The organism is Marseilla massiliensis (assembly GCF_016899955.1).
Taxonomy (GTDB): domain Bacteria; phylum Bacteroidota; class Bacteroidia; order Bacteroidales; family Bacteroidaceae; genus Prevotella; species Prevotella intestinigallinarum.
This window is the reverse complement of record NZ_JACJJL010000013.1, coordinates 57,672-113,157: the sequence shown is the minus strand read 5'-3', so window position 1 is coordinate 113,157 and position 55,486 is coordinate 57,672. Positions and strand designations below refer to the sequence as shown.

Genomic DNA, 55,486 nt, shown 5'->3' with positions numbered 1-55,486 from the left:
GGTATCTCGACAACCAGGAGTGGATGGACAACGTGACGAGCGGCGACTACCAGCGTTATTACGACGACATGTACAAGGGGAGGTAGCCCTGGGGGGCAGAACCTAACAGTCAGCCAGGCTACGCCCTGCCCTTCTGTATACACATGTCTTATAAACAAATGAGATGACGAAGCATACCGGAATCTTACTGCGCGACTACCAGAGTGACATAATAAGGCGTGTAGTGGATAGTTGGGCATCAAATAATTCCGTTTTGGTACAGATGCCAACCGGCACGGGGAAGACTGTAGTGCTGGCTTCGCTCGTAAGCGAACATCTGAAACTTAAAAGTGATAATCATTGTTGCTCCGTCTGGATAGTCGCTCACCGCCGTGAGCTTGTCGAACAGATTGAAGAAACAGTGGCAAGATATGGCATACGGAAAGAGTATGGAGTTATCAAAGTACTGTCAATCCAATGGCTTGCGAGACATTGGGATGACGTGCAAGGCGAACAACCTGGGCTGATTGTGATAGACGAGGCACACCACGCGCTTGCCGAGACCTACAAGGAACTTTGGCAGCGCTATCCTGCTGCCATGAAGTTGGGCATGACCGCCACCCCATGCCGGCTGAATCGTGTTGGATTCACCGACTTGTTTGATGTGCTGGTCACCTCATACAGCATTGCAGACTTTATCAGGCAAGGATGGCTTGCAGCCTTCGACTATGTGTCTATACGCCAAGGCAGCGAAACCCAAAAGCTGATAGAGAGCCTGAAGAAACGCGGGGCGGACGGCGACTTCCAAGTGAAGGAAATGGACGCCGTGCTTAACAAACGCCCAAGCATAGAACGGTTGCATGACAGCGTAAAGCAATATGCCGGCGGAAAGAAAGGCATAGTGTATGCCATCAGCATCAGCCACGCGCGGAACATTGCCGACTATTACGGACATAAAGGAATAACGGCCGCGGCCATAGACAGCAAGACGCCGGCAAAAATAAGGAAACAGCTTGTAGAAGACTTCCGTCATGGCAACATTCAGGTACTGGTTAATGTTGACGTTTTCAGCGAAGGTTTCGACTGTCCCGATGTCGAGTTTGTGCAACTGGCCCGCCCTACCCTGTCGTTAGCAAAATACCTGCAGCAAGTTGGCCGCGGACTTCGAGTGGCAGAAAACAAACAAAGTTGTGTGATAATAGACAACGTCGGACTGTACCGCTTGTTCGGTCTGCCTGCAGCAGACCGCGATTGGCAGGCAATGTTTGAAGGACGGATGGCGGGTAAGGGCAACGAAGCCACAAGCAGAAACGAATGCTGCTACCCCGCCATGGCAGATTGCTGCACCAATGGCGAGCCAATAGGGCCAGACCCGGCCATGGAGATAGTATTGACACATGAACGGTTGCTGGAATACCTTAAGGAAAGCAGAAACCTTACAATGCATCTTGAGCAGGGAAAGCTCATGCCGTTTAAAGACAGGCGGACAGGACTTTACGGGTTAAGGCGTGGCGGCATGGTGACGGCCACACCCCAATTCAAGAAAGTGTATGCCACTGAAAACAACATGGCAGCTGTATTGCTAACAAACGGAAGTGCGGCTGTATGCGATTGTGGCGGCAAAATAATCATGGCCTTGGGCAAATGCCGGAAGCTGGCATTCACCCCAAAAGGATTTATTGCTACAACCTCTATAGACGGTAAAGTGGAATACACAGACCTTGCCACAGGCCACAAGCATGACGCCAAGCCCAAAGTGAAGGCGTTTGGGCAAGTGGAAGTGATTGAAACGGATAGAATGTATTGCAGTCGCACCAAGAGGGAATTGAGATGGAAACCAGACGCCGGAAGCATTCAAACGACCTTTGATGGAAAGATGCTGTTTGTTCACGACTTCGGGTCAAGGCCCCAGTGCCATCAGATATTGCGTGAAAACAACTTCATCGGCCACAGATGCAGCGTGCTGGTAGCCGGAGACAAATCTACATACTACAACCTGTCTGGCATATTGCCTGATGGGGCCGCCATAATTGAAGACACACAGGGCACCTATTACCTGACCTCCGACGGAGCAAGATTGCACAAAATATACTTTGAAAACCAAACGTCACCCGAAGGATTTTATTCTATGATGGAAAGGCTTCTGACTAAAGCCGAGGCCCGCAAAGCCGCCGATGAAGAAAAGAAAAACAGGTTGATGGAAGAAAGACGGCGGCGCAGACTTGACTCTCTGCAAGGTGTGATACCGTTTATGTCGGGCAATAAATGGGGGCTCCGGCACGGGCAGATTATTGTCGTGCCGCCTATCTACCGCAGCATACAGGCACCCGTTGGCATGTATTGCGCAGTGGAAGAAAGACCAAGCCAGTGGGGAGTCATCATGATTGACGGTAAAATCATTGTCGAGGCCAAATACTCAAAGGTAGAAATAGAGCAGAACGGAACAGCCCACCTCACATTGACAAAAGGCAATACCCAAACCGTCAAGCTGGGCACATGACATTTAAACAGGCTTGACAACAATGCCGACGTCGTTTCTTTGTTCATAGAAACGACGTCGGCATTGTTGTTTGTAGGGGCTGCGCGCTGTCGGTTACAATATAACAAATAAGACCTCGACATCCATGCACAATAAGAACTTCCTCATCAGCCATAGACTGCAAACACGCATAGACATGCGCCACAGCCAAACGGCCATACACAACGACAGCCTTTTATACCCCGTCAAATGGCCATTGGTCAATGATACCGCCAATCTCCAATCGCATCAGACCAAAGAACTTCTGCACCGATATTTATCAATATGCCCCAAACTATTATCCATGTTCCGGCGGCATCAGCTTACGAATTTGCCTCAACACAGCCAGTTACGACTTCGACAAAGCTGACAATAAGCCTGCCCGGCAATTGGATAAAATTACCTTGTACTCTGATGGCCACATTGTGTTAAAGCCAAACAGCACCACGTCGCCAACCACACCTTCACGACGCGAGGCCTTCTGCTCACACACACATCTCACCCCTGATATTTCTGTTGAGGTAATGCCTGATCTTCTCTGGGTCGGAAAACCTTGCCTGCAAATACATCAGTTTGGTGACAGCACTTTCAACTGTGCTGTCATGACCACTGATGACACCGGCCGACTTCAATTGATAGCCAGTGTCATAACGTCCCATCTCAACACTTCCAGCCATACACTGGCTAATATTAATTATAGTCTTGCCATTAGCCGACGCTTCTTTCAACGCCTTGATAAGCCATGGCGACTGTGGGGCATTCCCACTGCCGAAGGTACGCATGACAATGGAGCGCAAGTTGGGTGTGGCAATGACATGGCGCACCAAATCTTCACGTATGCCGGGGAATATAGTAAACACTATGACGTTGTTGTCCAAACGGAAATGCGGAGTCATAGGCTTAGAATAGTCCGGTTTTAAAATTAGGTCTTCCCTATATGAGATGTTAACCCCCGCGTCAGCCAGGTGCGGGTAGTTAAAACTCTCGAAAGCGTTGAAATTGTCGGCGCTTTGCTTCGTTGTACGATTTCCCCTCATGAGGTGGCCATTGAAATATATGCCCACTTCAGGCATTATGGCCCTTCCATCGGGATGCTTGGCAGAAGCAATCTCAATGCTGGTGATGAGATTCTCCTTCCCGTCAGTCCGCAATTGTCCTATCGGCAACTGACTGCCGGTAAGTATTACGGGCTTTGTCAGGTTTTCAAGCATGTAGCTCAACGCAGAGGCGGTGAAAGCCATGGTGTCAGTGCCATGCAATATCACAAACCCGTCATACTTGTCATAGTTATCAGCTATGATATGGGTCAACTCAATCCACAGCCGGGGCGACATATTGCTACTGTCGATAGGCGGCGTGAATTGATAAGTGGCAATGTGTGTCGAGAACTGCGCAAGCTCAGGAACGTTACTCAAAAGATGTTCAAACTTGAAAGGCTCGAGCGCCCCGGTCTGAGGATTGCGGTTCATTCCAATAGTGCCACCTGTGTAAATCAATAGAACATTATTGTCGTACGTCATCGTTTACGTATATTTTTGTTGCAAAAATAAGTAAACTTTTCGACATTGCAGAATTATTTTATTACTTTTGCACTATAGATATCCATACGGTATGAACACTTCATACAGAACAGTGTGGTGCCAGATGGCGAGAACAACGATTTGACAGACCTATAAAGCATACAACAATTAATAAACAACTAATTATGAAACAATTCAATGACGAGAACTTCTTGTTGGATAATGAAGTTGCCCAAGACCTGTTCCACAACCATGCGGCAAAGATGCCTATTATCGACTATCACTGCCACCTGATACCTGAAATGGTGGCAAATGACCATAAGTTTAAAAGCATCACAGAACTTTGGCTGGGTGGTGACCACTACAAATGGAGGGCAATGCGCACCAACGGCGTTGACGAAAAGTATTGCACTGGCAAAGACACGTCAGACTGGGAGAAGTTTGAGAAATGGGCCGAGACAGTGCCTTACACTTTCCGCAACCCACTTTACCATTGGACACACCTCGAACTCAAGACTGCATTCGGCATCACTAAGCTGCTGAGTCCCAAGACCGCACGCGAGATATACGACGAGTGCAACGAGAAGCTCAAGCAGCCGGAGTACTCAGCCCGTGGCTTGATGCGCAGATACAACGTTGAATGCGTATGCACAACCGACGATCCCATTGACGACTTGCGCTACCACAAGCAAACCAGGGAAAGCGGTTTTGAAATAAAGATGATACCAGCATGGCGCCCAGACAAAGCCATGAACATCGAGAAGCCCGACTTTGCCGAGTATGTAAATAAGCTTGGCGAAGTAGCAGGCGTGACCATCACGACCTTCAAAGACATGGTGGACGCATTGCAGAAGCGCCACGACTTCTTCACAGCCAACGGCTGCAAGCTGTCTGACCACGGAATCGAGGAGTTCTACGACGAGGAGTATACCGACGCACAAATTGAAGCCATATTCGCCAAGGCAATGAGCAAGAAAGAACTCACTGCCTATGAAATACGCCAATACAAGAACTGCTTCCTGACCAAGATGGCAGAGATGGATGCCGATGCCGACTGGACACAGCAGTTCCACTATGGCGCAATCCGCGACAACAATACAAAGATGTACGAGCAACTTGGCCCCGACACTGGCTTTGACTCTATTGGCGAGTTCAACACGGCAAAGGCTATGAGCAAGTTCCTCAACAAGCTGAACATGGAGGGTAAGCTCACACGCACAATCCTCTACACCCTTAACCCGTGCGCCAACGAGGTGATTGCCACCATGCTTGGCAACTTCCAGGGTGGTTGCCCGGGCAAGATTCAGTTTGGTTCCGGCTGGTGGTTCAACGACCAGCTCGACGGCATGACCCGCCAAATGAACGCCCTTTCTGTGCTCGGCCTTCTGAGCCGTTTCGTAGGCATGCTCACCGACTCACGCTCTTTCCTGAGCTATCCGCGCCACGAGTATTTCCGCCGTCTGCTTTGCAATATTCTCGGAACCGACGTAGAGAAAGGTTTGCTGCCCAATGACCACGAAATACTCAGCCGAATGGTTGAAGACATATCTTACAACAACGCACGGAATTATTTCAAGTTCTATTAAAACGAAATGTTGCCAGAGAGCTCTGTTCTGAACAAACAGAGCGACAACAAGCGACAACGCCACAACCCAGCGCCCGCAAACGCCCACGGCCAAACAGCCGGCGTTTGCGGGCGTTTTTACAAAAATCTTCCTTTTTTCATTAAGGAGATTTCTTAGTCGGACATTTTCTTGCTTATATGGAAAAATAGGTGTAAATTTGCAGGCAATTAAAAACGGTTTCACAAAATGATAATTTCAAAGAAAATCATCTTGCCTGTGGCTTTTGCTGCCGTCATAATGATATTTGGCAGTTGTTCTAATAAAAATGTTGCTTATTTCCAAAACAGTAATATTGTAAACCTGGAGCAGTCTAGAGTTCTTTACGACGCAAGGATTATGCCTAAAGATGTGCTAACAATAACAGTCAGCACATCAGACGCTGATGCCGCCGCCCCATTCAACATGACAGTGCCCACCCAACTGACACAAAGCATGCGCACAACGACTTCACAACCCTTGCTGCAAAGCTATCTTGTTGACAACGACGGTTACATCGATTTTCCGCGTGTAGGCCGCTTGCACGTCGGAGGCCTTACTAAATCTCAGGCGGAGCGCGTCATATTGGAAAAGATAAAGCCATACATGAGCAAAGCGGAAACTCCGATTGTCACCGTGCGCATGTCAAACTATAAGATTTCTGTCCTCGGCGAAGTCACCCGCCCCGGCATGTACACCGTTACCAATGAAAAGATTTCCATATTGGAGGCTCTTGCCCAGGCGGGCGACCTCACCATATACGGTGTTCGCAACAATGTAAAGCTGATACGCGAAGACTCAACAGGCATGAAATCCATTCATGTGCTAAACCTTAACGATGCAAACATCATTAATTCACCTTATTATTATTTGCAGCAAAACGACATTGTATATGTTGAACCCAATAAGGTGAAGGCACAAAACTCAAGTGTGGGTAGCATGACTACATTATGGTTCTCGGCGACCTCAATATTGATTTCGCTGACCTCACTATTGTATAACATCTTGAACTGATTAATGTATGTAAATGGCAGGCGCTCGTTGCGCCTGCCGTTAATTGTATAATATAGAGTAGATATGTGTGGAATTGTAGGATATATTGGTGATAAGGATGCATTCCCTATACTAATTAAAGGGTTAAGAAGGTTAGAGTATCGTGGATACGACAGTGCTGGTGTCGCATTGATCAACTCAAGCGGCAACCTTAACGTATACAAGAGCAAGGGCAAAGTTGATGATCTGGTGGCCTTCTGTGCCGACAAGAACACAACAGGCACTGTGGGCATAGCCCATACACGATGGGCCACCCATGGCGAGCCATCCTCTGTCAACGCCCACCCGCATTATTCCCAGTCGAAGAACTTGGCAATAATTCACAATGGAATCATTGAGAACTATGCCTCGCTGAGGAAAAAACTGATGGAAAAGGGCATCACATTCCGCTCTGACACAGACACCGAGGTGCTCGTACAATTGATAGAATACATACAGCAACGTAAGAACCTCGACTTATTGACGGCTGTTCAGCTGGCCCTGCACGAAGTGATTGGAGCATACGCCATAGCTCTGCTGGACAAGCGCACCCCAAACCAAATCATAGCAGCACGCAAACAAAGCCCTTTGGTTGTAGGCATTGGCGACAATGAGTTCTTTCTGGGTTCCGACGCGTCGCCCATCGTAGAATACACAGACAAGGTGGTGTATCTCGAAGATGGCAATATCGCAGTGATAAGGAAAGGCGAAGACCTGAAGGTAGTTAACATACAAAACCGGCTGCAGAATCCAGAGATACAGACAGTGGATATCAACCTCGGAGAGATTGAGAAGGGCGGATATCCCCATTTCATGCTCAAAGAAATATTCGAGCAGCCGGAATGCCTGACCAACTGCATGCGCGGCCGTGTCAACGTCGACACAGACAATGTTGTGTTGAGCGCCGTCATCGACTACAAGAAACAATTGCTCAATGCCAACAGGTTCATAATAATCGCTTGCGGAACGTCGTGGCATGCCGGACTTATAGGAAAACAGATACTTGAAAGCCTGTGCCGCATACCGGTTGAAGTAGAGTATGCGTCAGAATTTCGCTATCGCAACCCGGTGATAACGAGCAAAGATGTTGTCATCGCCATATCCCAAAGCGGCGAGACGGCCGATACGCTTGCGGCGATAAAGCTCGCCAAAGAAAACGGCGCATTTATTTATGGCATTTGCAACGCTATCGGATCGAGCATACCACGTTCTACGGACACCGGTTCATACATACATGTAGGGCCAGAGATAGGAGTAGCATCGACAAAGGCTTTCACCGGCCAGGTGACAGTATTGTCAATGCTTGCCTTGGCTTTGGCAAAGGAAAAAGGCACGATAAGCAACGAAGCCTATCTGAGCATAGTAAAAGAATTGCATGCAATACCTCAAAAGATGGAGGAAGTGCTGAAGCTCAACGACAGGATAGCCGACCTGAGCCGCATCTTCACTTACGCCCGCAACTTCTTATACCTTGGCCGTGGCTACAACTACCCTGTGGCCCTTGAGGGAGCGCTAAAGCTTAAGGAAATCAGCTACATACACGCCGAAGGCTATCCCGCGGCCGAAATGAAACACGGTCCCATAGCCCTGATAGATTCAGACATGCCTGTCGTTGTCATAGCCACGCACAACGCCATGTATGAAAAAGTGCTGAACAACATACAAGAAATAAAAGCTCGCAAAGGCAAAGTGATTGCCATTGTGACAGAAGGCGACAATACGATAAGCCGCATTGCCGATGAAGTGATTGAACTACCAGACACAATAGAATGCCTTGAGCCCCTATTGTCAACCATTCCGTTGCAATTGCTTGCTTACCATATCGCGGTTTGCAAAGGCAAGAACGTGGACCAGCCACGCAACCTTGCAAAGTCTGTAACCGTTGAATGACCATGTGGGCTAATCATTTAGCCCACTTAGTTGTGTTTAACCTACAAGTTGCCGTATTATTATATTGGCTTATAATGACAACCAAATAGAAAATAGTTTAGGATATTCGGATGGAACAATTAAAACACGAATGTGGAGTGGCAATGATTAGGCTACTAAAGCCGCTCGATTATTACCAGAAAAAGTATGGAACATGGATGTACGGGTTGAACAAGTTGTACCTCATGATGGAGAAGCAACACAACCGAGGCCAGGAAGGTGCCGGCATTGCATGTGTGAAGTTGAATACTCTGCCTGGTAATGAGTATATGTTTCGTGAGAAGGCTTTGGGAGCAAACGCCATAACAGAAATATTCGGAAGTGCTCAAAAAGAGTTTCGCAACCTTTCTAAAGAACAGTTGGCCGATGCAGAATACGCAAAGGAGAACCTTCCTTTCGCCGGCGAATTGTATATGGGTCACCTCCGCTATTCTACGACAGGCAAGAGTGGCTTGCAATATGTCCATCCATTTCTGCGCCGCAACAACTGGAAGGCCAAGAACCTGTGCTTGTGTGGCAACTTCAATATGACTAACATCGATGAGATATTCAGCAAAATCACCTCGCAAGGACAGTGCCCACGCATCTTCAGCGACAGTTATATCATGCTGGAATGGATGGGCCACCGACTGGACAGGGAAGTGGAACGCAACTTCGTCGATGCCAAGGAAAACGGGCTGCAAGGCACTGACATAACCGACTACATCGACGACCATGTACGCATGAGCAATGTGTTGCGTACCACGATGCCCGACTTTGACGGCGGCTATGTGGTTTGCGGTCTCACCGGCAGCGGTGAAATGTTTTCAATGCGCGACCCGTGGGGCATACGTCCGGCCTTCTATTATAAGAATGACGAAGTGGTGGTCGTTGCCAGCGAGCGCCCCGTCCTCCAGACAACATTCGACATCGAATGCGACCAGATATGCGAACTAAAGCCTGGCGAAGCTGTTGTCGTAAACAAAAAGGGAGAATTCTCGCTTGAAAAGATATTAGACCAACGCGGCGACTCTGCATGCTCATTTGAGCGCATATATTTCAGCCGTGGTTCCGACCGCGACATATACCGCGAACGCAAGAAGCTTGGCGATTTGTTGATGAAGCCCATATTGAAGGCTATCGACAACGACGTGGAGCACACAGTGTTTTCATTCATACCCAACACGGCAGAGGTAGCATACTACGGTATGCTGGGAAGCTTCAAGCGATATATCAACGAGCAAAAAATACAAGCCATAGAATCGCTGGGGCACATGCCGACGCACGAAGAACTGGAAAAGATACTCGAACAGTTTGTCCGTTCTGAAAAGGTTGCCTGGAAAGACATCAAGTTGCGCACGTTCATTACAGAAGGCAATTCGCGCAACGACTTGGCATCACACGTTTACGACGTGACATACGAAGTGTTGGAAAAAGGCGTCGACAATCTTGTGGTCATAGACGACAGCATAGTGCGCGGAACCACACTCCGCGAAAGCATCATCAAGATACTTGACAGGCTCCACCCGAAAAAGATTGTCATAGTCAGCTCGTCGCCGCAGATACGCTATCCCGATTATTATGGCATCGACATGGCCAAGCTTGAAGAGTTCATCGCTTTCAGGGCATGCATAGCACTGCTGCAAGACCGTGGCATGCAGAGCCTTATAGACGAGACATACAAAAACTGCATCGACGAGTTGAAGAAGCCCAAGGAAGAGATGCAATGTTGTGTCAAAGCGCTTTATAAGCCATTCACGGTCGAAGAGCTCAACACCAAGATGGTGGAACTGCTGCGCCCTGCAGAGGTGACCACCCCCATCGAACTGGTTTACCAAAGCATCGAAGGGCTGCACACTGCCATACCCGACCATAAGGGCGACTGGTATTTTACAGGCAACTACCCCACTCCCGGCGGGATGAAGCTTGTAAACCAGGCATTCATCAATTACTATGACAACGTGTATCAGTACGAACAAAAGTTTTAAACACTTTACAACCATATATGATGAAGAACGTAACATTGGTTCTTGAAGACGGAACAGAATTTCGCGGCAAGTCATTCGGTTACGAACAACCAGTTGCAGGCGAAGTAGTCTTCAATACAGCGATGATGGGTTATCCGGAGAGCCTGACCGACCCCTCATACGCCGGACAGTTGATGACACTGACTTACCCACTGGTGGGAAACTATGGTGTTCCCCCTTTCACTATTGCCCCTGACGGCATAGCAACGTTCATGGAGAGCGACAAGATCTACGCATCGGCCATAATCGTTGCAGACTACAGTGAAGAGTATAGTCACTGGAATGCAGTCGAGAGCCTGGCCGACTGGCTGAAGCGTGAGCATGTGCCCGGCATCACCGGCATAGACACCCGCCAGCTGACCAAAGTGTTGCGTGAGCATGGTGTAATGATGGGAAAGATTCTTTTCGACGACCAGCCGGACAACATACCTCAGGCAGATTACGAAGGCGTTAACTTTGTTGACAAAGTGAGCTGCAAGGAGGTCATACGTTACAACGAAGGCGCCGGAAAGAAAGTCGTACTGGTTGACTGCGGCGTAAAGAACAACATCATACGATGCCTCATCAACCGTGGTGTGGAAGTTATCCGCGTGCCATGGAATTATGATTATACGGGCATGGACTTCGACGGTCTTTTCCTCGGCAACGGCCCGGGCGACCCGGACATGTGCGAAGACGCGGTCAACATCATACGCAAACAAATGAGCCTTTCACGCAAGCCTATATGCGGAATATGCATGGGCAACCAGCTTCTGGCCAAAGCCGGAGGCGCATCAATATACAAGCTCAAATACGGTCACAGGTCGCACAACCAGCCGGTAATGGAAGTTGGAACCACAAGGTGCTACATAACAAGCCAGAACCATGGCTACGCTGTCGATGCCAAGACGCTCGGCAGCGACTGGAAGGAACTGTTCGTTAACATGAACGACGGGTCAAACGAAGGCATATGCCACAAGGAGAACCCCTGGTTTACAAGCCAGTTCCACCCGGAAGCCTGCTCAGGCCCTGTCGACACTGAATTTATGTTTGACCGTTTTGTTGAAAAATTGAAGTAACAGTAACTATGAGAGACGAAAATATAAAGAAAGTCCTGTTGCTCGGCTCAGGCGCATTGAAGATTGGCGAAGCTGGCGAATTTGACTATTCCGGTTCACAAGCGCTGAAGGCACTGCGTGAAGAAGGAATATATACCGTATTGATAAACCCAAATATCGCGACCGTCCAGACATCCGAGGGGGTTGCCGACCAGATTTATTTCCTGCCCGTACAGCCGTATTTCGTAGAGCGCGTAATCGAAAAGGAGCGCCCCGACGGCATACTGTTGGCTTTCGGCGGACAGACAGCCCTCAACTGCGGTGTGGCGTTGCACCAGAGCGGAGTGCTTGAAAAATACAACGTACGCGTGCTCGGCACCCCCGTCCAGGCTATCATGGACACCGAAGACCGCGAGCTTTTCGTAGAAAAACTCAATGAGATTGGCGTCAAGACCATCAAGAGCGAGGCGTGCGAAAACATAGAGCAAGCCCGCAAAGCCGCCAAGGAATTGGGCTATCCCGTTATCCTCAGGGCCGCATACGCCCTTGGCGGGTTGGGCAGCGGATTCTGCGACAACGAGGAAGAGCTTGACAAACTGGCCGAAAAGGCTTTCTCTTTCTCGCCTCAGGTTCTCGTAGAGAAGAGCCTGAAAGGCTGGAAAGAAATAGAATATGAGGTTGTGCGCGACCGCTATGACAACTGTATCACGGTATGCAACATGGAAAATTTCGACCCATTGGGCATACATACAGGCGAGAGCATAGTCATAGCACCATCTCAGACCTTGACAAACAGCGAGTACCACAAGCTTAGGGCGCTGTCTATCAAGATTATACGACACATAGGCATAATCGGAGAATGCAATGTGCAGTATGCCTTCGACCCACAAAGCGAAGACTACCGCGTAATCGAAGTGAACGCCCGCCTGAGCCGTTCGTCGGCGCTCGCATCCAAAGCCACAGGCTATCCCTTGGCTTTCGTCGCCGCCAAGCTGGGCATGGGCTACGGCCTGTTTGAGCTGAAAAACTCGGTCACGAAGACAACAAGCGCCTTTTTCGAGCCTGCCCTCGACTATGTGGTCTGCAAAATACCACGGTGGGACCTCAGCAAGTTCCGTGGCGTTGACAAAGAGCTTGGCTCATCCATGAAGTCGGTAGGCGAGGTGATGGCCATCGGCCGCAACTTTGAGGAAGCCATACAGAAGGGTTTGCGCATGATAGGGCAAGGCATGCACGGCTTTGTCGAGAACAAGGAACTTGAGATACCCGATATCGACGCTGCATTGCGTGAGCCTACAGACAAGCGCGTGTTCATCATCTCGAAAGCCATGCACAAGGGTTACACCATCGACCAGATACATGAGCTGACGAAGATCGACAAGTGGTTCTTGCAGAAACTGAAGCACATCATCGACATCGACGAGCGCATGAAGGCCTTGAAGAGCATAAACAACCTCGACAAGGAACTGCTGCGCGAGGCCAAGGTCTACGGATTCACCGACTTCCAGATTGCCCGTGCCGTGGGCTTGGAAACAGAACTGAACAGCATGGCCAAGGCCGGCCTTGTGGTGCGCAACCTGCGCAAGAGCTACGGTATACTGCCATATGTCAAGCAGATAGACACCCTGGCTGCCGAATATCCGGCACAGACCAACTACCTGTACCTCACCTACGCCGGCGTTGCCCACGACATTACGTTCGAGCGCGACAAACGCTCAATCATTGTGCTTGGCTCCGGTGCCTACCGCATTGGCTCGTCTGTAGAGTTCGACTGGTGCGGTGTGCAGGCCCTGCAAACCATACGCAAAGAAGGCTACCGCTCGGTGATGATAAACTACAACCCGGAGACTGTTTCCACCGACTATGACATGTGCGACCGCCTCTACTTCGACGAGCTGACCTTTGAGCGTGTGATGGACATAATCGACCTTGAATGCCCACACGGAGTGATTGTCTCTACAGGAGGACAGATACCCAACAACCTGGCAATGAGGCTCGACGGACAGCACGTGCCCATTCTCGGAACATCAGCCAAAGACATTGACAATGCCGAAGACCGCGCCAAGTTCTCGTCGATGCTCACCCGCAACGGCATAGACCAGCCGGAGTGGAGCGCCCTCACCACGATGGAAGACATCAACACGTTCATATCAAAGGTGGGCTTCCCCGTGCTGGTACGCCCGTCATACGTATTGTCGGGTGCCGCCATGAACGTATGCTCCAACCAGGAAGAGCTTGAAAAGTTCCTGCGCCTGGCAGCCAATGTAAGCGAAGACCACCCAGTGGTGGTAAGCCGCTTCATAGAGCATGCAAAAGAGGTTGAGATGGATGCCGTGGCCCGCAATGGCGAAATAATAGCATACGCCATCAGCGAGCACATTGAGTTTGCCGGAGTCCACTCTGGCGACGCCACCATACAGTTTCCCCCGCAGAAGCTGTATTGCGAGACTGTGAGGCGCATCAAGCGCGTAAGCCGCAAGATAGCAGAAGAGTTGCACATCAGCGGCCCGTTCAACATACAGTTCCTTGCAAAAGAAAACGACATCAAGGTGATTGAGTGCAACCTGCGCGCATCACGCTCGTTCCCATTCGTAAGCAAGGTCTTGAAAATCAACCTGATTGAACTTGCAACGAAGGTGATGCTCGGACTTCCCGTAGAAAAGCCCAGCAAGACTCTCTTCGACCTCGACTACGTGGGCATCAAGGCAAGCCAATTCTCGTTCAACCGACTGCAGAAAGCCGACCCTGTGCTCGGCGTTGACATGGCTTCAACGGGCGAGGTGGGCTGTCTTGGCGATGACACGAGCACGGCCTTGCTCAAGAGCATGCTCTCTGTTGGACAACGCATACCTGAAAAGAACATATTGCTTTCTACAGGTAGCGCCAAGCAAAAGGCCGAGATGCTCGATGCCGCACGCATGCTCGTTGAGCACGGATACAAGCTGTATGCCACCAGCGGCAGTTCCAAGTACCTGTCGGAAAACGGGGTGGAGAACACCGAGGTGTTCTGGCCATCGGAAGACAAGCAGCCGCAGGCCATTGACATGTTGCACAACCACGAGATTGACCTTGTGGTGAACATACCCAAGAACCTGACTGCAGGCGAGCTTACCAATGGCTATAAGATAAGGCGCGCAGCCATCGACCTGAATGTTCCGCTGATAACCAACAGCCGTCTGGCAAGTGCCTTCATCAATGCGTTCTGCCGAATAAAGCTCGACGACATCGACATTAAGAGCTGGGCTGAATATAAGTAGAATAGCAAATTACGTGTATTAGCAAAGGGAGTTGCCAAAAAGCAACTCCCTTTTTAACCCAAACAGGCCCTTTAATGCTCGATGTTTGTTTTCACGGTCGTTACATGCGTCACAAACTCATCGCCCCACCCCGCCGCATATTGTTTGCGCTTTGTATCTACGCAGCCCGCTATGCCACCGGCAACGGGGCAGGCCGATATTCACGGCCAGCGGGATGGAACAGCCTGATTGTTGAATGCCCGATTGGGGATAAATGTTTACTTTGAATCATGATTATCAGAAATGTTTGCAATACCGACGCCACTGCCATAGCCAACATATACAACGAATACGTAACCGGCACGACTGTTTCATTTGAGCTGGAACCGGTCACAGTTGAAGAAATGTCGAAGCGAATAATTGAAATATCGGCGTCGTTCCCCTATTTTGTATGCGAAGACAAGGGCAACGTCGTCGGCTTCTGCTATGCACACCGATGGAAAGAACGCAAAGCGTATGAAAACACTCTCGAAACCACGGTGTATATATCACGTTCGCACCACGGGCATGGCGTTGGCCGACAGCTGATGGAGCGCCTCATCGACGCATGCCGCACAAAGGGATGCCACGCCTTGATAGCATGTATTACGGGCGACAATGAGCCGAGCATCAACTTCCACGAGAGGCTTGGTTTTACCAAGGTGTCACACTTCAAGCAGGTAGGACGCAAATTTGGCCGATGGCTCGACGTGGTCGACTACGAACTGCTTTTGACCGATGGCCAAATGCGATGACAGCCAACGAAAGAAATCAGAACAGGCACAGGCATATCAATTGCGGCGTGTGCCTGTTCCGATTGCGCCATACATCCAGTAGCGTCAGACAGGCGGCAGTATTCGCCCCACCGCCGTTCACCCCCACCCTGTATGCCTGCAAACATTTGCTTGCGGCCTAAAGACAACCAGCCGGGATGACTTGGCTTTAGTGCCTAAGCCGGCAAACAAATCAACTAAAAGAATTCCCACCACCACGCTTTATCCCAAACCGACTGCCGGGAGCCATAAACGCATACACCCTATTGTCAAATCCTCTGCTTACAGTGTCCGCGAAGTCGCAGCATTCTGCCGTAGGCTGCATGGGCCTGCAAGTTGCCGTAAGGAGCAATTAAGCATTTGGCACACAAGACATGAATGCCCCAACCATCATCTGCATGCATCATGCTTAAATTGGGATTAAAACCCGGCAATGATGTTTTCCTGTACGGAAGATTCCTGCACGCAGCATTTCCGACTGCAACAAACAATCCAGCGCGCCACACTCAACCATCTGGCATTCAGCGGTTTGCCGTATGGGTCGTTTTGGTTGACCAAACGGCCCATACGGCAATGCAAAACGGCTGTCGTCGTTTGGCCATACGGGCCGAATCTCACCCAAGAACGAACCGGCCCTACTACCAATATTATTCCATACATCACCCATTGCCGCCATGCCGGCATGCCGATAAACTGTGGCTGACCAACTGAAAAGCCAATCTGCCAGACGAAACAAACACTAAACGCTCCCTTACGTCACCTTGCCGGCCCAGAATGCACACGGCAGCATGCTACTGATTCTATTAATTAGGTGTTCAAAATTGATTGACATCAGATTGTGCGCTATTTCGGAGATGCATGCCAAAGTCCGAAGATTGAGCGTAGAGGGCTACTCGCCCGATGAGACTTTGGCATGCGGCCAGAAAGAGCACACAAGATGGTGGCGAAGATATTGAGGACACATGCAAGGTCAATTGTATCGGTTTATTTTGAACAGCTACTTAAGACGGCAAACAAATTGAATGTCAATGGCGTGGAATCATATAGGCTGCTTATGGCCGACAGATGGGTAAGTAAAAACAACTACCATCATGGCATACGATGCGTACCCCAAAACGATAACACCGATGCACTGTTTGCCCAACCGGCATCCGCTACAATCCGGCACTGTTGCAGACGGCAATCCACCCGACGACATGGCGCATCTATAGGCGCGTTACATTAAACAAGGCCCTGGCCGCAGCATGAAATAGCCTAAACGCGTACAGGTACAGACAACATTTGCAATTGGGTTGCAAAACATCTTATATACCTTTGCAACCTGAAACAAAACAAACAAACACTTTATGAAACTACATCATTTCACTATTGGGGTCATGGCCTTGGCTTTGACGGTTTCGTGCGTCAATGATAAAGAAAGCAAAACAACAAGCAATGCAACGCAGGAACAAAAGTCGGACGCAAAAAGCCATTCAGACGAAATAATAATAAGCGCAGAACAAGCAAAGAACATTGGCTTGGCAGTAAAGACAATCAAGCCGGCATCATATTACGGGTCGATACCCGTGGGAGGAAAAATCGTTGAAGCGAGTGGCGACGAACGAACCGTTGTTGCCAGCACTTCGGGCATTGTTTCGCTGAACAGACAGCTCACTGAAGGCACCCGTCTGAACAAAGGGGTTGCGGTGATGAACATCTCTGCCAACAACCTGCAAGGCGGAAGCCCGACGCGCAATGCCCGGATAGCGTTTGAGACAGCAAAAAAAGACTATGAACGTGCCACAAAAATGGTTGATGACAACATCATATCCAAGAAAGAGTTCAATGCCATAAAAGCACAATACGAAGCAGCTTTAGTAGCCTACAAGGCCCTGCCCGACGACGGGAAGGGAGGGGTGAGCATTGTCGCCCCCATCTCAGGCTACGTGAAGTCATGCAACGTGAAAGACGGAGACTATGTCACCGTTGGGCAGCCCATGCTGAGCATAACGCAAAACAAACGCCTGTACCTGCGGGCCGAACTGCCTGAAAAGTATTATGACATGCTCGAAATCATATCGTCTGCCACATTCAAACCTTCGTACAGTGACACCGTCTACGACCTAAACAAGCTCAATGGCAGGATAGTGGCTGTGGGCAAGACCACTACAGCCTCGCCGGGATATATACCGATAACCTTCGAGTTCAACAATGCCAAGGGAATCATGCCGGGTGCTTTCGCCGAGATATGGCTGCAGACCTCAGCCGGGAAAGAGGCGTTGGCAGTACCTGTAAGCGCCATAACCGAAGAACAAGGGGCCTATTTTGTATACATAAAGACCGACGCCAGCTGCTATAAGAAGCAAGAGGTGAAGATTGGCATGACTAATGGCGAGCTTACAGAAATAGTAGACGGACTGAAGGGCGGCGAACAAGTAGTGACCGAAGGAGCCGTTAACGTAAAGCTGGCAGCATCAAGAAACGCAATACCGGCCCACAACCACAACCATTAAAACAGTCAGAAACGTATGCTTAACAAAATAATCCGATTCTCACTGCACAACCGCCTGATTGTCCTTGTGGCGGCTGTAGCACTAATCATACTCGGCGGATTCACGGCCCACAACACAGAAGTAGATGTTTTTCCCGACCTGAACGCCCCGACAGTGGTAGTAATGACAGAAGCCAAGGGCATGGCCGCCGAAGAGGTGGAACAGCTCGTGACATTCCCTATAGAGACTGCCGTGAATGGCGCCACAGGGGTAAGGCGCGTACGTTCGTCGTCGACAGCCGGCTTCTCAGTGGTATGGGTAGAGTTCGACTGGTCGACAGATATATACATAGCCCGGCAAATAGTTTCTGAAAAACTGTCGGCAATGGCCAACGAACTGCCCGACAACGTGGGCACGCCAACGCTCGGCCCCCAGTCGTCGATACTGGGCGAGGTGCTTATAGTTGGCCTCACGGCAGACAGCACCTCAATGTTAGACCTGCGCACCTTGGCCGACTGGACCATCAGGCCAAGGCTACTGTCTATAGGCGGCGTGGCCCAAGTGTCGGTATTGGGCGGCGACATAAAGGAATACCAGATACTGATACATCCGCAGAAGATGAAGCATTTCGGCGTCAGCCTGTCTGATGTGCTCAACGCAACAACAGGCATGAACCAAAACACCAATGGCGGCACCATATACGAATATGGCAACGAATACATCATCCGTGGCCTCGTTTCGTCAGACAACATAGAGGACATAGGCGACGCAGTGGTGAAATCGACAAACAACATACCCGTGACGCTCGCCGACATTGCCGAGGTGAAAGTGGGCCCGCAAACCCCACGGCTTGGCGTAGCGTCGGAAAAAGGCAAGCCGGCGGTGCTCATGACCGTCACAAAGCAACCTAACACAGGTACGATAGAACTGACCGAAAAACTTGAGGACGCCCTGAAAGACCTTCAGAAAAACCTCCCTTCAGACATCAATGTGTCGACAGACGTGTTCAGGCAGTCGCGTTTCATCGAGAGCTCTATCGACAATGTGAAGACATCGCTTTACGAAGGGGCCATCTTTGTGGTTATAGTGCTGTTCCTTTTCCTGGCCAACACCCGCACAACAGTGATTTCGCTCATCACGTTGCCGGTATCGTTGCTTGTTTCAATATTGGTAATGCACTATATGAACCTGAGCATCAACACCATGAGCCTCGGCGGACTTGCAATAGCCATTGGCTCACTGGTGGATGACGCCATAGTTGATGTGGAAAACGTATGGAAGCATTTGCGCGAAAACAGACAGCTGCCGGAGAACCTGCGCAAATCCACGCGCGAAGTTGTGTTCAACGCTTCAAAGGAGGTTCGTATGCCCATACTCAACTCTACACTCATCATTATAGCCAGCTTCGTGCCTCTGTTCTATCTCAGCGGCATGGAAGGACGAATGCTGATACCGCTGGGAATAGCATTCATCGTGGCACTTCTCGCATCGACAATTGTTGCGCTTACTCTGACTCCTGTGCTGTGCAGCTATCTGCTGAGCAATAAAAATGGCTCCGGCAAAGAAGACAGGGAAGCATTCATGGCCACATGGCTAAAGAAACACTACCACACTGCGCTGCTGTGGGCTTTGGCAAACAAGAAGAGCGTACTGGGAGGCTCGGTGGCTCTCTTCATTGTTGCCGTATGCATGTTCTTCACCTTAGGCCACAGCTTTCTTCCATCGTTCAATGAGGGTTCGTTCACTATCAACGTAAGCTCGATGCCTGGCATCTCGCTTGAGGAATCGGACAAGATTGGCAAAAGAGCCGAAGAGCTGTTGCTGTCAATACCCGAAATAAAGACCGTTGCACGCAAGACGGGGCGCGCTGAGCTCGACGAGCATGCGCTCGGGGTCAATGTTTCTGAGATTGAAGCACCCTTTGAGCTAACGGACAGGACTCACAAGGAAGTGCTGGACGACATAAGGCACAGGCTATCAGCCATCAGCGGGGCCAACATAGAAATAGGCCAACCGATAAGCCACCGCATAGATGCCATGCTGAGCGGAACGCAGGCAAGCATAGCAATAAAGCTTTTCGGCGACGACCTGAACAAGATGTTCGCAATCGGAAACAGGATAAAAGACGAGATAGCCACCGTAGACGGCATAGCAGACCTCAATGTAGAGCAACAGATAGAACGGCCGGAATTAACCATCAGCCCCAAACGCAAACTATTGGCAAAGCACGGCATCACCCTCGCCGACTTCAACTCGTTTGTCAGTGTGAACTTGGGAGGCGAAACGGTTTCGCAGGTTTATGAGGACAAAAAGAGCTTCAACCTGGTGGTAAGGGCCGCCGACAGCGACAGGGGCTCAATGGAACGGATAAAAGACTTGATGATTGACACACCCGACGGCGGCAAGATTCCGTTGACAGAAGTGGCTGAGGTAAAGTCGACCACTGGTCCAAACACCATCAACAGGGAGAACGTGAAACGAAAAATCGTTGTCTCTGCCAACGCCAGCGGCCGCGACCTGCGCAGTGTGGTCAACGACATTCAGGCACGCATTGACAACAACATCAAGCTCCCCGAAGGCTATCACATTGAATATGGCGGACAATTTGAAAGCGAACAGAGCGCCAGCCGAACCCTTATGTTGGCGTCGGCGGTGAGCATAGTCATCATGTTCCTCCTGCTATACCTGCAGTTCAGGAATGCTCTTGAAAGCGGGGTAATATTGCTCAACCTGCCACTGGCACTGATAGGCGGGGTTTTCGCACTATGCCTTACTACAGGCGAGGTGAGCATACCGGCCATCATCGGCTTCATATCACTGTTCGGCATAGCAACTCGCAACGGCATGCTGCTAATAAGCAGGTACAACACCCTGCAACGTGAAGAAGGGCTTTCGCTGAAAGAAAGCATTATGAAGGGTTCGCTGGACAGGCTAAACCCTATTGTGATGACTGCATTGTGCTCTGCACTGGCGCTGATACCACTGGCACTGCGCGGCGACTTGCCGGGCAATGAAATTCAAAGCCCGATGGCAAAAGTCATATTGGGTGGACTGCTTACGTCGACATTCCTCAATGCGTTCATCGTACCCATCATATATGAACTGCTAAACAAAAAGAACATAACCAATAATAAACCGACAAAATGAAACAAAAGATACTGATGGCTTGTGCCGCAATGTGCATCGCTTGCACCATGGACGCCGCCAGCATTGACAGTGTTCTACACTGCATCGAACAAAACAACATTGAACTGAAGGCTCTTAAAAAAGACTACGAAGCCGGTTGCCTTGAGATAAAGTCACAAAACAACCTCGAAGACCCGTCGGTTGAATACAGTCCGTTCTTCAACAAGGCGGTCAATGGCGTTGCCAGCTCCGAACTGGTGGTATCCCAAGGCTTTGACTTCCCAACCGTTTATGCCGCACGAACAAAATCGGGAAGACTGCAACAAGAAGTCCTCAGGCAGGAATATAACAAGTCACGGCGCGACATTCTGTTCAATGCCAAGACGCTGTGCCTGGATTTCATCATGCAAACAAAAAAGAAAACGCTGCTGAAAAAAAGAGGTGACAACGCTCTCAGGCTGTTGCAAATGTATGAGAAAAGACTGGAAGACGGAAACGCCAATATCCTTGAGGTAAACAAAATCAAGATGGACTTGATGAATGTAAGGACTGAAATAGCGCAAGCCGAGGCTGAACGCATTGCCACGATAAACTCGCTCTCGGCCTTGAACGGCAACTCGCCAATGCCACTAAACGGCATGGAATACCCCGCAACGCCCGACGGCGATGGTGAGGCGCTATTGCAAAATGCACTCAACAACGACAATGACATACACGCCGCAGCTGCTTCTGCCAAGGCCTCGGAACAGGATGTGAAGGTGAACAAACAAAACTGGATGCCAAAACTGCAGGTGGGATACCGAAGAAACACCGACGGCAGCGATGCCAGCAATGGTTTTCTGGTTGGTGCATCATTCCCGCTGTTTTCGAGCCGGAACAAGACGAAAGCAGCAAAAGCCAAGATGGAGAACGCACGGCTTAATCTTGAGAATACAAAAGCAATGGCAGAAAATGGCATAAAAACCAAGATACAGCAAATGAAACAACTCAAGCAGGCAGCACAGGCTTACGATGAAGACTTGATGATAGAAACTCTAAGACTGTTGGACAAGGCTGTGGAAAGCGGGCAGATATCGATTGTGGAATATTACTCTGAGTCTGATGTGATTTATCGGAACCTGCAGGCGAGCATCGAGGCAGAACGCCAATATCAAGGGGTGATGGCCGACATTTGCAAGAATGACATCTGACGCAAGCTGGTGCAACGCCTATTGCGGCTATATCGAAAGACTACGACGACATTATTATATTTATTTGCAGCCCCTGTTACATCTTCTGAATTAGAAAACAAATTGCAGTTGCTGATGAATAATGGCACGATGCACCATTTCATGATAAAAGGTGTATCGTGCCATTGTCGTTCACGAGTATTTTAGTAACTTTGCGGCAACAAATAAACTATACGACAATGAAAAGAACGATGTTTATGTTACTCTTGTCCGGATTGCTATTATCCTGTCAGGAAAGCCTTGAAGATAAATGTGCCCGGGAAGCCAAGGAATACACAGAAAAGAAATGCCCGGCACCTATCGGCGAAAACATTGTGATAGACAGCATGAGCTTTGAACGCTCCACACACACACTGCATTATTATTACTCCATAAAAGGAGCAGCAGACAGTAACCCCAACATAAATACTTCTGAGGCTTACAACCTGTTGCTATCACAAATAAAGAATGCCACTTCAATAAAAGACTACAAAGACGCAGGTTATAACTTCGCCTACACTTACCGCTCAGGGAAAGACAAAAACAAGGTTGTTTTCGAGGCAGTATTCAAGCCTGAAGATTATAAGTAACACACATCATGGCAACAGGCTTGGCCCAATAAGATTATTTTAATATAATGAAGCGAGGGCAACCCGACCTTCCTTGTTCCGGGTAACCCTCGCTATTCTTGTATTGATTGTGCCTCGACAAATATGATTTTAGGCCTCTTCGGGTTTCATATTTGTATATACGTTCTGCACATCGTCGTCATCCTCAAGCAGGTCGACCATCTTGTTGATTGTCTCACGCTGCTCCGGCGTAACGTCCTTAAGGTCATTAGGTATTCGGGTAAACTCGGCACCGGTGACCTCAAGGCCCATACCTTCAAGATGCTTCTGTATGTCGCTGAAGCTCGTAGGCTCTCCGTAGATTGTTATTTCGCCGCTCTCTTCATCTTCATCATACTCGTCATCGACACCAAAATCAATGAATTCGAGTATCAGGTCGTCCATATTCAGCCCGTCTTTCTTCTTGAATGTAAACACGCACTTCTGGTCAAACAGGAATGAAAGCGAACCTTGTGTACCAAGATTGCCGCTGAACTTATTGAATACAGCGCGAACATTTGCAACCGTCCTGGTTGTGTTGTCAGTGGCAGCATCAACGAAGATGGCTATGCCGTGAGGGCCATATCCCTCGTATGTCACCTCCTTGAAGTCTTTCTGGTCTTTCCCCAATGCATTCTTGATAGCACGCTCAATGTTGGCGTTAGGCATGTTCTCGCGCTTGGCTGTCTGTATGATTGCGCGCAGATGAGGGTTGTTCTCTGGCTCAGGTCCACCAGCCTTGACTGCTATTGCTATCTGCTTACCAATCTTTGTAAATGTGCGGGCCATGTGCCCCCATCTCTTAAGCTTTGTTGCTTTACGATATTCAAATGCTCTTCCCATCGGAGTGTTTATTAACGGAGCTCTGCCCCAAGTTTATTCTTTAAGTTTGTTATCAGTTTAGTCATTATCGAATCGATCTGCTTATCGTTGAGAGTCTTTGCCTCGTCTTGCAGTATGAAGTTGACTGCATAGCTCTTCTTTCCTGACGGAAGATTCTTTCCTTCATACACGTCGAAGAGCTCTACTCCCTTAAGCAGTTTCTTCTCCGTCTGCCTTGCCACTTCTTCTATAGCGGCAAACTCTACTCCGTTATCAACAAGCAGAGCCAAATCGCGGCTGACAGCGGGGAACTTGCTAATCTCGGCATACAAGACCTGGTTCTTGCCTACGGCCTTCATAAGGGCTGTCCAATCAAGCTCGGCGTAGTAAACCGGCTTTGATATATCTACGGTTTTCAGCAGTTTGGCGCTTACCACGCCCATCTCGGCGAGCTTTTTGCCGCCACGGTTCTCTATTGTTAAGCCGTGGGCAAAAACATCATTAGCGCTTTTCTTCCGCACTGTCATGCCTTGCTTCAGCCCTATGCGGTCGAATATGTTGCGCACATAGGCCGCAAGCTCAAAGAAGCTGCTGTCTTCGTTGGGATGAGCCCAACTGCCATCGACACGCTTACCGGTAAGCCACAAACCGAGATGATAGCTTTCCTTGTATGCCGCTATGGGATTTTCAGTGTTTTGCTTTGCCGGGTCAAAGTGGTAAACATTGCCAAATTCAAACAAGCGCAGATTGGGATTCTTGCGCTTTGAATTGTGCTCTATGCTTTCCAAACCACCAAAGATGAGAGTCTGGCGCATAACATTGAGGTCTGTGCTGAGCGGATTCATTATCTTAACGCAGTTTTCCTGCTTGTAAGCATCGAACATGTCGTAATAAGCTCCGCGCGTCAACGAATTGTTAAGAATCTCATTGAATCCGCATCCCACAAGCTGCTCACCAACAATATTGGCCAGTTTGTGCTTGCGGTCTTCATCACCTTTAACAGCAAGACAGCCTTTCAACTGCGATGGTATTTCAACGTTGTTGTAACCATATATACGCAAAATGTCCTCTACAACGTCGCACGGGCGTTGAACATCAACCCTGTATGCCGGAACTAGCAGTTCCAAACCGTTGTCAGACTCAGACAATATCTTCATGTCAAGGCTCTCGCAGATGCTCTTGATGGTTGAGTGTGGGATATCCTTGCCTATAAGTCCGGTTACATAATCGTACTCCAAGTCAACCGTAAATCCATTCATTGGCTCAGGATATTCGTCCCTTATCTCCATGGACACACTTCCACCGGCGAGCTCTTTGCACAATATTGCAGCTTGCTTCAACGCGTATATAACTCCTTCCGGGTCAATGCCGCGCTCGAAGCGGAATGATGAATCAGTGCTTAATCCGTGGCGGCGCGCGCTCTTGCGTATCCAAGTCGGATGGAAATAAGCGCTCTCCAATACCACATTCCGCGTAGTCTCGTACGTGCCGCTGCCCTTGCCGCCAAACACTCCGGCAATGCACATCGGTTCTTCGGCATTACATATGCTTAAGTCATGGGTGCCCAACTCGTGCTCTACGCCGTCGAGCGTAACAAACTTTGTACCTTCCGGCTGTGTGCGCACCACTATCTTGTGGCCTGTCACCATATCGGCATCAAAACAGTGCATGGGCTGCCCATAGGCCATCATTATGTAATTGGTAATGTCTACAATGTTGTTTATCGGCCGAAGTCCTATCACCCGCAACTTGTTTTGCAACCACTCAGGACTCTCCTTCACCTCGCAACCGGTTATGCTTACGCATGCATATCGTTTGCAAGCGTCACGATTGACAATCTCCACGTCGATAGGCAAGTCATGATTGTCAACAGAGAACTTTGAACAATCGGGGCGATGCAAGCTCGTCTCATAGCCATTGCACTTCAGCCACGCATACAAATCACGGGCAACACCCCAGTGAGACAATGCATCGGCACGGTTAGCAGTGATGTCTATCTCTATCACCCAGTCGCTTTCCAGGTGATAATATTCTGCGGCAGGCTGACCGACAGGCGCATCGTCGGGCAGCACGATTATACCGTCATGGCTGTTTCCGACACCAATCTCATCCTCGGCACATATCATGCCATAGCTATCAACCCCTCTTAACTTGGACTTCTTTATGACAAACTCCTTGTCGCCATCGTATAGCACGCACCCCAAGTCTGCAACGACAACCTTCTGTCCAGCAGCCACATTGGGAGCGCCGCACACAATCTGCGACGGAACATCACGCCCCAAGTCAACCGTTGTGACATGAAGATGGTCGGAGTTAGGATGAGCTTCGCACGTCAAAACCTTGCCTACGTACAAGCCTTTAAGGCCTCCTTTAATGCTTTGAACCTCCTCAAGCGCATCTACCTCAAGCCCTGTTGAGGTCAAAGCATCACAAACTTGCTGCGGAGTAAGGTCAAAGTCAACGTACTCTTTAAGCCATTTGTACGAAATATTCATTATAGTGAATCTTTATTTTAACCAAATTTTGGCGCAAAAATACTACTTTTCTGCCACTTATGCAAATTTTTCTTTGCTTGTTTCTTATTATTCTAATGTGCTGCAGACAGAAGAAACGACCAAAGACGTCATCTCGCCGCCAAATATTCATGGCACATCTCTGCACACCTCTCGCCATCAATGGCGGCCGACACAATTCCTCCGGCGTATCCGGCGCCCTCGCCACAGGGGAAAAGCCCGGCCACACCAACGTGCATGAGCGACGCCGGATCGCGCACTATGCGCACCGGGGCCGACGTGCGTGTCTCTATAGCAATCATGACTGCATCGTTGGTCAAGAAGCCGCGGCTCATGCGCCCGAACTCCTTGAACCCTTCGCGCAATCTGTCTGCCACCTGGGCTGGAAGCCAGAAATGAAGCGGCGAGGATATCAAGCCGGGAGAATACGAACTGCGCGGCAAGTCATAGCTGAGCTTTCCGTTGACAAAGTCGACCATGCGCTGCGCCGGAGCGGTCTGTCGCATATTGCCTTGGATCCAACAATCATGTTCGAGCCTTTCCTGCCAGTGCATCATTTTCAGAGGATCGTCACCTTCGACGTCCTCGACTCGCGTTTCTACAACCATGCCACTGTTCGACCATTTTCCCCCTCTATTGCTCGGGCTCATGCCATTTACAACAATCTGCCCATCAGAAGTGGCGGCAGGTATCACAAAGCCGCCGGGGCACATGCAAAACGAATAAACCCCTCGGCCGCCAGACTGAGTGACAAACGAATATTCTGCAGCCGGCAAATATTTGCCACGCCCTGCCGGATTATGGTATTGTATTCTGTCTATTAATTCCGATGGATGCTCGAGCCTGACGCCAACCGCAATGCCCTTGGGCTCTATTTCAACCTTCGCCTCGGCAAGATATCGGTAAACATCCCTGGCCGAATGGCCTGTTGCCAATATCACAGGGCCGTGTAATGTAAGGCCGGCACCCGTGCGCAAGTCGGTTGCGTCGATTCCTTCCACATGACCTTCATGTGAAATCAGCAACCTGTCCATGCGTGTCTGGTGGCGCACCTCACCACCTGACGATATTATCGTCTGGCGCATTCGCTCAATAACTCCCGGCAAACGGTCGGTTCCTATGTGCGGATGGGCGTCTGCCATTATTGCCGTTGAGGCCCCATGCTGACAAAAAACGCCAAGTATCTTATCCACATTACCGCGCTTCTTGCTCCGTGTGTACAGCTTGCCGTCTGAGTAAGCGCCGGCTCCACCCTCGCCAAAACAATAATTGCTCTCGCCATTAACCTTCTGCGTACGTGATATGTCGGCAAGATCTTTCTTGCGCTCCCTGACATCCTTGCCACGCTCTACGACCACCGGACGCAGTCCCAGTTCTATTAGCTTAAGAGCAGCAAACAACCCCGCAGGGCCTTCACCGACCACAACAACCTGCCTTGAACCTGAGACATCGGGATATTCTACCGGGACATAAGGCAAGTCTGACGGTTCTTCATTGATGTAAACACGCACTTTAAGATTCACATATATAGTCCGCTGGCGTGCATCTATGCTCTTGCGAAGCACCCTGACGGCCTTAACCGTACGCACGTCAAAACCATGCTCACTTGCCAGATACCTGCAAATTGACTCTTCGCCGGCTGCCACATGAGGCAGTACCCTAACCTGATATTCGTTGATCATCCTGACTTTCGTTTTATAACTCTGCTCTCAATTGCCATTTGAAGCGGGTAACTGCACACAAAACCGTAATGCAAACAAAAGCCACCGCGACCGAAAGGCAATTGATTGAAACACATTGCAAATGTAGACAAATTATTGCAAACGACAAAACCCAGACGAAACAAATAGCGTACGGACGACGTTAAGCAGCCAATATAAATGTGATGTATGCCAAGATTTGCACCTTCATGCCACGTTTTCCGCCTGCGATTCCAACCAAGTCTTGCCTATCCACAACATAGCGCCCGGTGTATCGCACAGACAACAGCATAATCAAGAAACTCTATCGGACGCATTACTCTGGGCCCACATCAATCACCAGCCACAGAAGCCGCTTTAACGACAAATCATGGAAAGAATGCCAATCCAATGCATTCTTTCCATGATTTGCCACATGTAGCCTTGACCACAAAAACCGTCAGAAGCTGTTCAGCCATGCCTTAAAGTCAAGCAGCATCTCTATGTGATAAGGGAAACTCTGCTTCATGCCCCAACCATGACCACCGGTGGGATAGACATGGAGCGACGCCGGAACGTCGTGACGATAACAGGCGAGATAGTAATTGACGCCATTGGCAGGCAAAACGGTGTGGTCGTCATCGCTCAACAGAATGTACGCCCTTGGCGTCACCCTGCTCACTTGCCTGTCTGTGCTGTACTCCTGCTCTGTTTTCTTGCGCGCATCCTTTCCAAGGAAATTGTCATGCGAACCGATATGGGTGAACCCCGGGTTCATCGTAATCACCGGATAAAACAGTATCTGGAAATTAGGAGCTGTGTTGCCCTTGCCCATGGTGGCCACCACAGATGCCAGGTGACCGCCGGCCGACGAGCCCATGATGCCCACCTGGTCAACATCTATGCGCCACTCTTTGGCATTGCGCCTCACCAAGCGCATCGCTTCCATCGCATCGCTTACCGGCACTTTGCGGTTGCCGTGAGGCATGCGGTATTTCAACACTATGGCTGCGATGCCCTGACTGGTAAAGAACTCGGCCCAGTCTGTGCCCTCATGCTCCATTGCCAACATGGCGTAACCGCCACCGGGACATATCACCACAGCGCGCCCCGTGACATGCTTCACATCCGGCAGATACACATAGACCCTAGCCGTATCCTTCAAATCCGAGCTTTTCTCCGGGGCACCATTCGGCCATAAGTCCAAGACTATGGGCTTGGTGGCTGCCGAGACAACCGACGAACATAACAGGAACAATAATGCGGGTAACGCTTTAAGTATATTCTTCATAATGAATTTGCTCTGAAATATGTGATTGCAAAGATAACTCTTTTAGCGGAGAACACAAAAGAAAACGGTTCTTTTTATCAAAACGGATGTGCATTATCACCTACACGACATTGCCATGCAGCAACTATGGCATGCGGTGTCAATGCCATCAAACCGCAATACAGCAAAAACAAAATATGGCCTGCAGGGTTCCATTTTATCATCAAAAAGTTGTTTATAACAACAATTATTGCTAATTTTGCACAGATTATTATAAAAGGAGAAAACAGAGTCCCGTTTGCTGAGGGAGATTACAGAACAAAAACAAGCACCAAGAAGATGAAAGTAATGAAATTCGGCGGAACATCCGTAGGTTCCGAAGAAAGCATACTCAGCCTGAAACGCATTGTCGAAGCTGAGAACGACGACGTGATAGTAGTGGTAAGTGCGCTTGGCGGCATCACCGACAAGCTGATAGAAACCTCGAAGATGGCTGTCAACGGCAACGAGGGTTACGTAGACGAGATTGAAGCCATGGCGCAACGCCACCACAATATGATAGACGCCATCATTGCAGACAAGGACAAGCACGACCGTCTGCTCGCCATCATAGACGGCCTTCTTGAGCAACTTCGTTCAATATATTATGGCGTTTACCTCATACGTGACCTCAGCGAAAAGACCAAGGCGGCCATTGTCAGTTATGGCGAGCGCCTCAGTTCACAAATAGTAGCCACGCTCATTGACGGCTCCAGATGGTATGACTCCCGCGAATTCATAAAGACCACACAGAAGCACGGCAAGCATGTGCTCGACAGCGAGCTCACCCAAAGGCTTGTGCGAGAGACCTTTGCCGAAATTCCGAAGGTCTCGCTGGTGCCTGGATTCATCAGTTCCGACGAATGCTCGGGCGAGACAACCAACCTCGGCCGCGGCGGAAGCGACTACACGGCAGCCATCATTGCCGCCTCCCTTAATGCCGAAGTGCTCGAGATATGGACAGATGTCGACGGGTTCATGACCGCCGACCCCAGGGTGATACACACCGCCTACACCATCAATGAACTGAGTTACATCGAGGCTATGGAGCTGTGCAACTTCGGCGCGAAAGTAATCTACCCGCCTACGATATACCCGGTATGCGTGAAAAACATACCGATAATGGTCAAGAACACGTTCAACCCCGATGCGCAGGGCACTGTCATCAAGGCCACCGTCGACAACGACAAAAAGCCAATCAAGGGCATATCAAGCATCAACGGCACCACGCTGATCACCGTAACCGGCCTGTCGATGGTTGGAGTGATTGGCGTCAACAGACGCATATTCACAGCCCTGGCCGACAACGGGATATCAGTATTCATGGTTTCGCAGGCCTCCTCGGAAAACTCTACGTCGATTGGCGTGCGTGACGAAGACGCCGACGAAGCCGTAAACGTGCTCAACAGGGAGTTTGCCAAGGAGATACAGACCGGAGCCATGTTCCCAATGCATGCCGAAAGCGGCCTTGCAACAATTGCCATCGTGGGTGAAAACATGAAGCACACGCCAGGCATAGCCGGCAAGTTGTTCGGCACACTGGGCCGGAGCGGCATCAGTGTCATTGCCTGCGCCCAGGGCGCGTCGGAGACCAACATCTCTTTCGTGGTCGACTCGCGCTTCCTACGCAAGTCGCTCAATGTCATCCACGACTCTTTCTTCCTCAGCGAATACAATGTGCTGAACTTGTTCATCTGCGGCATAGGCACTGTGGGCGGCAACCTCATCGAGCAGATTCGCTCTCAATATGAAGAACTGAAACGCACGCGGAGGCTGAAGCTCAATGTCGTTGGAATATCCAACAGCAAGAGGGCAATGTTCTCGCGCGACGGCATAGACCTCTCTTCTTACCGCGAGCAACTCGAGAAAGCAGAGCCGAGCAATGTCGACCACCTGCGCAATGGCATCATCGGCATGAACATATTCAACAGCGTATTTGTAGACTGCACTGCCAGCGGCGAGGTGGCCGGGCTTTACCAGGCGCTTCTCGAGCACAACGTGTCGGTGGTGGCAGCCAACAAAGTGGCAGCGTCGAGCGACTATGACAGCTACTTAAAGCTGAAAGAAACGGCCTTGAGGCGTGGGGTGAAGTTTCTCTTTGAAACAAATGTAGGCGCCGGACTGCCCATCATTGGCACAATAAACGACCTGCGGTCGTCGGGCGACAAAATACTGAAGATTGAAGCAGTGCTGAGCGGAACGCTCAACTTCATATTCAACGAGATATCTGCCGACGTTCCGTTTTCAGAAACCGTGCGCAGGGCCAAGGAACAGGGCTACAGCGAGCCCGACCCGCGCATAGACCTCAGCGGCAAGGACGTGGTTCGAAAGCTCGTCATCCTGGCCCGCGAGGCAGGCTACAAGGTTGAGCAGGAAGACGTTGAGAAGCATCTGTTCGTGCCCGACGAGTTTTTCAAAGGCAGCATAGACGACTTCTGGCGCAACCTGCCTTCGCTCGATGCCGGGTTTGAAAGCAGGCGCAAGGCCATCGAGGCCGACAACAAGCGATGGCGGTTTGTTGCCAAGATGGACCGCGGACGCACAAGCGTGTCGCTGGAGGCTGTGGGCAGCGACCATCCGTTCTACAACCTCGAAGGCTCGAACAACATAATAATGCTCACAACCGAGCGCTACCGAGAATACCCCATGCTCATCCAAGGCTACGGGGCCGGCGCCGGGGTTACCGCTGCCGGAGTGTTTGCCAACATCATGTCGATAGCAAACATCTGACAAACAAAAACCAACCGACAACACAACAAAAACAAACAGGACAAAGAAATGAAGCATATCATAATACTTGGAGACGGTATGGCCGACCACCCGGTTGAAAGGCTGGGCGGCCAAACGCCGTTGCAATACGCCGACACGCCGTATATGGACATGCTCGCAAGAAAGGGGCGAACCGGCAGACTGATGACAATACCCACAGGGTTTGCGCCTGGCAGCGAAGTGGCAAACTCAGCCATACTGGGCTACGACCTTAACAAGGTGTACGAAGGGCGCGGCCCACTCGAAGCCGCAAGCATTGGGTATGAAATGCAACCCGGCGACATGGCCATGAGATGCAACATCATCACGCTTGCCGACGGACGCATAAAAAACCACCACGGGGGCCATCTGACCACCGAGCAAGGCGACACGCTGATAAAATATCTCGACAGCCGACTGGGCAACGACCGCATAAAGTTCATCACCGGCACACAATACCGACACTTGCTCATCATCCGCGGTGGCAACAAACACATAGAATGCGCACCACCTCACGACCATCCCGACGAGCAGTGGCGCCAATTGATGGTGAGGCCGGAAAGGGGCTACGACACCGACGGGGCTGACGCTGCGGCCGCCGCTGACGGCCGGCTGACGGCCAAGGCAACCGCCGAACTGATAAACAAGCTGATATTGGAATCGCAAGAACTGCTCGAAAGCCATCCTTTCAACAAGGGCAGGGCCGACAGGGCCAACTCGATATGGCCGTGGAGCCCCGGATACAGGCCATCGATGAAACCGCTTTGCGAAATGTTTCCAAACGTGGGCAAAGGCTCTGTAATATCGGCTGTCGACCTGATAAGGGGCATAGGCCACTATGCCGGGCTGCGAAACATCTGCGTTGACGGTGCAACGGGGCTTGCCAACACCAACTATGAAGGCAAAGCCCGTGCTGCCATCGACGCCCTGAAGACCGACGATTTCGTTTTCCTTCACCTCGAAGCCAGCGACGAAGCCGGCCACGACGGCGACCTCGAACTGAAACTGAAGACGATAGAATACCTTGACCACCGCATCGTGGAACCTATATACAACGAGACGAAGGCTTGGCAAGAGCCGGTGTGCATGGCCATACTGCCCGACCACCCCACCCCGGTAGAAATTCGCACTCATGTAGACGAACCGGTGCCGTTCATCATCTACCACCACGGAATAAGCCCCGACGCCGTGGAAACATACAGCGAACTGAGCTGTGTAAACGGGGCCTACGGACTGCTGCGCCTCGACGAGTTCATGAAAACGTTCATGGCCATTGAGTAAGCCCGGACGTGCAAACCACCACGACGGCACCGACAGAACAAGCAACTGAACACAAAGATAAAACCGACAAACAAATGAGATATTACAGCACAAACCATAAGGCACCCACGGCTTCGCTCGCTGAAGCTGTAGTCAACGGACTGGCCGGCGACCGCGGACTGTATATGCCCGAGCGCATAGTGCCGTTGCCCGAAGAGTTTTTCACCAACATGGCACAGATGACGTTTGCCGACATTGCCTGCACCGTGGCCGACGCATTCTTCGGCGACGACATTGAACAGGGCGAACTGCACCGAATAGTAAGAGACACGCTTGCGTTCGACTGCCCCGTGGTGCCGGTGACGGACAGCATCTACAGCCTCGAACTGTTCCACGGGCCAACTCTGGCCTTCAAGGACGTGGGCGCACGGTTCATGGCCCGCCTGCTGCGCCATTTCTCAAAGGCCGACAACGGCGAAACGGTCAACGTGCTTGTAGCCACGAGCGGAGACACCGGTTCGGCCGTAGCCAACGGTTTCCTGGGCGTTGAGGGCATACATGTCTATGTGCTTTACCCCAAAGGCAAGGTCAGCAAGATTCAGGAATGCCAGTTTACCACCCTTGGCCACAACATTACGGCCATCGAGGTAGACGGCGTTTTCGACGACTGCCAGGCGCTGGTGAAAAGCGCTTTCATGGACACGGAGCTCAACAGGCACATGAAACTGACATCTGCCAACTCAATAAACGTGGCGCGGTTTCTGCCGCAGGCGTTCTACTACTTCAACGCCTATGCGCGCATGAAGGAACTCGGAAAGGCCGACAACCTTGTGGTATGCGTGCCAAGCGGCAACTTCGGCAACATCACGGCCGGGCTGTTTGCGCGGGAAATGGGATTGCCCATCAAGCGGTTCATTGCCGCCAACAACGCCAACGACGTGTTCTACCAATATCTGCAGACTGGCAACTACGCCCCCAAGCCAAGCATTCAGACCATTGCCAATGCCATGGACGTGGGCGACCCAAGCAACTTTGCACGCATACTGGAACTGTATGGCCACGACCACGCAGCCATAAAGGCAGTAATCTGCGGGGCCACCTATTCGGACGACAGCATACGCGAGACCATGAAGACTTGCCACGACTCATTCGGTTACGTTCTCGATCCGCACGGGGCATGCGCATTCAGAGCCCTCAGCGAGGGTCTGGCCGACGATGAGAACGGGGTGTTCCTGGAGACTGCCCACCCGGCAAAATTCAAAGAGACGGTTGAAAATGCCATTGGCCAAAAGATAGGCATCCCGGCCAGGCTGGCTGAATTTATGAAGGGCGAAAAGCAAAGTGTGCAGTTGGGCAAAGACTTCTGCGGATTCAAGAGCTTTCTCATGTCTGAGTGACACCCCGACAGAACCAAAGACACACTGCATTTCTTATCACCATGCGGCAATCCCCCGCCACCATAAGGCCCCTTGAGGCTGTATGGCGGCGGGGAATTAACTGTTGGCTGCTCATTGGGTGGATGATACGTATGGCGGCCAAAACGTCAGGCGACCGATGGATTGTTTGAGGTTGCGCTTTTGCCCTGGGCAAATCTACCGGCAGCACCATGCTGAAATATCTTTACTTGCGAGCATTCCGTGCTGCCCTTACTGCCATTCGGCACCACGACTCGGCCCGTTTGGCATACCCAAACGACCAGTCTGGCCGTACGAAACGGCCTTTGCTGCAAGCCGGAACGGGGGGGAGTACACAACCATCTGACACTCTGTCCATTGCCGCACAATGCAGTTGGAAGATGATAAGCGGAAATATCACAACACAAACAAAGACCCACAAGCGAAAGAGCAGATGCACACAACTGTCTATAAACGCAACCCCGCGACAATGACGGACATTGCGAGGGCACCGGGCAACGTCGGCCACAAGGCGGCCTTGCATTGTTTGGAGGCTGGAAACGGCTTTAACCGCCACTACCTACTTGGGGCAGCTACATTGTGACTTCAACACTCCGATACTGCATTTCACCGCTACCTTGACCTGTCGGGATGCTGTCGCCGACGGCAATTTGCCGCGACCCCACATCCAGGCAATGCCTTTGTTTGGCACCACCCTATCGGCAACCAGGCGCCAAATGCCTGAAACGACATTATTTTCAATGTGATTCCAAAGCGTTTTCATACCCGTGCCACGAATTTGCGTGCGGCTTTGCCTTGGCATCTACAGCCATGCCTTGGACAACGGCTTGGGCCGACCGGCCCTGCTACAGACCGAAATAGCCGGGACATAACAACATGCTTGGGATAAAAACGCAAAGCCAAGCCACGGTGCAAGCACAAAAGCCGCACCATGGCTTGGCCATGTTCCGACAGCCGGCACCACCATTTCGGTGAAGCCACAGCCCAATGTCGAGGCAAGATTACGTTGTCAATGATGCTCGGGCACTATGGCAAAATACACCACGTCGGCGTCGCCATCGTTGAACATTGCATGCGAATGCCCCATAGGGCAATAATGCACACTGCCCGGGCCGAATGACTCAACACCGTCATCATAGCGGAAATGGCCCTTGCCGCTTATGATATAGACAATCTCGCTGTTCTGCTCATGAGTATGGTAACCGCTCGATGCACCCGGCTTAAGGCGGCTCATCATTACCTTGTTCTTGGAATCTATGAAATTGCGGGTATCCAATTCACCCTCGCCGCCCTTGAAATTGAAGAGCGCCTCCTCCTGAATCTTGCTGAAATCAATAATCATATTCTTATAGTTTTAATAATGAATAGCGTCATAAGTCTTTGAGAAGGATGGCCCGCGATTCGTGTAAATACTTGCGGCGCATCTCCATTGCCTTGCCCCAGAGCTTGCCGTAATGCTTACCTATGGCAAGGTCTATCTTCCATTTGCCCTGGGCTTCCAGGCTGTCAATCATCACACCCAGGCTCAATTTCTCTATGTTCATCGCCGGCATGTAGCGTGTCTGCTCGCCTTTCTCGTCCGACGAGATGCCTATCACCAGGTGGGCCTCTATCAGCTTGTACAGCAAATCGTTTACAATGCGTATGGGTATGTTGGTCTCTTCGCGCAACTCGAAAGCATTGTATGGCTTGCCGCCTTTGTCAAAACGCTTGCAGATGCAGCTCATTATCATAGCGCAGAGCAATATGCGGTACCTGTGGCTGATGTCGGCCGTGTTGGTATTGTAATCATAATACTCCAGATTTTGGTTTGTGTAACACAGCTCCGCCCCGAAAAGACATATTATCCACGAAATCTGAACCCACAGCATGAAGAGCGGCAAGGCTGCAAACGAACCGTATATTGCATTGTAGCTCGAAACCCATATCTGCGAATTGATATAGAACAGCTGCAGCCATTGCATGGCAACGCCGGCCAATATGCCCGGCACAATGACGTTGCGCACCTTGACATGGGTGTTGGGCATGAACACATAAAGACCTATGAACATGGCCGACATGAGCCCGTAGGGCAGCAAATCGATGAGGAAACGCTTGACGGGATCGAGCAGTGTGACGTCGGGCAGATGGTCGACAACCGTGGCCATGAATATGGACAGACCCGACGTGACGACTATAAGTATGGGGAAAAGCAACAGCATGGCCAGGTAATCGGTGAACGTACGGAAGATGCTGCGCTGCTTTTTCACCTGCCATATCTCGTTGAACGTCATCTCAACGTTGTTGATAAGCATCAATACCGTGTAAAGCATGAATACAAGTCCGATGCCCAGGAACACGCCGCTCTTGGTGTGTACGAGGTAGCTGTTGACGAAACCGATTATTATGTCGGCGGCCTGCGGCTGCGACTGGAACGCATCACGGAACCACATCTCGATATACTTGTTGTATCCAAAGCCACGGGCGATGGCAAAGACAACAGCCAATATGGGAACGATGGCCAGCAATGTGGAATATGTCAGGGCTGCCGCCTCGTTGACCACACGCTTTGTTGTGAAGAAACGTATGGCCAGCATAAGCTTCTTCAACACCTCCAGCAAGAGGAAACGCAACGGAGACGTGTCGTCTCTCGACACTCGCCAGATGCCCACTTGCATGAACCTGACTATGCGCGCAACCTTATCCTTCACCTGACAATAACTTCGTATAGAAAGAAAGCAGTGCCCCTGTAAGCCGGGTTCTGTTCCACCGCCACTTCCATGGCGGTGGCGCCTGCCATTTATCTAGCTTGTGCGTCACCACACAAGTCAAGCATTCTACCCTCCATCGGGAAATATCGGGCGGGCAACCCTCAGCCGATGGTTTACATGAACTTGCAGCCTCCAGACGACACAGCCCACCGATCACCCGGTGGCTGGTGGTCTCTTACACCACCTTCTCACCCTTACCAGCCTGACGATGGCTGGCGGTTGTTTTCTTCTGCCGTATCCTACTGTCACCAATAGCTTCTACTTTCAGAAGTGGAGCGCCCTGCGCTGCCCGGACTTTCCTCTCGCACCGAAGTGCCAGCGGCAGACCGAGACACTGCTTTCTGTGTTTGTTACAGATGTGCCACACACTAAGCAATGCACCAACGACATTGCATTGGGGTGGCATTACCGTATGCAAAGGTACTCAAAATTATGCGAACATAACAATAATTGCATGAAATATATTATGCAAAATCATTTGTGCGCAGACGTGTTTAGCTTCAACACGCAAGCACCCCACGCCCCTACTGGCATTGTCACGATGCCGTCGCGAACGAGCGAGACAGACATCCGGCGGCCGGTGAGCAGGTCGGTGGCCATGCAACGCTTCTCGCCAAAGTCAAGGAAGTCAAACGCATGGGCAGGTATTGTCACGCCTGCCTCTACTGCTGTATCGCTGAAATTGGCAACAACAAGCAGCAACTGGTTTGCCGACTTGCGCAAAAAGGCGTACTGCCTGTCGGGATTGAAATGGCCGGAATGCCCATTCACGTACATCAAATCGAAAAACTCACCTTCTGTCACAGCCTTCTCGGTCGATGCCATCCCCAACACCTTTGCGTAAAATGCGGCGAGCTGCTTTTCGTTGTCGGTCAGGGTGCCATTGCTCGCACGGCTCAAAGACCCGACACTCCAATAGTCGAAGATGGTGGTACGGCCGTCGCGCCCGCTGAACCCTTCTTCGTCCATACCCCGCTCTCCGTATTCCTGACCGGCATAGAGCATGAACGGACTGCGGCGCATCAGCGCACTAACCACAAGGGCCGGCACACCGCGCCATCCGTCTCCGGCGAAATAGTCGCTGGCTATGCGTTGTTCGTCATGGTTTTCAAGGAAATACAGCATGTGACCATTGATGTCGTCGACTGCCTGCCAAGCCCCTGTTATCGACGATGCCGGCATATATCCGCACGTAACGCCGCGCAGAGTGTCGTACATGCCCACCTTGTCATACAGGTAATCGAAGCCGGACGAGATGTAGTTGCGGTATTCGGCAGGATTGTAAACCTCGCCGATGAACACGATGCCGGGATGCTGTTGCTTTACTCGGCCTGTCACCCAATGCCAGAAACCGGCCGGAACCATCTCTGCCATGTCGCAGCGGAAACCGTCGATTCCTTTGGCCGCCCAAAACAGAAGTATTGCCAGCATCTTGTGCCACGTGTCCGGGATGGGTTCGAAATGGGCCACACGGCCGGCGTAATAGTCGACTCCGTAATTCAGTTTCACCGTCTCATACCAGTCGTTCACGCCGGGCGACGGGTCAAAGTGGTCGTTGCCGGTAGCCTTGGCCGGCATCTCTACATATGGGCCGAACCCTTCGGCGTCGAGGCTGAACTGTGGTGAGAACTTGCAACCGGGACAATAGTAGAAGTTGTTCTTAGGAGTAAAGCCAAGAGAGCTATCGTCGCCTTCACCCAAATCAGCCACCCCGGCCGGCTTGCAGACCGAATGGTATTGGCGGGCCACGTGGTTTGGCACAAAATCGATGATAACTTTGAGCCCGGCATCGTGTGTACGGCGTACCAACGCCTCAAACTCGGCCATGCGGTCGGGCACGCTTTCGGCCAAGTCGGGGTCGACATCGTAATAATCGGTGATGGCGTATGGCGACCCTGCCTTGCCTTTCACAACCGCTGGATGGTTGGCCGGCAGTCCATACCGGGTGTAATCGGTCTGCGTGGCATGGCGAACCACTCCTGTATACCACACATGACTTATGCCCATCTCACGCATGGCGGAAAGCTCCGTAGCACCGATGGCGTTGAATTTGCCACAACCGTTTTCATCAATTGTGCCGTTCTTGCGCAGACAACTGGCGCCATTGCCGAACAGACGGGTAAAGACTTGGTAAATGATAACTTTCTTACTCATAGGCGATAATGTCTGAAAAAGATGGCCGACACCTTTCAACAGGCGTCGGCCAAAACCAATGGTAATCAGGCAATGCCGTGGGCTGCCACGTTCTTGTCGATGCGCCCAATCATGCCTTGCAGCGCTTTGCCGGGGCCACACTCGGTGAAATCGTCGGCTCCGTCGGCTATCATGTTCTGCACACAAGCCGTCCATCTTACGCTGCTGGTAAGCTGTGCTATCAGGTTTGCCTTGATTTCGGCCGGGTCTGTGTGGGGCTTTCCATCCACATTCTGGTAAACGGGGCACTTTGGAGCTGAGAAATCTGTGGCTTCGATAGCCGCCTGCAGCTCATCCTTTGCAGGCTGCATCAGCGGAGAATGGAACGCACCGCCAACCTTCAAGGGCAAAGCACGCTTTGCTCCGGCTGCCTTAAGCTGCTCGCAAGCCTCGTTGATGGCCTCAACGTTGCCAGAAATGACAAGCTGACCAGGACAGTTGTAATTGGCAGGAACGACAACATGCCCAGGCTTATTTATGGATGCGCACACCTCTTCAACCTTTTCATCGGGCAGGCCAACGATGGCTGCCATGGTCGAAGGAGCCATGTCGCAGGCTTTCTGCATAGCCATTGCACGGGCATAAACCAACTTCAGGCCATCCTCGAAGCTGAGAGCGCCGGCTGCAACGAGTGCTGAGAACTCACCAAGTGAATGGCCGGCAACCATAGCCGGGCTGAAGTCGTCACCCATGCAAAGCGCAGAGATGACGCTATGAAGGAATACTGCAGGCTGAGTAACCTTTGTCTGCTTCAGTTCTTCGTCTGTACCAGCAAACATAATGTCTGTGATTCTGTAGCCAAGAATCTCGTCTGCTTTCTCAAAAAGCTCTTTTGCTAATGGATTGTTGTCATAAAGGTCTTTGCCCATGCCAACAAACTGCGCCCCCTGACCGGGGAAAACGAATGCTTTCATTTGCTTTCTGTTTTATTGGAATTAAAATGTTCAGGCAGCAAAATTACTATTTTTTTCTGATATTGGCAAATATTTGGGTCCATTGCACTCACACTCCCGGCATTTTTAGTTGCACGCATGCCACTGGCAAACGGTAAACTCCGCGGCATGACAATTCCGGGAACAATGTTGGATAAAGGATGTGGGGCCTGCCAACATGTTGGTGTCCGACCTGCAACACCAGCCCAAAAGAGGCCCTGTTTTTATGTTAGTGGCCTGAAGTACGCAATGGACTGCCGGCAGGCATCGCAGATAAAACAACCGCGTCAGGCAAGAAACAAAACACAAAAAGTCCCGTGCAGCACTACATTATTGCAGCGCTACACGGGAAATTCGAACCATACCGACATTGCATGCCGATGAATTTGCATGCAGGTTGGCACAATATTGTAAATAAGGCCACATCATGTGACAGTAAGCCACAAGCCTCGTTACATCATTTAAATGTCACCGTGGTTACGGCCCGAAGCAGAGTTGAGCCATCAATGGTGGGCGAAGTGTATCCAGAACTGGAAAATACGTAACACACAAGCTTGCCATTGTCTTTGACAAAATAGTTTTCCCCAGTGCCAAACAACTCAAACTTCCCCTTTAACAGCACCTTGTTTATCGTGCCAAATTCAGCAAAGATGACATCCATTTCATCTTTTGTCGGTATCCGCCAGCCTGATATGTCATAACCTTCGGTCATCTTTGCAATGGCCGCATTAACCAATTCTTCAGCTGCTTCCTGCGCTATTTGCTTAACGTTAAGCCCATCCACTTCATCTGTTGAAACCAATGTAACCGTGGTTGTGCCGCCCGACGTCTTTGAGTCTAACACATAATACTTGTCTTTATATATCGTTCCTTTCTCCGGCGTCCCCGTCGGGACAATCGGGACATCGGGTTCTTTCTCATCAGAATCGTCAACGGAGTCTTCCGGAACGACAGTGCCTGTGCTGCCGCGTTCGTCAAAGTCGAACTTTATCTCGCGCTCCCCGCTCCACGTGGCGCCCACAATCGTACCAGCCAACGACACTCCCAAACGTTCGGTATATGTGCCGACAATGTTGATTTTGTAATTTGCGACAAGCTCTTGGCTGCTTGTATAAGAATAGCTCTTGACCTTTCCGTCTTTCCCTGTGATGTTTACGGAAATGGTGGCGTTCTCGGTCGACGGTGGCAAGACATACCTGCCGGCAGATGTCTTCCACGTCTTCGTACTGCCGTCTTTGGCCAATGGCAACACTTCGCTGGCCCCATTGTCCGAATAAGTGCCGTTGATGCACAACGAGGAATACAGCGGGGCGATTGTTACGGAGACGCTCGTGGCCGTGGAAGGCACATTATTTATTACAATACCCTCTATTTTCATCACCTTGCGCTGCATTGTCAGCGTCAGCGTATTCTCGCCTCCTTCGACCAGGCTGACCGTACTGCTTGCCGACATCAGGTCGCCGTGTGTCTCTCCAGTCAGGCTAACAACCGACTCCGGGCGCGCTTCGGCTTCGGAAGGCAGGCTGTAATTTCCGGCATCAGCGCCCGCAATGGCAAATACACTGTACTTGCCTTCAATCAAATCGATGGAAAGCGACGCCGCCTCCTCAGCAACCTGAACACGTTTGCTACATTTCCCGCTACTGTCAAACACGTAGACGTAAACAGGATAACTTACCTTACTTGCTTCGCCGTCAGCACCCTTGATGCCATCATCTACACGGGTACGGATTGTAAGCGTACTGTTGGGCTCGGGCTGCAACCCGCCCTCGAATGAAACATCCTCCGTACAGGAGGTGCCCATTGTGGCCAAAATGGTGGCCGTCAACAGGCTCTTGAGTAAAAGTTTTCTCATCACCTACACTTAATGATGAATTAAATAATATTTTAATAGTTATTGCAAATATACACAATTTATTTCATCATCAAGTATAATTTCGACTTATTTTTACAATAAAATCAAAGTAATTGTGTGCCTGCATAATACAGTCAGAACACTCACTTCAGCCAAAGTGTTCAAAAAATTACATTAGTTGATCCTCCTATAACAATCAAATGGCTTGTCGACTTAGCCGGCGATATCCGGTTGAAAGAAAGGTTGTAGTCGGCAAACATACGTATGCCGAGATTTGACCTTGCCCGGAACGTCAGCGAAACCCCTGTTCCAAGCCCTGCCCCACAGTTCTTTCCGATGGCATATTCCGATGTCTTCATCTGGTTGCAGAAGCTCATCCCGACAAGAGCCTTGCTTCCGATCAAGAGCCGCGACATGATTGGATAGGAAAAATAAGCACCTGCATGGACAAGAAACATATCCAAAGTTTCGTCGAGAGCATGGCCTTTGTAAATTACAGCATTGTTGGAAACAGCCAGCCTGCCACCCACTCCTATATATGGATTGAAGAAATACGCCCCCTCAAGGCCCGCCGTGCTGCCAGACGAAAACTGCAATGATGAATTGCCGGGCAGGCTGTAGTTTCCAGGCATGGCGTTCAACCCGAGGTAAAGGCCCACAAATGTCGGCGCATCATCCACAGAGCAATTGTCTGCGATATCATAATAATGGATGCCCTTGTCGTTAAAAATGAGATCGGCAATATAGTAACCTGCCTCGGTGGAAAGGATGCCGATGCCCGCCCCTGTAAGCACATCGCTCAGCCAATGCTTGTTGTTGGCCATGCGCATAAGCCCTGTGGCAGTGGCAACGGAATAGGCCCCGATGCCTATCCAAGGGCTAATGTGCCCATATTCTTTGGTAAGCATGGTGGCCGTCATGAAAGCAGTGGCAGTGTGTCCCGACGGGAAAGAGTTGTCGTTTGACCCGTCTGGGCGCATCACACGGGTCGACTGCTTCAACGAATAGACGACACCGCCCATTATTACAGCCGAAAAGGCATCGGAAGCAAGCATCCGCCCCCACGAGCTTCGCCCTTCTGCACCGCCAAGCTTCATGCCAACCATCACGGCAGCCGGCAGGTATTGAAGATAGTCATCGGCGTGGCGGTTGAAGCTTGGCAGGTAATCGTTACGCAGACTACGGAAGTGGTCGTCTTCGCTTTTTACCACGAGGCCGGCCGCTACCAACGGCACGCCGACACAAGTAACCTTGAACACACGCGAGGCGGCCTGCCGCTCGAAAAACGACCGGCCGCGCGCGGCGTCGGCAAGGCTGTCGTCCTGGGCTTTTGCCGGAATCATAGCCAACGCCGTCAAGCTGCATATCACCAAACGCTTCATGCTGTCTGTCATCTGTCTTTGTGCTTTAATGTTTCAAAATTCCATGCCACACCGAAATAAAACACGCGTGAACCGTTGCGTTGCTCAACGCGCTGCTGCAGTTGGGGTGTGTCGATGGTATATGTAGTATGGCTTGTTCCAATGTCCATCGAAAATGAGCCTTCACGCCTACACTGCGGTGTCAGTGCAGTCGACAACACACGTGAGTTGAGTTGCAACAAGGCATTGCCGAAAGGCACAAGTGCGGCGTTCATCGACGCACTCCAAGCCATGGCACCCTTGTGCGAGGCATAGCCCAGACGCGTGGCGTCGATACGGTCGTAGAACAGATTGCCGTTTACATTGAGCGTCAGCCACTTGCCTATTTCCGAACCAACCATCACTTCGGCCCCGGCAGCCGAACTGTTGTCCAAGTTCTCTTTCGTTGTCAGCAGCACATTGCCGTCAACATAGCGTGTTATCGTTGTGAGCTTGTTCGTGACGTAACGATAATAGACCGTACCAAGAATGGTTGTGGCGCCCTTTTTCCACTGGTAGGCAGCCTCCAACGAGTGAACCTTTTCAGGCTTAAGATACGGATTGCCGGCTTTGAGCGTCAAAGGGTTCTGGTATTCGGGAAAATGGTTGAGGTCGTCGGCCTCAGGCCGGTTTACCCGCAGGCTGTAACTTAACCGCAATTCGTTGTGCCCGTCAATCGCATAAGAGGTGTGCAGCGTTGGATAAACCATGAAGTAGGCATTGTTGACAATGCTGTCGAGGGTGAACAACTGCAACTTTATCTGCATGTGTTCAGGCCTCAGCCCAAGCAACACGCCCCATCTGCCCTGCTCATATATCAAGGTGGCATAAAACGGATGGCACGTCTCATGGTTGGTGAAGTCGCTTGTGCGGTTTGGGTCGGCAACAAAGCCGCTGCCGTCGAAACTCTGTGCATGATAAAAAAGGTCGGTCTGCAGCGCATCCAGCTCGTAGCCCAGGCTCAGCTTGTCGAGATGTTGGACGTAGGCAGGCCGTCTCCCTTCGACAACCACTGCGTCGAGGTGGCCGGAAGACGGGTGCATGTATAACGTGCCGAGGTCTACCGGCTTTTGACTGCCCAATCGGAATGCAGGCGAACGGGTGACAGAATAGCCTATGAAACGGCATTCTACATAATAATTGCCCGCTGCCACGGATGTGAACACAAAGCGCCCGTCGGTGCCGCTTACTGTTCCTGCAACAAACACACTGTCTGCCGAACGATACAACACCACATCGGCATAGCCGAGAGCCTCGCCAGAATCGTGCGCCACAACGGTGCCTGTCACGCCTGAAGCGTTGGCCGGCAGTGCTGCCAACCAGCAACCACATATCAAAACAGACAATGCTTTCATCTTTACCTGCCCTGCTCATCAAGGAGATTAGTGTGTGACTTGACGTACTTCAATACAAAATAGGCAATGCCGCTTATTGCCGTTGCCACGTATAAAGGCAGGTTCAGGGATACAGACGCTACCTGCCAATATACAATGATGTCGAAAAGAGTGAACAGCAGGAAGAGGGCAAAGACCCCGTTTTTCTCTTTCTTGACCACTTTTTTCCATGAAAAGGCAATGCCCGAGGCACGGTAATGCCTGAAATCGGGCAGGAATGCCGGTGTCCGACCGGCCCAATCCAAGTAGGCAGCGCCGAATTTCCTGCGCAAAAACTGCTCTTCAGCAAACATGATGCGCTCGTAGTAGAGCCAATAACAAAGTGCAAACTCTGCCACGAAAGCGGCATTGCACGTAAGCATGGCTATGCCAAGCCACATGAGGCAGTTGCCCAAGTACAACGGATGGCGCACAACCGAGTATGCATCCATGGTATTGAGCCCGTCGACCACCTGTCTTTCCGTATTCCTGCCAGAAGTGCCCACGGGTGTGTGGCCTACGGTGTAGGCGCGCACAAACAGTCCGGCCAGGCTTGTGCCGAAGCAGAAGCACTCGTAGGCGTGCCAATGGTGGACGGCTGCCGAGAACAGGATCCCAGAACTGTGGATAACAAACAGCAGAGCCGCTATGCCTGCCGGCAATGCCACGAGTGGCAGGAAGCTCCTACGGCAAAACAACCAATTGCCTTGTGATTCAATTTCCTCTTGCAATGCCATAATCATTATCTGTATTTAATGTTACGGTTGCAAAATTACGGCCCGACTTTGTTGGAAATTTGAAGTTTTGCTGTTAAAACGGTTATAATTATGACATATCGGTGCATCAGCGCCACCTACAAGCCGTGCCTACATCCGCCTGCCGCCAAGGCCGCTTTTCAACGCCATTGCAAAACGGGCCGTTTTGCGTGCCCATACGGCCCGTTTCAATCTCCAATATGGCAGCTTTCGGAATGCAAAACGGCCCGTATCGTTTAACACCCGCAACAACAGCCCACAACAATCGTATCGGCACGACCATGCGCCACATCCATATCCGACCAGAAAGGCCATTTAACCTAAACCAATGGGCAGCTTGCTGAATGTTGGCTTCCATCTATCTGACATCGTCATAAAATGCTTCTGCCCTTCCTGCGGCAACTTGCCCGCCGCGGTGTCCCAATGCCGCCCGCCACGCCTTGGGCAAAGCCAGCAACCAATCTGCACGGAAGCAGAGAGCATGTGTTGGGGCATCTGATGGCTGTTGGGGCTGAACATACAGCATGCCGACGGCAGCATGCGCCGCAACCCCTGCCGGCAACGCTGCAAGACACACTCATGTCGAAGTGCCGCACAATGACGGCATGGCAGGCGTAACGCAGCATGCAGGCGCAAACGGGAAAGCCAAAGCATACTGCTAAAAGCCTACCGTGAAACAGTGGAGGCCATCTTTGTATGCATATTCCACCGTCCAGCCATGATAGTCGCAAACGGCCTTGACTATGGCCAGTCCGAGCCCATTGCCCTTGGGCTTGTTGCCGGGCCTGTAAAAACGGTTGAACACCAGTCTGCCGTCGAGCGGAGGGTCGTCAGACGTATTGGCCACGACGAGACTGTTGCCGCCTACCGAAATTGAAATCTCGCCGCCATCGCGGTTATGGCGCACTGAGTTGACAACAAGGTTGTTTACAAGGCATTCCAGCAACGTGCGGTTGGCCCAGACCGAAAACGCCCCCGCAAACTCTTTGCAAATGGCAATGTCGTCCGCCAAAAACTCGAGTGAGGGCAGCATTTCGCCTATGAAGCCGGTAAGCTCAATGTCCTCCATCTGCTCGTATTGGCGGTTGTCAATCTTTGCCAGCAGCAACAGGTTGCGGTTCATCCGGGCCAGCCGGCTGGCTGTTTCGTACAACCCCTGAATCTGAACGGCCTGCCGCTTGGTGAGGTCGGGCGACTGGAGCAGCAAGTCAAGCTTGCTTTGGAATACAGCAAGCGGCGTCTGCAACTCGTGTGAGGCATTCTCTGTAAACTCCTTCTGCATGTTGTAGCTTGCCAGGCTGTTGTGCATCAGCGTTCGCAATGTGCTGTCAAGGCGTACAAACTCGGTGACATTGCTCTCTGGAAAGTCGGGCACCCTGCCGTTTTCAAGCCTGAACCCCTCGATAAGGCACAGCGTACGGTCGAAAGGTTGCCACAGCCTGCGCGATATGAACCGCACGGTGAGCGCCATGGCCACGGCCAGAACAAATGTTATGACAGCAAACTGTATCATCACGCCTTTCATGATGTCCTCTTCCAAATCGAGCGCCGGAATGGGCTGACCGCTCCTTACCGCCTCTATGATGTCTATCATGTCTTCAGCATAATAGTGCTTTGTCAACAGGTAAAACAGCGGTGTGGCAAGCAACAGCATCACAGCTATGCAAGCCACAAACCTGCACGAGCATTTTCCGCGAAAGGCTCTGGCACTTAACACGCTCCATAGTATCAAATCTCAATCCATTTATACCCGGTTCCATAAATGTTCTTAACGCAGTCTCTAACTCCGGCCTCCGCCAGTTTGGTCTTTAAGTTCTTGATGTGCGTATAAACGAAATCGTGGTTGTCAAACATGTCTGCCATGTCGCCGCTCAGATGCTCGGCCATAGACGCTTTCGACACCACCTTGTTGCGGTTGCCTATGAAGAACAGCAACAGCTCATACTCCATGCGCGTCAGCACAACCTGACGGCCACCCACACTGACCGATTTGGCCGGCAGGTTTTTCTCGATGCCGTTGCTGCGCAATATGTTGTTGGCCGCAAACTCTTTCCTGCGGATGATGGCGTAAATGCGCATCGACAACTCCGGCAGATGGAAAGGCTTTGCCAGATAGTCGTCGGCACCAATCTCCAACCCCTTTACCTTGTCGTCGAGCGAGTCTTTGGCCGATACTATTATCACTCCCACGGGATTGCGTTTCTTCCTTATGTCGCGCAGAATGTCAAGCCCGTTGCCGCCCGGCAACATCAAGTCGAGCAACACACAATCGTAATCATAAAGATTAACCTTCATCTTTGCGGTGTCGTAAGTGAACGACTGTTCGCACACATAGTTTTCTGAACTGAGGTATGTCACTATGTTTTCCGACAGCTCCCGCTCGTCTTCTATAATCAGTAATTTCATTTAATGCAAATCAATATACTACCACCAACTATTAGCAAACCGCCAACAACGACCCTAAGACTTACCTGCTCTTTAAAGAAAATAAAGGCAATGGCCATGGTGATGACCACACTCAGCTTATCCAACGGAACCACACGGGAAAGGTCGCCAAGCTGCAAGGCCTTGAAATAAAACAGCCACGACAGCCCCGTGGCCAGTCCGCTGACCACAAGTAATATCCACGCATGGCCCGGTATCGACCTTATCTCCCTCATGTGAGGCCCAAACAACACGATGCCCCAGGTCAGCATGAGCACAACGGAAGTACGTATGGCCGTGGCTAAATCCGAATTTATGCCCCTAACACCCATCTTGGCAAAGACCGACGTCAATGCCGCAAACAACGCAGAAAGCAGTGCATAACACTTCCACATGATTGTTATCGCTATTTGATTAGTCCGTGCAAATTTATATTATTGCCACAAAAGTAATGCCGAATTTTGAAGGAAATTTGAAGATATGGCCGTCATTTCCGCCCTATGCGGTAAATAAGCCGCATCGCCGCAGGCAACACCACCAATAGCAGAGGCAGCCCCGCCACAAAGCCACTTATCACCGCCACGGCCAACGGTTGCTGCATCTGTGCGCCAACACCCCATCCGAGAGCCAACGGCATCAACGCCAGCACGGCGCCAATGGCCGTCATGAGCTTCGGGCGAATGCGAAGGGCGATGGCATAGTCTACTGCCTCGTCGGGAGTGCCGCCGCGCCTGAGGTTCATTTTGTATTGCCACACGGTGAAAATGGAGTTTTCTGCCAAGATGCCCACTATCATTATGATGCCCGTATAGCTGCTCACATTGAGAGGAGTGCCTGTTAACCACAGCGCCAAGAGGCAACCGCAAATGCCTGTCAGCGATATGGCGAGCACCACAATAGACAGCCACCATTCACGAAGCAAGAACATAAGCACCGTAAGAACGAGCAATGTAGCAAGGCAGAGTATCGTAGCCAGTTCCTTGAACGACTGCTGCTGCTCGGCGTAAGCACCGCCAAACGACAGGCTGTAGCCCGACGGCAGGGTCAATTGGTGGCCTAAGGCCTGGCGCAGAGCGTCGACAGCGCTACCCAAGTCACGGTTTTCGAGCCTGGCAGTCAGCGTGATGTTGCTCTTCAAGTCTTCGCGCCGTTGCTCTATCTCGCCCGGATTAACTATGACATCACAAAAGTACGACAACGGACGTGTGGTGCCGTCGGGCAGGAAGATGGGCTGTCGCTGCAACAGTTCCGGCGAGTTGTCGGCAAAGTCGGTGAACCGAAAGAGTATCCGCCGCATCTGTTCGCCATCCTGTATCGACCCAATTTGCAATCCTCCGGTCATTGCGGCCTGTGCCGGGTTGGGCTCTATCACGCCGGCACTCTGGCTGAGCGGTATCCCGCCCGTATAGGCAGTCAGCTGCTCTTGGAAGTCTTCAAGGGAAATGCCGAACTGCGATAGCCGGTCTTCATGGGGAATAAACACCAGCGAAGCCCCTGCCGGCACCAGTCCGTTGTCTATGTCTACAATGCCCGGAACGGTCTGCATGACCTTCTCTACATGCGCTGCCAGTTTCTGTAGAGTGGCATAATCATCACCGAACAGCTTTATCTCGATGGGCTTTGGCGTGCTCATCAGGTCGCCAAGCAAATCGGCAATGCGCTGGCCAAAGTCGATGGTCATGAGAGGAACAGCCTGCGAGATGCTGCGCCGGAGGTCGCTTATCACTTCGGGTGTCGACTTTTTGCGGTCTTTCTTCAACTGTATGAGATAGTCGCCAAAGTTGGTTGGCCTTGTCTTGAACGACATTCCCAAAGCCGTACGCCGTGAATATGTCTCTACATCCGGATGCTTCATAATGATGTTCTCCATCTGCCGGCACAGGCGGTCGGTCTCTTCTATGTCGGTGCCGGCCGGCGAATGGTAGTCAAGCACTATCGTTCCCTCATCCAGGTCGGGCATGAACCCTGATGCCAAGCGGCCTGAAGCGTACCACCCTCCGAGGCATAATAGCAGCATGAAGACGGCGGCGAAGACCGGCTTACGGTACAGTTTGGTTAGAAAATGCAACTTGCTTATTGAGTCGGCTTCCATATCCCGGGCTGTCATGCCTACCGCCCCGGCTTGCCTTTATATCCCATCACGAGGTGAAGGACAGGCAGCAGCAGCCATGTCACGAGGAAAGAGGCTGCCATGGTGAGCATCATCGTGTCAGACAATTCCCTGAAAAAACTGCCCGCAAGCCCGCTCATGAGCCTGAACGGGAAGTGTATGACAATGGTGGCCAGGGACGATGCGACCATGGCCGGGAACAAATCGTGTACTGCCCTGCTCACCGCCGTAAAACGGTCGATGCCCGGCCGCTCTTCGTACTCGCGGTAAATCTGCTCTATTATGACAATGGCGTCATCGATGATGAGCCCCACCGATGCGGCCATGGCACCCAAAGACATGACGTTGATTGTAATCCCGGCCAAGTGGCACAGCAGGATGCTGAAAGCAACCGTGACGGGAATGGTAAGCATGACAACCATGCTCGACCTCCACGAACGGAGAAACAACACCATGACGGCGAGGGCAAGGAAAAGCCCTTCGTAAATAGTGCGCAGCACGCTGTGTATGCTGCTGCCCACAAAAGCGCTCTGGTTGTAGTATGGTTTCAGTTCGTAGCCTTCGGGAAGTTGCGAGCGTATCTCGTCAGCCTTGGCCTCAACATCCTTTGCAAACGTGAGAAGGTTGACGCCGGGCTGCTTAACCAGGTCGACCAGCACGGCGTCGTTGCCGTCGGCATTTATCTTCAAGAACTCCTGCTGCTCCTGTATCTCAACATCGGCAATGTCGCGCAAGCGCACAATGCGCCTGCCGTCATTGCGTATGATGGTGTTTTTCAAATCGTCCAAGTCGTTGATACGTGTGTCTGTCAACGACAGGTACAGGCGGCCGTAGTCGGCCACATTGCCATTGCCAAGCACGAAGTTTGTCTTTGAAAATGCCGACTTGACTTGCGCCGGGGTTATGCCCAGCATATACATCCTGGCTGCATCGGGCTTGACCACAAACTCTTTTGCCTTGCCGCCTCGCACAACTACATTGCTAATGCCGTCGACATGGCTGAACATCGGCCTCACTACAAGGTTGCCGACATCGCGCAGCGCAATGCGGCTGTGGGTGTTGCTCTCGAGCGTAAACCCGTATACGGGAAAGAGCGACTGGTTCATCGCTTCTGTCGATATGGCCGTCCCGGCTTGCAGGAAGCCTTTCACCTCGTTGATGCGGCTCTCGAGCTGGGTCTTGAGCGCATATATGTCAAGCCCCCATTTGAAATAAACATCGATGACACAGCTGCCACGCGACGTGCTGCTCTTCACTACCGTGGTGCCCTGCACTTTCTTCACGGCGCTCTCCAATGGCTTGGTTACCGTTATCAGCATCCTGTCGACAGGCTGCTGCCCGGCATCGGCTATGACGGTGATGCGCGTGAACAGCACCTCAGGAAACAGGCTCGTCCGCATCTGTTTGTAGCTGTATATGCCCGACAACAAGAGTAGCAGGCCTACAAAAAGTATCGGCTTGGCATAAAGGCGATGGTAATTCCTTCTTTTTATGGCGTCCATGTCTGTGCGTATTTACTGGATTACAACGACCTTGGCCTTGTCTGGCAGACCATAGCTTCCTTCGTTTATCACTTTTTCTTCGGTAGAAAGGGCCGGTGACAATATCTCGATGCTGTCTCGGGTGCTATTGCCTACCACTACCATGACCTTAGCGGCAATGCTGTCATCAGCCAGTCGCATTATCCAAAACTCGGTCATTGTCTCGTCGCTCTGAACGGCACTCTTTGGAAGAATGGCCACTGCCCTTGTCGCGCAACGCGACGTAAATATAGCCTTTGCGCTCATCCCCTCGGGCAGCAACGGTGCCTTTGCAACCGCAACGACCTTTTCCGACTGTGAGGCTACGTCCATAGTGGCCAAAGGAAACTTAACCATGGCGGTGAGACGTGTACCATCGGGTAGTTCGATCACACAATGGCTGCCTTCCTTCACATACTGTCTCTGTTCATAGGGAACGTTTATCTCAAAGACCATACTGCGCGCATCGACAACCGTACAAAGCACTTCGCCCTCGGCGACATAACTGCCTGACTGGGCATTGACGTCGAGAACGATGCCGTTGCACGCCGACTTCACATCAATATAATGGTTGCCATGGCCCAAGGCATGCTGCTCCTTGCTCTCCAGACGGTAAAGGATGTCGCCGGCTTTTACCTTCACTCCGGGCTTGACATGGGCCGAGACCACAAACGACGCCACCGGGGCAGAAACGGCCGACTTGCCCTGGTAGGCCGTAACAGCCGTCAACACTGTTTCCTGATTGATGTTTCCCAGACAGGGATATGTCACGTTCACTTGTGTAGCCGACTTGGAGGCAGACGCCCCCGCGCCGTTGTCTCTGCAAGAAACCAGGCAAACGGCCACACACAATAGAAGATAATCTGCTTTCATATAGACTCTGTCATTTAATGATTCCAATAATTATATGTCACTATTATCAATTTCCTGTTTGCCTGCAACAACAATCTGTCTCTTTCAGCCTGTATACGGTCATGAAGCAACTGCATGTAATCCAATACAGACACCTGCCCGGCCTCCATCTCTTTCGAGTAATCTGAGAGTATGCCGTCATACTCTCCAATCCGCTTTGCCATCGCATCCAGGCGCCGTTCGAACCTTCCCAGCTCCGCAAGGCTCTGCTTCAACCTCATATCGCGCTCGTTAGCCGCATTCGCCTTGTATGTACTGATGGTATGCTGCCGCAATTCAGACTGGCGCTTTTTCCACTTCTTTTGACCACCATCGGCAATGGTCCATGACAACGTTAGCCCAGCGCTAAGGCCGAAATGCCTGTACCACTCGGAAAAGGCGCCTGCCTGCATACCGCCGTCAACAAACAAATCGAGCCGTGGCTTGTATTTCAGGTTGAAAGAACGCCATGACGCATCGACGTTAAGGCTGTCATGAACATACTGTTCGGTAAAAAGGCTTTCACCGTCTGTGGCCGGCAAGCATGGCCCAATGTCTATGTCTGGAAGCAAGATGTCGTTTGTGTCACTGATGCCGCATATAGTGTTCAGTTCCATCAAGTGTGCATGAAACGACTGCAGATATGAACAACGCAGCTCATCATTGGCGCTCTGCTCTATGGCGATGAGCCTCAAGTCCGACTGTTTGGCCATTCCGCAGTCTGCCAACTTCCTTACTGTTTCTGCCTTGCGCTCAAGCAGCATGTCGATAGAGTCGGCAAAGGTTGCCTGAGTCTGGTCGAGCAGACACAGCAAATACTGTTCAGTGACCATGCGCTCTAACAGATGCTCCTCCAAACGAATGTTGTAACGTGCCGTTTCCATGTTTATCTGTGATTGCTCGCGGGCCGCCTTGTATGGCGCCCGCCCCAGAAGCGGTTGCGTCAATGTGACTCCGGCATGCAAATGTCCGCTGCTTTCGCCAAGGTCATAGCCATAATAGTCTGCCGCATCTTGCGCGTTGAACTTGAACGACGTACGTCCTCCATCTTTTGAAATGATGGGGACAAACAGGTAATCACCATTCAGTTCCAACTGTGAATGCAGGTAAACTGCCTTAAGGCGCTCTTGTTCTGCCCGCTCTATCTCTATGCTATTGCGGTAATCGTTTATCAACGGACTGTTGCGCTTGGCCGTTTCGATATACCGATATAGAAGAAGATGGGCACCATCTTGTCCGCTTGAATACAGACTGAAAACCGACAAAGTGAAAAACAATAAGAATCGATTCATGCCTACTTTCGTTTTTGATGCAAAAGTAAAACGGGAGTTTGGCGAAACTTTGAAGAAATGAATTAAATGATGAGGCAATGCATTGATTGTTGTAGACGTGCCTTTCTGAAAATGAAAAATAGCAACAAGCCTATACGTGCAGGTATGCAACCACAAACCGGCAGCAACATCCATTACTTTCCATATATGCCATATCGCCCTGCAAAACGGCCTGTTTGGCACTGCAATATGGCAGGTATTGCAAGCCCAAACGGCAGGTTTCATGGCAGGGTGAAGCGGTTATTGGCAACTCACTGCGCCACAGTGGGTTAGGCGTAAAGTTGCCGGCGCAATACCAACGCACATAACAAGCCAAAGGCTGTGAGTGCCTGCAGGTTGCCGCCAAGCCAATGAGGGGTAGCAGGATTTCGTTTCTGGGATATCACAGACTGTTGCGTGAAATAGTGACATAGCCAAAACGCAAAGCTCATGCCCGCCATACGCCATTGCCGATTGAACATAAGAAACTCATCATTGATGCATCAACAAACGCAGACATCAACGGGACAACCGATAAACATAGGGGGCTTAAGCGTACATGGAGTTATGGTGTTAGAGGACAATGGCATTATTCAAGGAATTGTTTTAGGAGTTAAGGAGTTAGGAAGTAAAGGAGTTAAGACAATGGTTTTGGAAACATGGGTGTCCTGAGGGCATGGGGAACGCGTTGCAGGAAGGCAGTCTATGCTATTGTCCACTAACTCCATATAACATCCCTTAACTCCATATAACTTCATAAATCCAGCAAGAAAAACTATTGTCGTAACTCCTTTACTTCCTAACTCCTTAACTCCTAAAAAGCCCCCTGGATTTATCCAGTGAGCCAACAAAACGACTCAATATCATAATAGAAACCTGTCTGCAGTGAAAAAACAAAAAAGGAAGCCTTCAGTCAGGCTTCCTTTTATCCTCCAAGCGGAAGGTGAGGGATTCAAACCCCCGATACCCGGAAAGGGTATACCGGATTTCGAGTCCAGCGCATTCGATCACTCTGCCAACCTTCCTCATTTTTGCGAGTGCAAAGATACAACTATTTCTTGAAACGACAAAATTATTCGAAGGATAATTTATCCAATTTTTCACGAAGCACCGCCGCCTCCGACTTGCGGATGGAAAATGTCAT

36 protein-coding genes, 1 tRNA gene and 1 other RNA gene (1 of these 38 running past the window's edge) are annotated in these 55,486 nt (G+C 50.9%); 15 read left to right on the top strand and 23 right to left on the bottom strand.

Annotated elements, in window-relative coordinates; all coding sequences use genetic code 11:
* The first annotated feature begins 163 nt into the window (after positions 1-163).
* Complete coding sequence (locus H6B30_RS09120) at positions 164-2,479, top strand: DEAD/DEAH box helicase (protein ID WP_205109778.1); 2,316 nt, start codon at positions 164-166, stop codon at positions 2,477-2,479.
* A gap of 503 nt (positions 2,480-2,982) precedes the next feature.
* Here H6B30_RS09120 and H6B30_RS09115 read toward each other — a convergent pair.
* Complete coding sequence (locus H6B30_RS09115) at positions 2,983-4,017, bottom strand: asparaginase (RefSeq protein ID WP_205109776.1); 1,035 nt, start codon at positions 4,015-4,017, stop codon at positions 2,983-2,985.
* Positions 4,018-4,202: 185 nt separating this feature from the next.
* Between H6B30_RS09115 and uxaC the strand changes: the two genes are divergently transcribed.
* From uxaC to H6B30_RS09060, 11 genes are all read left to right on the top strand, one after another.
* A complete protein-coding gene (gene uxaC / locus H6B30_RS09110) occupies positions 4,203-5,603 on the top strand; it encodes a glucuronate isomerase (RefSeq protein ID WP_205109774.1) in 1,401 nt (466 codons plus the stop codon).
* A gap of 225 nt (positions 5,604-5,828) precedes the next feature.
* Positions 5,829-6,632, top strand: a complete 804-nt coding sequence (locus H6B30_RS09105) for a polysaccharide biosynthesis/export family protein (protein ID WP_205109763.1) — start codon at positions 5,829-5,831, stop codon at positions 6,630-6,632.
* Between the two features lie 63 nt (positions 6,633-6,695).
* The gene (glmS, locus tag H6B30_RS09100; RefSeq protein WP_205109761.1) at positions 6,696-8,540 is read left to right on the top strand and encodes a glutamine--fructose-6-phosphate transaminase (isomerizing); all 1,845 of its coding nucleotides are present in this window, start codon (positions 6,696-6,698) and stop codon (positions 8,538-8,540) included.
* A 110-nt stretch (positions 8,541-8,650) separates the two neighbouring features.
* Positions 8,651-10,546, top strand: a complete 1,896-nt coding sequence (locus tag H6B30_RS09095) for an amidophosphoribosyltransferase (RefSeq protein ID WP_205109759.1) — start codon at positions 8,651-8,653, stop codon at positions 10,544-10,546.
* 20 nt (positions 10,547-10,566) lie between these two features.
* Entirely contained in the window at positions 10,567-11,643 is a 1,077-nt protein-coding gene (gene carA, locus H6B30_RS09090; RefSeq protein ID WP_205109799.1) for a glutamine-hydrolyzing carbamoyl-phosphate synthase small subunit, read from the top strand.
* A gap of 8 nt (positions 11,644-11,651) precedes the next feature.
* A complete protein-coding gene (gene carB / locus H6B30_RS09085; protein ID WP_205109757.1) occupies positions 11,652-14,879 on the top strand; it encodes a carbamoyl-phosphate synthase (glutamine-hydrolyzing) large subunit in 3,228 nt (1,075 codons plus the stop codon).
* A gap of 272 nt (positions 14,880-15,151) precedes the next feature.
* Positions 15,152-15,652: a GNAT family N-acetyltransferase gene (locus H6B30_RS09080; RefSeq protein ID WP_205109797.1), complete on the top strand. Its 501-nt coding sequence runs from the start codon at positions 15,152-15,154 to the stop codon at positions 15,650-15,652.
* A 1,364-nt stretch (positions 15,653-17,016) separates the two neighbouring features.
* Complete coding sequence (locus tag H6B30_RS09075; protein WP_205109755.1) at positions 17,017-18,162, top strand: efflux RND transporter periplasmic adaptor subunit; 1,146 nt, start codon at positions 17,017-17,019, stop codon at positions 18,160-18,162.
* A gap of 15 nt (positions 18,163-18,177) precedes the next feature.
* Positions 18,178-21,288 (top strand): efflux RND transporter permease subunit, encoded by a 3,111-nt coding sequence (locus tag H6B30_RS09070; RefSeq protein ID WP_205109753.1) that lies wholly within the window; start codon positions 18,178-18,180, stop codon positions 21,286-21,288.
* Positions 21,285-22,457, top strand: coding sequence for a TolC family protein (locus tag H6B30_RS09065; RefSeq protein WP_205109751.1), 1,173 nt, complete (start codon positions 21,285-21,287; stop codon positions 22,455-22,457). Before H6B30_RS09070 ends, H6B30_RS09065 begins: the two co-directional genes overlap by 4 nt.
* A 218-nt stretch (positions 22,458-22,675) precedes the next feature.
* Positions 22,676-23,065 carry a DUF8479 domain-containing protein gene (locus H6B30_RS09060; protein ID WP_239483819.1) on the top strand — a complete coding sequence of 130 codons (390 nt, stop codon included), beginning with the start codon at positions 22,676-22,678 and terminating at the stop codon, positions 23,063-23,065.
* Positions 23,066-23,194: 129 nt separating this feature from the next.
* Here the strand turns inward: H6B30_RS09060 and H6B30_RS09055 are convergent, their stop codons facing one another.
* The 4 genes from H6B30_RS09055 to H6B30_RS09040 form a co-directional block, all read right to left on the bottom strand.
* Positions 23,195-23,926, bottom strand: coding sequence for a YebC/PmpR family DNA-binding transcriptional regulator (locus tag H6B30_RS09055; RefSeq protein ID WP_205109749.1), 732 nt, complete (start codon positions 23,924-23,926; stop codon positions 23,195-23,197).
* 11 nt (positions 23,927-23,937) lie between these two features.
* Positions 23,938-26,400, bottom strand: a complete 2,463-nt coding sequence (pheT, locus tag H6B30_RS09050) for a phenylalanine--tRNA ligase subunit beta (RefSeq protein WP_205109747.1) — start codon at positions 26,398-26,400, stop codon at positions 23,938-23,940.
* Between the two features lie 128 nt (positions 26,401-26,528).
* Positions 26,529-28,100 (bottom strand): NAD(P)/FAD-dependent oxidoreductase, encoded by a 1,572-nt coding sequence (locus H6B30_RS09045; protein ID WP_205109746.1) that lies wholly within the window; start codon positions 28,098-28,100, stop codon positions 26,529-26,531.
* A gap of 457 nt (positions 28,101-28,557) precedes the next feature.
* Positions 28,558-29,388, bottom strand: coding sequence for an alpha/beta hydrolase (locus H6B30_RS09040; RefSeq protein WP_205109744.1), 831 nt, complete (start codon positions 29,386-29,388; stop codon positions 28,558-28,560).
* 318 nt (positions 29,389-29,706) lie between these two features.
* Here H6B30_RS09040 and thrA point away from each other — a divergent pair, with 318 nt between their 5' ends.
* The 3 genes from thrA (at position 29,707) to thrC (ending at position 34,811) form a co-directional block, all read left to right on the top strand.
* Positions 29,707-32,136, top strand: a complete 2,430-nt coding sequence (gene thrA / locus H6B30_RS09035; RefSeq protein WP_205109742.1) for a bifunctional aspartate kinase/homoserine dehydrogenase I — start codon at positions 29,707-29,709, stop codon at positions 32,134-32,136.
* Positions 32,137-32,184: 48 nt separating this feature from the next.
* The gene (locus H6B30_RS09030) at positions 32,185-33,435 is read left to right on the top strand and encodes a cofactor-independent phosphoglycerate mutase (protein ID WP_205109740.1); all 1,251 of its coding nucleotides are present in this window, start codon (positions 32,185-32,187) and stop codon (positions 33,433-33,435) included.
* A gap of 74 nt (positions 33,436-33,509) precedes the next feature.
* On the top strand, positions 33,510-34,811 hold the full coding sequence (thrC, locus tag H6B30_RS09025; RefSeq protein WP_205109738.1) for a threonine synthase: 1,302 nt from the start codon (positions 33,510-33,512) through the stop codon (positions 34,809-34,811).
* Between the two features lie 1,027 nt (positions 34,812-35,838).
* Here the strand turns inward: thrC and H6B30_RS09020 are convergent.
* From H6B30_RS09020 to H6B30_RS08940, 18 genes are all read right to left on the bottom strand, one after another.
* Positions 35,839-36,171, bottom strand: a complete 333-nt coding sequence (locus H6B30_RS09020) for a cupin domain-containing protein (RefSeq protein ID WP_205109736.1) — start codon at positions 36,169-36,171, stop codon at positions 35,839-35,841.
* Between the two features lie 28 nt (positions 36,172-36,199).
* A complete protein-coding gene (locus tag H6B30_RS09015) occupies positions 36,200-37,519 on the bottom strand; it encodes a YihY/virulence factor BrkB family protein (RefSeq protein ID WP_249084661.1) in 1,320 nt (439 codons plus the stop codon).
* Between the two features lie 23 nt (positions 37,520-37,542).
* An RNA gene (gene rnpB / locus H6B30_RS09010) (RNase P RNA component class A) lies at positions 37,543-37,917 on the bottom strand.
* A gap of 136 nt (positions 37,918-38,053) precedes the next feature.
* Positions 38,054-39,733, bottom strand: a complete 1,680-nt coding sequence (locus H6B30_RS09005; protein WP_205109734.1) for an alpha-amylase family glycosyl hydrolase — start codon at positions 39,731-39,733, stop codon at positions 38,054-38,056.
* A 65-nt stretch (positions 39,734-39,798) separates the two neighbouring features.
* A complete protein-coding gene (gene fabD, locus H6B30_RS09000; protein WP_205109732.1) occupies positions 39,799-40,686 on the bottom strand; it encodes an ACP S-malonyltransferase in 888 nt (295 codons plus the stop codon).
* Between the two features lie 475 nt (positions 40,687-41,161).
* Positions 41,162-42,559: a FimB/Mfa2 family fimbrial subunit gene (locus H6B30_RS08995; RefSeq protein ID WP_205109730.1), complete on the bottom strand. Its 1,398-nt coding sequence runs from the start codon at positions 42,557-42,559 to the stop codon at positions 41,162-41,164.
* 161 nt (positions 42,560-42,720) lie between these two features.
* Complete coding sequence (locus H6B30_RS08990; RefSeq protein WP_205109728.1) at positions 42,721-43,953, bottom strand: phosphatase PAP2 family protein; 1,233 nt, start codon at positions 43,951-43,953, stop codon at positions 42,721-42,723.
* Positions 43,950-45,248, bottom strand: a complete 1,299-nt coding sequence (locus tag H6B30_RS08985; RefSeq protein WP_205109726.1) for a TonB-dependent receptor domain-containing protein — start codon at positions 45,246-45,248, stop codon at positions 43,950-43,952. The genes H6B30_RS08990 and H6B30_RS08985 overlap by 4 nt, the downstream gene beginning before the upstream one ends.
* A 68-nt stretch (positions 45,249-45,316) precedes the next feature.
* A complete protein-coding gene (locus tag H6B30_RS08980; protein ID WP_239483815.1) occupies positions 45,317-46,075 on the bottom strand; it encodes a methyltransferase family protein in 759 nt (252 codons plus the stop codon).
* Positions 46,076-46,745: 670 nt separating this feature from the next.
* Positions 46,746-47,759 carry a sensor histidine kinase gene (locus H6B30_RS08975; protein WP_338088972.1) on the bottom strand — a complete coding sequence of 338 codons (1,014 nt, stop codon included), beginning with the start codon at positions 47,757-47,759 and terminating at the stop codon, positions 46,746-46,748.
* A gap of 56 nt (positions 47,760-47,815) precedes the next feature.
* On the bottom strand, positions 47,816-48,493 hold the full coding sequence (locus H6B30_RS08970) for a response regulator transcription factor (protein ID WP_205109724.1): 678 nt from the start codon (positions 48,491-48,493) through the stop codon (positions 47,816-47,818).
* Positions 48,490-48,906: an EamA family transporter gene (locus tag H6B30_RS08965; RefSeq protein WP_205109722.1), complete on the bottom strand. Its 417-nt coding sequence runs from the start codon at positions 48,904-48,906 to the stop codon at positions 48,490-48,492. The genes H6B30_RS08970 and H6B30_RS08965 overlap by 4 nt, the downstream gene beginning before the upstream one ends.
* Positions 48,907-48,998: 92 nt before the next feature.
* Positions 48,999-50,603 (bottom strand): efflux RND transporter permease subunit, encoded by a 1,605-nt coding sequence (locus H6B30_RS16545; protein ID WP_262896801.1) that lies wholly within the window; start codon positions 50,601-50,603, stop codon positions 48,999-49,001.
* A gap of 17 nt (positions 50,604-50,620) precedes the next feature.
* Positions 50,621-52,123, bottom strand: a complete 1,503-nt coding sequence (locus tag H6B30_RS16540) for an efflux RND transporter permease subunit (RefSeq protein WP_262896800.1) — start codon at positions 52,121-52,123, stop codon at positions 50,621-50,623.
* Positions 52,124-52,135: 12 nt separating this feature from the next.
* Entirely contained in the window at positions 52,136-53,014 is an 879-nt protein-coding gene (locus H6B30_RS08955; protein WP_205109720.1) for an efflux RND transporter periplasmic adaptor subunit, read from the bottom strand.
* 14 nt (positions 53,015-53,028) lie between these two features.
* Complete coding sequence (locus H6B30_RS08950; RefSeq protein WP_239483813.1) at positions 53,029-54,498, bottom strand: TolC family protein; 1,470 nt, start codon at positions 54,496-54,498, stop codon at positions 53,029-53,031.
* Positions 54,499-55,279: 781 nt separating this feature from the next.
* A tRNA-Ser gene (locus H6B30_RS08945) sits at positions 55,280-55,367 on the bottom strand.
* A 47-nt stretch (positions 55,368-55,414) separates the two neighbouring features.
* Positions 55,415-55,486, bottom strand: the 3' portion of a protein-coding gene (locus tag H6B30_RS08940; RefSeq protein WP_205109718.1) for an IMPACT family protein. Its footprint extends 519 nt past the window's final position; only the last 72 of its 591 coding nucleotides appear in the window; its start codon lies beyond the right edge, outside the window — the gene reads right to left on this strand; the stop codon is at positions 55,415-55,417.

Excerpts from the sequence above, each read along its gene's own strand:
- H6B30_RS09120 (WP_205109778.1), top strand. The coding sequence starts at position 164 with ATGACGAAGCATACCGGAATCTTACTGCGCGACTACCAGAGTGACATA.
- H6B30_RS09115 (WP_205109776.1), bottom strand. The coding sequence starts at position 4,017 with ATGACGTACGACAATAATGTTCTATTGATTTACACAGGTGGCACTATT.
- uxaC (WP_205109774.1), top strand. The coding sequence starts at position 4,203 with ATGAAACAATTCAATGACGAGAACTTCTTGTTGGATAATGAAGTTGCC.
- H6B30_RS09105 (WP_205109763.1), top strand. The coding sequence starts at position 5,829 with ATGATAATTTCAAAGAAAATCATCTTGCCTGTGGCTTTTGCTGCCGTC.
- glmS (WP_205109761.1), top strand. The coding sequence starts at position 6,696 with ATGTGTGGAATTGTAGGATATATTGGTGATAAGGATGCATTCCCTATA.
- H6B30_RS09095 (WP_205109759.1), top strand. The coding sequence starts at position 8,651 with ATGGAACAATTAAAACACGAATGTGGAGTGGCAATGATTAGGCTACTA.
- carA (WP_205109799.1), top strand. The coding sequence starts at position 10,567 with ATGAAGAACGTAACATTGGTTCTTGAAGACGGAACAGAATTTCGCGGC.
- carB (WP_205109757.1), top strand. The coding sequence starts at position 11,652 with ATGAGAGACGAAAATATAAAGAAAGTCCTGTTGCTCGGCTCAGGCGCA.
- H6B30_RS09075 (WP_205109755.1), top strand. The coding sequence starts at position 17,017 with ATGAAACTACATCATTTCACTATTGGGGTCATGGCCTTGGCTTTGACG.
- H6B30_RS09070 (WP_205109753.1), top strand. The coding sequence starts at position 18,178 with ATGCTTAACAAAATAATCCGATTCTCACTGCACAACCGCCTGATTGTC.
- H6B30_RS09065 (WP_205109751.1), top strand. The coding sequence starts at position 21,285 with ATGAAACAAAAGATACTGATGGCTTGTGCCGCAATGTGCATCGCTTGC.
- H6B30_RS09060 (WP_239483819.1), top strand. The coding sequence starts at position 22,676 with ATGAAAAGAACGATGTTTATGTTACTCTTGTCCGGATTGCTATTATCC.
- H6B30_RS09055 (WP_205109749.1), bottom strand. The coding sequence starts at position 23,926 with ATGGGAAGAGCATTTGAATATCGTAAAGCAACAAAGCTTAAGAGATGG.
- pheT (WP_205109747.1), bottom strand. The coding sequence starts at position 26,400 with ATGAATATTTCGTACAAATGGCTTAAAGAGTACGTTGACTTTGACCTT.
- H6B30_RS09045 (WP_205109746.1), bottom strand. The coding sequence starts at position 28,100 with ATGATCAACGAATATCAGGTTAGGGTACTGCCTCATGTGGCAGCCGGC.
- H6B30_RS09040 (WP_205109744.1), bottom strand. The coding sequence starts at position 29,388 with ATGAAGAATATACTTAAAGCGTTACCCGCATTATTGTTCCTGTTATGT.
- thrA (WP_205109742.1), top strand. The coding sequence starts at position 29,707 with ATGAAAGTAATGAAATTCGGCGGAACATCCGTAGGTTCCGAAGAAAGC.
- H6B30_RS09030 (WP_205109740.1), top strand. The coding sequence starts at position 32,185 with ATGAAGCATATCATAATACTTGGAGACGGTATGGCCGACCACCCGGTT.
- thrC (WP_205109738.1), top strand. The coding sequence starts at position 33,510 with ATGAGATATTACAGCACAAACCATAAGGCACCCACGGCTTCGCTCGCT.
- H6B30_RS09020 (WP_205109736.1), bottom strand. The coding sequence starts at position 36,171 with ATGATTATTGATTTCAGCAAGATTCAGGAGGAGGCGCTCTTCAATTTC.
- H6B30_RS09005 (WP_205109734.1), bottom strand. The coding sequence starts at position 39,733 with ATGAGTAAGAAAGTTATCATTTACCAAGTCTTTACCCGTCTGTTCGGC.
- fabD (WP_205109732.1), bottom strand. The coding sequence starts at position 40,686 with ATGAAAGCATTCGTTTTCCCCGGTCAGGGGGCGCAGTTTGTTGGCATG.
- H6B30_RS08995 (WP_205109730.1), bottom strand. The coding sequence starts at position 42,559 with ATGAGAAAACTTTTACTCAAGAGCCTGTTGACGGCCACCATTTTGGCC.
- H6B30_RS08990 (WP_205109728.1), bottom strand. The coding sequence starts at position 43,953 with ATGACAGACAGCATGAAGCGTTTGGTGATATGCAGCTTGACGGCGTTG.
- H6B30_RS08980 (WP_239483815.1), bottom strand. The coding sequence starts at position 46,075 with ATGATTATGGCATTGCAAGAGGAAATTGAATCACAAGGCAATTGGTTG.
- H6B30_RS08970 (WP_205109724.1), bottom strand. The coding sequence starts at position 48,493 with ATGAAATTACTGATTATAGAAGACGAGCGGGAGCTGTCGGAAAACATA.
- H6B30_RS08965 (WP_205109722.1), bottom strand. The coding sequence starts at position 48,906 with ATGTGGAAGTGTTATGCACTGCTTTCTGCGTTGTTTGCGGCATTGACG.
- H6B30_RS16545 (WP_262896801.1), bottom strand. The coding sequence starts at position 50,603 with ATGGAAGCCGACTCAATAAGCAAGTTGCATTTTCTAACCAAACTGTAC.
- H6B30_RS16540 (WP_262896800.1), bottom strand. The coding sequence starts at position 52,123 with ATGGACGCCATAAAAAGAAGGAATTACCATCGCCTTTATGCCAAGCCG.
- H6B30_RS08955 (WP_205109720.1), bottom strand. The coding sequence starts at position 53,014 with ATGAAAGCAGATTATCTTCTATTGTGTGTGGCCGTTTGCCTGGTTTCT.
- H6B30_RS08950 (WP_239483813.1), bottom strand. The coding sequence starts at position 54,498 with ATGGATGTTGCTGCCGGTTTGTGGTTGCATACCTGCACGTATAGGCTT.